This window comes from Pleionea sediminis, assembly GCF_007570825.1.
Classification (GTDB): Bacteria; Pseudomonadota; Gammaproteobacteria; order Enterobacterales; family Kangiellaceae; genus Pleionea; species Pleionea sediminis.
Genome location: NZ_SUNB01000008.1, coordinates 115,343 through 173,013, shown reverse-complemented (window position 1 = coordinate 173,013; position 57,671 = coordinate 115,343). Strand labels below are relative to the sequence as shown.

Below are 57,671 nucleotides of genomic sequence, written 5' to 3'. Positions count from 1 at the left end.
CTGACTTGAGAGGTATCGACTTTACTCAAAGTAATTTAAGAGGCGCCAGTCTTGCTAGCTCCCAAGTGTCGGGCTGCTATTTTCCAATGGAGTTAGCGCCAGAGGAAATTGAGTTGTCCATCAGTCGTGGAACGCGCATGCGCTATCGGTGAACGTCAGTTCTATTGACGGTGCTCAGTTTTGATCCAACACCTATCAAATGGGTCGTCCTTTTTCTGAGTTGCTCGCTTTAGAGCGAGTTGTCTACCGCCTTTATTCTGGTGGTGTTGTTTTGCCTGTGGTATCTTAGCTTCCAAAAATATCAAAAGAAAACGCGGTATGCACTGCGGTTAGTCTAAAAATTATTCAAACAAAATAAGACGAAGTTGGAGACACGGGTTTGGAAACGTTTAACGAGATACTCAAAACGCTCGATGGATTTCTGGGATCAGCATGGTATTTTCCTTATGCACTTCTCGGGACCGGATTATTCTTTACGATTTATTTAAAATTCCCTCAAATACGTTACTTTCGCCAGGCGACTCGAATTGTTCGTGGCAAATACGCGAAGGAAGACGCGCCAGGTGATACTTCTCACTTTCAAGCATTAACGACGGCTCTTTCCGGTACCGTAGGAACCGGTAATATAGGTGGTGTTGCTTTAGCGCTCTTTCTCGGTGGGCCTGCTGCATTGTTTTGGATGTGGTTGACCGCATTCATGGGGATGACCACCAAGTTTGTTGAGGTAACGTTATCGCATAAATACAGGGTAAAAACCGAAGATGGCACCATGGCAGGTGGGCCCATGTATTATATGGAGCGAAAGCTGAACATGAAGTGGTTGGCGATTATTTTTGCCATCGCAACCATTGTGAGTTCTATCGGTAGCGGCAACATGCCACAAATTAATAGCATTGCTGCTGCTATGGAAACGACGTTTCATATCGACGTTTGGGTCACTGGCGTTGTTTTATCAGTATTTTTGGCATTAGTTATTGTTGGTGGTATTAAACGGATTGCACACGTAGCCGAAGCCATCGTTCCAACCATGGCGATTATTTATGTCATTGGTGCTCTCATCGTCATATTCAGTAATTACGAAAATATTGTTCCTTCATTTGTGTCTATTTTTGCTGATATTTTTAGTGGTTCTGCAGCTGTTGGTGGGTTCTTAGGAGCGAGCTTCGCGTTTGCTTTTAAATTCGGTGTTGCGCGGGGATTATTTTCGAATGAAGCAGGACAAGGTTCAGCGGCAATTGCGCACGCTAGCGCACGAGGAAAAGAGCCTGCTTCTGAGGGTATGGTAAGCTTGCTCGAACCATTCATTGATACAATTATTATTTGTACGATTACCGGATTGGCAATTTTATCGTCAGGCGTGTGGAATCAAAAAATGGAAAATACGTTTGCGACTTCCGACATGACTTTTATTGCCGGACAATACACCGACACCAAACAAGAAGACATCGATAAACTGTATAGTTATGTGAATCAGCTGGATTCTGAAGTCAAAGCATACGATGGCAAAATTATCGTTAAAGAAGGTAAGCCTGTTACTTCTGACTTTACTTTAATTAATGCTAAATCGGTTGCCGAAGACTATCGCTTTATGAAAGAAGATAAGCCTTTTACCGGTGAAGTCATCGTTAGTGATGGAAAGCCACAATTAGCAGAAGATGTTTCGATTATTGGTAAGTCGTTGTTGCATTCTGTGCCTTTAACCATAGCCGCGTTTAGTAGCGCTATGGGCGATTATGGTGAGTATATCGTTGCTATTGGTCTGTTGCTGTTTGCGTTCAGTACTGCAATCGCCTGGTCGTACTATGGTGACCGTGCTGTAATTTATCTGGTCGGTGAAAAAGGCGTATTGCCGTATCGTTTAGTGTACGTTGGTTGTTTCTTGGCTGCTTCAATGGTTGATACAACAATTATCTGGAACGTCGCTTATGTAACCGTTGCATTAATGACCTTGCCGAACTTGTTTGGCATGATTATGTTGCACCGAGATATGAAAGACACTGTCAAACAGTACTGGGAAGACTTTGAGAGAGAAAAAGCTGACTAGAATTTAAACAACTTTAAAACATAAACTGATTAGACCAGTTTACAAGCAAAACGAAGGGCTTTAGACTTATACCTGATAAGTTTAAAGCCTTTTTTTATACACACTATTCAGGACACGATTATGACTTACAAAGCACCGGTTGAAGACATGGCTTTCATTTTAAAAGACGTCTTCGATGTTCAAAAAGAATTTGAAGGGATCGAACAATTTCAAGACTTTGACTACGAACTTTACAGTGCTGTGTTAGAAGAAGGTGCTAAGTTCGCCGAAAATGTCTTATATCCATTGAATCGCGATGGTGATGAAGAAGGTTGTCACCACGAAGGAAACGAAGTAACAACGCCTAAAGGATTTAAAGAAGCCTACGCACAATTCTGTGAAGGAGGTTGGCAGGGAATTAATGGCGATCCCGAATTTGGTGGACAAGGCTTGCCGAAGTCACTGCACGTTTTGGTGGAAGAAATGCTTTATGCATCCAATACTTCCTTTACGTTATATCCGAGCTTAACAGCTGGCGCTTGTGCTGCACTAGCCGCTCACGGTAGCGTTGAGCTCAAAAAGACTTACCTGGAAAACATGCAGTCTGGTGTTTGGTCAGGTTCTATGTGTTTAACGGAGCCTCACTCGGGTTCGGATTTAGGTATTCTAAAAACTAAAGCTGAACCAGCGGAAGACGGTACCTTTAAAATTTCAGGAACAAAAATCTTTATTACTGGTGGCGAGCACGATTTAGCTGACAATATTATTCACCTAGTTCTTGCGCGCCTCCCTGATGCACCGGCAGGTCCTCGTGGAATTTCTTTGTTCCTTGTGCCTAAGTTTCATGTCAAAAATGATGGTAGTGTTGGTGATCGCAATACCGTATTTTGTGGATCGATTGAACACAAGATGGGGATTAAAGCTTCATCGACTTGTGTTATGAATTTTGAAGAAGCGACGGGTTATTTGATTGGCGAGCCGCATCGTGGTTTAGCTTGTATGTTTACCATGATGAATAAAGAGCGATTGTCGATTGCATTACAAGGGGTTGGTTTGGCCGATGTTTCTTACCAAACCGCTCGGCAATACGCAGAAGAGCGCATTCAAGGACGCAGCTCTAGAGAAGGGAAAAAAGGAGCTTCGATCATTGAGCACGCTGATGTGCGTCGAATGTTATTGTCAATGCGTTCAGTTACTGAAATTTGTCGTGCTTTGGGCGTTTATTTGGGGATGCAAATCGATCTAAATGAACACTCAAAAGATGCTGCGATTAAAGCAAAAGCAGGCAAGCGGGTTGCGTTGCTAACGCCGATTGCTAAGGCTTTTTTCACTGACACAGGATTTGAAAATTGTAATCATGGTATTCAGGTGTTAGGCGGTCATGGCTACGTTCGAGAGTGGGGACTGGAACAATTCGCTCGAGATGCTCGAATTGCTCAAATTTATGAAGGAACTAACGGAATTCAAGCGCAAGACTTAATGATTAGAAAAGTCTGTGCGGATAATGGTGAAGCCATCGATGAAATGTTTGCCGAGATTCGTGAAACTATCGCTCAAGGTAAGTCCGGCGAATACGCGCAATTGAGTAGTGAGTTAGAGCAGGAGCTTGCAAAAGTTGATGCACTGACAAAGGAGTTGATGGAGCAAAATAAAACTGATGGAGCTGCTGCACAGGGCGGAGCTGTCGAATATCTAAATGCTGTTGCTTACGTGATCGGTGGTTGGTTATGGATGAAGCAGTTGTTGGCTTCTGAAGTTTTGACACAAGAGCAGGTGGCGCGTAAACGCGTTGCAGCAGAATTTTATTTTGCGCACTTAATGCCGAAAGTTGATGCGTACGTACGTTCGATTAAAAACGGTTACAAAGCAACTTTTGAACTCGAAGATGCTCTTATTTAACGTCTTCTAGACCATCGTTTCGATAAGTTTGAGACTACTAAAAGTCTCAATTGAAAAGGCTACTTTGCAGTAGCCTTTTTTTATCTTAATGCATCCACTTGTCGAGTATATTTTTCACCGACTGGCTGAACAGCATATGATCATCGACTCGAGTTTTGTCTTTACCCTCACGGTGAGTCATTTGATTACTTCTATTTAAAACGCCAATGACAGATTCTGGATTATCTTCGGCACGGCAAAATTTAACTTCTTTCATCGCAGACATTAAATGTTCACGAATGAATTCGTATTCAGTTAGCCATAAATGGTGATCGGCGTGTTGGTCCATTCGCCGATGAATGCGTTTAACCAAGCTTTTGAGCCGAGGTGCGTCATGGTAGTGGCAATAATCTTTAATTAGTGCCTCCAGCTGACCGAGCTGAGACGTCGTAATTCGAACCGATTCAGAATCTTTAAACTTCGATCGGAGTGAATAAAACAGCGCGGGAATTTGTTGATACATCATTTTTTAGCCTCTCCTTGTGGCGTAACTCAACTACTTATAATCCTAGTCAACTTTTTTAAAAGTGTGACATACGTCCATATTTCGGCTTTATTTAAATCAAATATGTAACTTATTGAATTTTAAAGATTAGTTTGAATTATTATATTCCATCGATATAATGAGATATCTTTTTTAAATGAATTTATTCTCACTCTCGATTAGTAAACACCCATTGTGAAAAGTTTGTTTAAATTTATTTTAAAGATTTTGTTTTCGAATAAAAAAAGATTAATATGTCGCGTCTTAACGAATTGCGCTCGTAGCTCATTTGGATAGAGCGGCCCCCTCCTAAGGGGCAGGTAGCAGGTTCGACTCCTGCCGAGCGCACCAAACGATTTCTTTTAGGTCCTTTCTGCTCTCCCATTTTTGTCGCTTGGTTAGAGTTTTCGGTAGATTTTATTATCTTGTTTAATAGGTTGAATTCAATTTAAGACATGTTGCTAACCTATTGAATACGATAATAATATTCATACTTATCATCAGGCTAACAAAGATGCTTCATGCTTTACGAGACTTGTCCGAGCAACTATGATTGATAGAGTTATCCATTGAGGCAATCCGATGGCAGAGGGATTACTAGAAAATATTCAAAAAAAGGTCTCCAAACACTTTAAAGCTGATGCAATCTCAATGTGGTTGGTGAACGAACATGGCTTTAAAAAGAAAACCAGTTCGGGAAATATTTCTCTAAAAGAAAAGGAACTTCAATTTGTTCGCGATGTATACATTGCTAGTAAGCCTGTTGTTAGTGGACGATATGTGGGAGTATTGCTGAGTGCAAACAGTAACACTTCTGTTATTTTTGTCTTTGAAACATCGACCCAACTGAAAGAAAAAAATATCGAAAACCTACAGTTAATTTTGAGTGAGTTTTCTAATGTAGTGGAAACCATTCCTTATTATGAAATAACTGACGATATTTCTTCATCAACGTCACGTGCTTTAGCTGTCGCTAATATTTTAGATGCGATTAGACAGTCGGAACGCGTACTAGAAGATAAGTCGCTGGCGAAAGCCATTGCTCAAACGATTGAGCAAATAGCGCAAACTAAAAATATCATCGTAGCCCGATTTTTTGTTAAAACCAATAAAGTCGATACGTTATATTATGAAGATGAGCATGATGAACCGCGTTTTCCATTCGATCTTGACAAAGCATTAGTCAATGGTTCGGTAACAGCATTTATCATCAAATTTGCAAAAACTCTGAGAGGTAGTTCAATTGAGATTTGTCGAGACTTGGGTGTTGAAACAGGAGAGGAATATGGAACTCATGCCAATGACTTGATAGGTATGCCAATCCGTAATAATGATAGAGTTTTTGGAGCGCTAATAGTGCAAACCTACGATTCAAGTCAAGTATTTAAAGATTACGTACCCTCTATTATATCCATTATTGCTGATGCACTTGCTAATCGTGCCATACAACAAGAGCTGAACGATGAGTTAAATGCTACGATAGAAAGACGCACTGCCGAGCTTAGAGAAAAAAATGAAGCCTTAAATCACGCAATTGAAGAGTTAAAGAAAACAAAACAAGAATTGGTACGCTCCGAGTCACAGGCCTATCTTGCGCGTACAATTTGTAAAATTGCTCACAACCTTAACACCCCGATAGGTAATGCAAAAGTAAGTACGTCAATTACGGCCGACTTAATAACCGATATTTCAAACAAATTAAAAACGATGAACGATAACGAAATTGCTGAAGATGTTGAAGACATTCTATCATCTTGTCGTTTGACTGATAGCGCTTTAAGTAAAGCATCGAGCGTAATTTCTGAGTTGAAAAAACTCGGAACAACCGAATCTGAATTCAAAATATCGAAGTTCTCAACCAATGAACTGTTTACTATGATTAAGGAAGTTTCATTAAGTATGCTCAATGGGAAACAGGTTGAGTTTAAATTGGAGGGTGACGATCAGCTTATCGAGTCGTACTATACAGTGTTAGGTGAAATCTTGCTTTCTCTTGTCGAAAACTCTTTAGAACATGGTTATCTAATGAATGACAACTTTTATATTCAATTAAAGTCAAAGGTTACAAAAGACAATCTGGAACTTCAATATTTCGACAATGGAAAAGGCTTAGATGTTAGTATGAAAAATAAATTATTTGATGCTTTTGAAACCAATGCTGAAATTGCTGGTCGTTTGGGACTTGGGATGTCGATTGTTCAATATTTAATAAGCAATATACTAAAAGGCACCATCAAGATTAATGAAGAACACGATGTTGGTCTAGGATTTACTATTTCAATCCCTTTAACAAGTTCATAAAAAATCTGTTCGTATTAAGCTCTAAGAATCATTCTGAAACGTAGTGTATCTTTGGAAATGGCTTAGCGTTTAAATTTCAAACTGCGTTTTAGTATTGATATGTACGGATAACCGTTGGGCTGGAATTTCATTCAAAATCTGATAGTCTTTATTCCACTGATTACCAGCAAAATATTCTATTGTTGTCATGGTTTATACTGTTTTAATCAATAATTTAATTGTTGACGATTCGAAGGCTGAAATCTTCGTATGTCGGGATAAAACTAGACTATCCGAGTGAAGATAACGAAAGGAACAATTTAATACCGTTAATTTCTAATTACGGTTCAAATGAATTTCAATTAAAACTCGATTTAAATTCAAATTTTGGAGAATTCAATATGTTTAATGCATTTGCTGCACAAGAAGCTGGTGGAGAGTTGTTACCTTTGCAATACGATCCTGGTGCTTTGAAAAGTGACGATGTCGAAATTGAAGTGGAATATTGTGGCCTGTGCCACAGTGATTTAAGCATGCTGGATAACGAATGGGGAATGACTGAATACCCTTTTGTTCCAGGTCATGAAGTTGCAGGGGTTATATCTGCCACGGGTTCTAATGTTACTCATTTAAACGTTGGTGATCGTGTCGGACTGGGTTGGCATGCTGGTTATTGTAACACTTGTTATTCATGTCATTCTGGTGACCATAATTTATGTGGATCAGCTCAGGGGACAATTATCGGTCGTCACGGTGGATTCGCTGATAAAGTTCGTGCGCAAGCAACCAGTGTGGTGAAGTTACCCGACAGTTTATCGACTGAATTGGCAGGTCCATTATTTTGTGGCGGTATCACTGTTTTTAACCCAATGAAGCAATTCGAATTAGAGCCTACGGCAAAGGTGGGTGTCATTGGGATTGGTGGGCTAGGCCATATGGCATTACAATTTTTAAATGCTTGGGGATGCGAAGTGACTGCGTTTACATCTTCTGAAGCAAAAAAGAAAGAAGCTTTGGAAATGGGAGCTCACCATACCTTGAATTCCGCTGATACGGCAGCTCTCGAGAAATCGGCTGGACAGTTCGATCTCATTTTATCAACGGTTAATGTCAAACTTGACTGGGAAGCTTACATGCAAACGTTAAAGCCTAAAGGACGCCTGCATTTTGTAGGTGCTGTCTTAGAGCCCATTGAAATTGCAGCATTCTCCTTGATAGCAGGACAGCGAAGCATTTCAGGTTCACCCGTCGGTGCTCCAGCCACTATTAGTGATATGTTGGAGTTTGCAGTAAGGCACGATATTGCTCCGAAAGTTGAAGTTTTCGATTTGTCAGAAGTAAACACCGCCATTGAGCATCTAAAAAGTGGAAAGGCTCGATATAGGGTTGTTTTAAAGGTCAAATAAGAATTTTTTATTATTTGTCTTATCAAATGGATTTATAACAGACTCATGGAAGAGTCGTTACATAACCTTTTTTGCTATGAATTATTTTAAACATCGTCGAAACGGGCAAAGCTTGTAATCATCCCGTCTTGTCACTTTTTATTCATGAATTGATACATTTTGCCGTTGCAGTTAGGATGTTGCGAAGTTATAAGTACACATCAAATGATTTACCGACTGGACTATCATGAAACTCAGCGTCATTAAGTACCTCGTTATTTTTTCTGTATTATCAATTAGTGCGCACGAAAGAAACGATGGAGAAGGGCATGCGACTTATTTAGGCAATGAAGCGGTAATGATCGTGTCAGGCGAACAAAAAATTATTTTCGATCCATTTTTTCATAATAGTTTTGGTCAATACACTCTTGTTCCAGAAGCTATCAGAGAGAAATTATTTAATAATACCGCACCTTACGATGATATTGATCTCGTATTGATTACTCATGCACATGAAGATCATTTTGACGCAAAGGATATGATACAGTTTTTATTGGCGAATACAGCATCGCAATTGATTGCTCCTTCTCAGGCTATTGAACAAATGCGCGCTCACAAAGGCTTTTCTAAGATTGAATCAAGAATTCAAGGAATATCTTTGAACGATAAAGTGAAGATTAAAAAGCTCTCGATCGCAGAAATGGAAATTGATGCATATCGAATTCCCCATTCTGGTTGGCCTGAGCGTCATTCGGAAGTTGAGCATATTGTTTACCGAACAGCCTTAAATGATGATGCAGTTGTAATGCATCTGGGTGATTCGAGTACAGAAGTAATTTTATTTCAACCTCACTTCTCATCCTTTAAACAAAAGAGCAGCCATTTAGCTTTCGTTCCGTTTTGGTTTGAGTTGGTGCCCAGTATATTAACAAAGCATTTAAACGCTAAGAAGTCGATAGGTATTCATGTTCCTACTGTTGTTCCCGATTACGTTAAGCAAGGTAACTTTGATTATTTTTCGAAGCCGGAAGAATCTCGAGCAATCCATTAAGAGTGATTTTTTGTACTATTTTAGAGAAACAACCTTGTAGGCTGTTTCTCTAAAATTTTTTATATAGCTTTTAGCCAAGCATTATTAAACCAATATCCTCCATCTTGAAGCGTATGAATCCAACCAGTGCGGGTTGCTGCCCATTTAAAAATCGAATTGGTCGTAAAGTAAATCTGACTGTTTCTCACTTTGGTTGTCATCGAAGCTTCAAAACTACCTCTTAGATTTTTACTTCCAACCCATATTGCCTCAGTTGTGTATTGAAGACCATATTTTGAAATATTAGGGACACTTTTAAACCGGGCTTTTTTGAAAGTTGGATGTTCAACCCAGTCGGAAATCGATTTTGGATAATTGAGCTGAAATACCCATTTGGCTGACACTCCATCGGGAGTTAACGTATTAGACTCCCAGTCACTAATGTCCATCCTGACGGATTGACTTTCGCTATAGGAAATATTCGCGCCTAAAGAAGGTTTATCCTGTGCCGTTACATCAATTCCAAAGGTCATGCCTGATGTTGACGTTAGTGCAACGGTGTTCACTTGATTTGCAGGTGTGCGCGACCACAATTGCATGGAATCAGTTGATGTTGGTCGAATTTCCGATTCAAGCCAGTGTAAATAAAATGCCTTGTGGGTACTGGAGTCTTTTTTCATTGTGGGATTAGCGCTACCGTGGGTGCTAATGGCAATCGCGGTAGCCTGATCGGTTCGATATTGAGCGACCGAATAATGATGAAGAACGTTCAAATCGGCATTTTCATCGGTATGTTGGTAAGGTACATTAGTGACAATTGCTGCCCAACACAGTCGTTCTTGACGAGCAAGCGTGGGGCAGGGGTAACCAATACTGCCTCCTGTTTTATTTAAACTATTTTCTTCTCGTTGCTCAAGTCGTTTAGCAATGTCATTAAGAACACTAATACGATCTTCCATCGATAATGTGTGTATTGATGGCGATTGATAAACCTCTTTTGAAATACCATCTTGTAATGTTATCAGTTTAGATTCTCGTTGAGTTGCAGAGTTGCTATGTGAAACCGTAAAGCCGCTTACTGCAGTATGGGCTCCATATACGAAAATTCTGTCTTGTTCATTTTTCTTTGATGGTTTTACGATCACAATTTCACCATTGGCCATAAATGGAAGTGAAGTTATTTTTTCTTTTTGTAAGTACTCTGTGTTCTCTAACAGTAGTGTTTTTCCTTGCATTAGCGCTGCGTCAATTATTTTGCTCATGGTCTTGGAAGACGCATGTTTGGCAGCACTATCCAGATGAATGATTGAGTAGGGTTCAATTAATTTTTTTACGGATTGCTTCGTCAACGGCAGGCGAGTCAAAGATTCTATCGAGTCGACTCTTTTATTGAGCTGAGATAAGGTATGCGAATACCTTGAAGGATTTAGGGATAAAACGGTTGCTGGTGTATTTCGTTTAGCAATAAAATGGCTTTGTTTTATGTTTGATTTTTCAGCTTGTTTCGCAAACCCAGATGTCATTGTGATTACTACCAGTAAGGCTGATAGCGTTGTTTTTCTTTTGAACATGAGTACCTCTCCAATCTTTTTATTTACATCATTGTGTCCTCTTGGTTGCACGCTTTACGTTTCTTCATGAACCGTATACATCGAGTGCGTGTTTAACTAATCAAATAAAAATAATTTCTACAAATGATATTTTCTGATAAAACGCGTATCAGAGATTATTGAGCGATTAATAATGAAACATTAGACGTTTATACTACATTGGCGTGTTGGTGAGTTAGCTTTCAAAAATAATCGAACGCTATAACTAAAATGTTAATTTATTCCTATTGCAAATAAGTGATTCTCGGTGTGTTGTACACTAACTTAAGTTTAAAGAAAAACATACAACTACCAGGGCTGAAGTTGCCTAATTGATAATGCAGAAATAGAGATTAATTGTTTCCTTTGTTTCTGCATAAATTAATCGCTCCCTTACTGGAAACGACTATTTTGCATAAATTTCTCGCATGTAAAAATGTAAATCCTTATTTTCGAGAGCGCGATAGAGTTGAGCCGTTCGGGTTTTTGTTTGTCTAACTTCTCCCGGCAGCTCTTCAATAATTTGACTTTTTAATATCCTGCGTCGAAATCCAGATTTATTAAGTTTTCCACCGAGAATGATTTCGTAGGCACTTTGCAGTTCTGATAAAGTAAATTCGCTGGGCAAAACATGCAGTGGAATCGTTGTGTAATGCGCTTTATTTTTTAAACGTTGAAAAGCATCTTCTATTAGCTTGTTATGATCAAAAGCTAGGGATTCGTCGACATTACCTTCAGTAGAGACTTTAATCCATCGGCAATCGGATTCGAGATTAACGCTATCAGAATTGACGAGAGCAAAGTAAGTTATGGTTACTGACCAGCCGCGAGGGTCTCGTTGTCCATTTCCTGTTGCACCCAGTTGTTCAAGATAGGGCGTTTTAAACCCCGTCTTTTCAGCTAATTTTCTTATTGCTGTTGACTCAATAGATTTATCATTTTTAATATCAATAAAGCCACCCGGTAATGCCCAGGACGATTTATGCGGATGGTTTTTCCTTTGATTGACTAACGCATAAATGGAGTCGGAAATTATCGTAAAGATAACGACGTCGACACTCGTTAGCGGTACATCATAGTTTTGGATACGATAGGACTCTAAGTATTTTTGTTCTTTTTTATCCACGACTCAATAACTCTTGCTGTTGGACTTTTTCTTCGGGATTATAACAATAATGACGTAGCGACTGTGCATTTCGATACAATTGTTTTTCGCCAATATAATCCGCGATGGCTAATGGAGTAAATGATTTAAGGCGTGCCATTAGTAATCGTTTTGGTCGATTGAAATCGGCTATTAATTCGCGAATTTGGCTGCTTCTAACAGACATTCGCTCGGTAACGCGACGGACCGACCAGCGCTCTAGTATCTCTTTGCTACGATGAAACCTTGACCAAACCTTGGGTTCCGCATTATCTGGACCAATCACAAAGGTTAGATTACAGCGTTTATTACGTGAGTGATATTCTGTTTCAACTTGATCAAGCAGATCGTAAGTGTAGACAGGACTGTCTTTCATTTTGCCAATTCTTGCCTCTATATCTGAAACAATAATTTGGGGCTTAATTGGGCTATCACATTCGAACCCATCAAATGCTTGGGCCAAATTACGAGTCATTGCCATTCTGTCCTTAAAAGGCGCCATCACCTTGCCAAACGCATGGCAATAGCTGGGAACCAGCCAGATCTCGTCAAATTCCCATGCAATTTGATTCAAAATATCGAGGTGGCCCAGGTGTGGGGGATTAAAGGCAGACCCCAAAATGGCAATTCGCTGCATTTCTGACTTCATACCAATTTCCTCTTGACTGTATAGTGCACTGTGTATACTATTAATAGTATATTAAGTGATATATTAAATGCAAGCTCGATGTGATTGTTCAGTTGAGTTTGAGATAGTTGCTAAACTTAGTTGAAGTTTTAGGAGGAGCCATTATGAACGCATTGGATTTTGAGACTACAGCAGCATTTGATGTCGACGCCCAGTATTCTTTCACTGAGGAATGTCCAAATGAATTACCGGTAAAAGAAGGCACGCAAATCGTGGATGGTTTGAACAAAAATGCGCGTATTGCTAAATATAGAGTTGGTTCAAAAGATGCTCACAGCCCCAAAGCAATTTGGATTGCCGATGATAAAAAACCAATGTTAACGCCAATCAATGGGGAAAACGTCGATGTGACATGGAATCAGCATGCCGTGCCAGGAACACCTGGCTTCGAATTGATTGAAGGATTACCTGAACCCAAAGCTTATGACTTTTTTGTTTGGAAAGGTGTTGAACTCGATATGCATCCCTACGGTGCGTGTTATCACGATCTTTCAGAAAAATTGAGTACTGGAGTTATTGAATTTTTGAAATGTCAGAAAGTGACATCTGTTATTATCGGAGGATTGGCAACAGATTATTGCGTTAAGACCACGGCGCTGCAATTAGCGAAAGCCGACTTTAATGTTATTGTTAATTTGGAAGCGTGTCGTGGAATAGCTGAAGAAACGGTTAGTCAGGCAATTATCGAAATGAAAGACGCCGGCATTCGAATAATAAATACTATCGATGAGTTGTAAGGATAGAAAATGAGCAAGAAACCCATCATACGATCATTACTTGATACGGATTTATACAAACTCACTATGATGCAAACGGTGTTGCATCATTATCCAGCCGCTGAAGTTGAGTACACGTTTAAGTGCCGAACGAATGACGTTAACCTTCAGCAATACAGCTCGGAAATATGGCAAGAAATTGTTGCTTTGTGCAAACTTAAATTCACTGACTCAGAACTCGATTACTTAAGTCGAATTTACTATTTAAAGCCTGATTTCGTTCAATTTCTCAAATTGTTTCAATTGAATGAGCATTATGTACGACTAGGAGAAGATGATGAAGGGCAGTTATCGGTAAAAATCAGAGGGCCATGGTTACATACCATATTATTCGAGGTTCCTGTTTTATCCATAATTGAAGAAGTTTATTCGAGAAACACGTACCCTGATTATGATTTACATTTAGGACAAAAAAGATTGAAAGAGAAAACGGATTTGATTCGCTCTCATCCGTTAGGTGATAAATTAAAGATCATGGAATTCGGAACACGCCGTCGATTCAGTAATGTTTGGCAGAAGAAAGTACTCGAGCATTTAAAGCGTAGCATAAAAGGTAATCTAGTAGGTACCAGTAATGTTTATTACGCACGCGAGTTTGGATTAACCCCTTTGGGAACGATGGCTCATGAGTATTTACAAGCTTTTCAGGCGTTGGGTCCTAGGTTGATTGATAGTCAAAAAGTGGCTTTAGAAACCTGGATTCAAGAATACCGAGGAGACTTAGGGATTGCGTTAACTGATGTTGTTGGAATTGATGCCTTTTTAACTGATTTTGACCGGTATTTCGCCAAGTTATTTGACGGTGTCCGTCATGATAGTGGATGCCCTTATGAGTGGGCTGAAAAGGTTATTGCACATTATCAGTTGTTGGGCATTGATCCAAAAACAAAGTCGTTGGTTTTTAGTGATGGACTGGATATACCGAAAGCACTTGAGCTTTTGTCGGCACTTCACGAAAAAATTAATGTGGTCTTTGGGATAGGAACTAATTTAACAAATGACGTGGGCGTAACTCCGCTAAGTATTGTTATTAAAATGACCCAGTGTAATGGTCAACCGGTTGCAAAAATTAGTGATAGTCCCGGAAAAACTATGTGTCGAGATGAAGAGTATCTAACGTATCTTAGAAAAATATTCAAATTGAACGATAAATAAAATAGGTTGTTGATATGAAAATCGCGATGGCCCAACTGAATTATAAAGTCGGCGATGTCACGGGTAATCTCAAAAAGATTTTAACTGCATACCAGATGTGTGGTGACGACGTTGATATCATGGTTTGTTCTGAACTCGCTCTCACAGGGTATTATCCTCAAGATTTATTGAAAAGAGATTCGTTAATTATTGCGCAAGATAAAGCATTAAATGAGTTAGCCGCTCATACTCGAAATAGAAATACAGCGATAGTGATCGGTTGCGCTAGAAAAAATTTGGAGCAAACGGGGCGTCCTTTACACAATGCGCTCCTTTTACTGGCGAATGGTGAAGCTCTGTTTGAGTATCACAAACGATTATTGCCAACCTATAATGTATTTGACGAGGCGCGTCATTTTGAGCCTGGTAGTAATTCAAATGTTTTTGAGTTTAAAGGACACACCTTAGGATTTCTTATCTGTGAAGATGCTTGGCCAGATGCTGAAGGTTATCGATACGAAAACACACCCGTCGATGATATTTCTGAACACAGGGTAGACTGTGTTATTTCTATTAATGCTTCTCCCAGTAATATCAATAAATTGAACGAGCGATTTTTTATCGGGAAACAAGTTGTCGAAAAAACACAAGCTGCATTTATCTATTTGAATCAGGTGGGCGGGAATGACGAATTGGTATTTGATGGAGGCAGCTTCATTCTCGACAAAGTGGGAACCAAGATTCATCAATCTGTTCAGTTTGATCAAGCAGTTGATTTTATCGAGGTGGATTTAGAGCAAAATAATACACAACCAAATCGAAACAAGGTAACAGAGGAGGTTACACCTAGTTATTCTTCAAACCATTCACACTCAGAGTTTTATTGGCGTCAAACCGTGTTGGGGATTCGTGATTACATAAATAAGTGCGGATTTTCCAAGGTCGTTATTGGATCATCTGGTGGAATTGACTCAGCCGTAACACTCGCAATCTGTACAGAGGCCTTAGGTGCAGAAGGCGTGACTGCGATCACAATGCCCTCTAAATTTTCTTCCCAGGGAAGTGTTACTGACTCTGAAGTCCTTTGTAAAAACTTGGATGTCCGGCTTTATGAGGCGCCGATAAAAGAAGAATATGATGTTGCCGTGAGAGCATTTCAAACGATGAGTGGAGAGTTTCCTAGTCAGTTAACCTGTGAAAATATTCAAGCTCGTATTCGTGGTCGAAAACTCATGGAATACAGTAATCACTTCGGAGCGCTGGTTGTTTCTACCGGTAATAAAAGTGAGATGAGTGTTGGTTATGCAACCCTGTATGGTGATATGAATGGTGGTATAAATCCTTTAGGTGATCTTTACAAAATGGATGTTTACGCGTTGGCAAATTATGTTAACGAATTTTACGATAAAGAAATTATTCCGCGAAGTATTATTGATAAACCACCGAGCGCTGAGTTAGCTGAAGACCAAAAAGACACGGATTCACTCCCTGATTATCCATTACTCGATGCTGTCTTAAAGCTATATATTGAGGGTGATTTGTTAGAGAGAGCAGAATATGAAGCTTGTCAAAAAATCATTTCTGCTGCGTCTTTAGCAGAAAAGGAAGTTGAAAGAATACACCAAATGGTTAATCGCGCAGAATTTAAACGACGCCAAGCTCCGCCTATTATTCGTGTACAACGCCGAAGTTTTGGAATGGGGCGTTGGTTACCTGTCGCTGCGAATTATCAATTTTAAAGACTGAAGCACTCTGATAAGTTAACTCCTAGTCATAGATGAGGTATATTACAGCTTTTTTGTTGAAAGCTAATTTAATCAGAGTGCAGAGTAATAATGTCAGAGAAACTTAAAGTATTACGATCGGAGATTGATTCTAAGGTAGCGATGTTTAGCCGGCAATCTGACAATCACAAAGCTATGCATCGTAACTTTCGTTATGCGGCTTTTTTCTTTACAGCCATTTCTTCATTTTTGGCGGGCGCCGCATTGTATGCTCCCGAGTTTCAAACAACTCTTAATATTTCAATTTTGGCTGTTTCTGCCATTAGTGGGGCAATTGCTTCAATCGAAGGAATTCGAAAGCCCGATGAATTGTGGATCCATGAACGAACATTTTATTATTTATTGCTCGATTTAAAACGAGAATTAGATTTTGAATCAGCCGATGGAATTTCTGAAATTGAAATTCAGCATTATTTCTACCGATTACAATCAATTTTAGAAAGTTCCGGCAGTAAATGGAACTCAGATATTGTTGGTTCTCCAATCGAAATCAATGAGTCACAACAAACTTGATTTAAGCTATTTTCATCACTGACTTATGAGAATTGTTAGACGATATTTCCTTATACTTGTGTTTATTGCAGTTGTATTTTCTAGCTTTCCAATAAGGAGTGAGGGAAATCAGCGACAAGAGTGGCATTCGGTAACCTTAGATAATGATTTGTTTTTAGGAGACGATAGTGGCTATTCAAATGGATTGTATTACAGTCTTTATAACGCTAGTCAGAATGAAGGAGTTGAGCACCCCTTGTTACTGGCTCCGACTATCTGGAGTTATAACTCAAACGAATCTCCTAAGTTGTCATTCAATGCATTAACATTCGGTCATATCATTGTTACCCCGGATGACATTACGCAAACTTCAGAACAACCGAATGATATTCCCTACGGTGGTTTGTTGTTTTTGCATCGTGCTCATATTGCCGACTTTGGCGGTTATGCTGATAAAATGAGTACCACGATCGGGTTACTTGGTCCTTCTTCTCGCGCTGATCGTGTGCAAACGTCGATACATCGAATAACAGGGTCTGATATCCCACAAGGATGGGATAATCAATTGAAAGATGAGCTTGTGTTTCAGTTTTCAAGGGGACGTGCTTGGCGAATTTGGAGCAGTCAGCAAGATAATTCCGATTTTATATTGGGTGTCGACAGCAAATTTGGGACTCTTGAAACTTCAATTGGAGCTGGAGCGATGTTTCGTGTTGGTCGCGAAATTGAACAATCGTTCAGTTCTGTACTATTAAATGATGATCGCACTTCAAACCCAGTAAATGTTAATGATGGCTGGTATTTTTATACCGGTGTAGGTTTATCTTATACCTGGCAGTTGATTTTTCTTGATGGCAATACATTTCGTGAAAGCGCTTCAGTTGAATATGAACCTTTACAATTGACTGGTATTTTAGGGTATACCTATGCTTGGAATAATTTTTCTATGACGATTGCAATCAATGGAATAGATTTACTGAAAAAGAATTCATCTCTGCCCGATCGTAAATCTTATGGCTCTATGACATGGCTTTGGCGACTGGATTAGTAGTAAATCGCCGGTATTATTAAACGATAATCGTTTTAGTTAACGACGATACGAGTCTTGATAGAGCCATCATTGATTTGAGTCGAGCAGGTAACTCTCTTAATTAAATCTAAATTTACTTGGATGGATTTAAGCAGAACTCTTTCATTGATTGATTATAAGACTTGGCATAGTCCAGCGCTTTTTTGTAAAGCTTTTGGTGGGCTTCACTAGTAAGCGTGTCGCCAGCTCCTGGCAAATATTTTTGACCGCATTTTTTAAGTAGTTCTGTAAGTTCATTGGGCTCAATTCCTGGTGCAGTAATACCACGCGTGGCGAGTACGAAGATTCGTTTATCATCTTTTTCACGAGCGGCTTTTATTTCTTCATCAAGTTCGATTGAGTTGACCCAAAGTAAGTTTTTCAAATCTTGTTTTTGTTCAGCAGTGTAAGTTTCACTATTCTCAACTATTGGATTGTCGCTCTCTTTCTGAGAGTCAGAAGTTTTAACTGAGTCTCCATTTTTACAGCCACTTAAAACAATTAACGTATTCAATAAAACAGCAGTTAACAAAAGGGATTTAAGTTTCATTCTGTTGTACTCGTGACTTTTTAAATTTAAAAAAGAAAAGCCTGAGCGAATACGCTCAGGCTGAATGATTGTCTTACAAACTAGCGTTTAGTGTTTCGACGGAAGAGGCTAAGTAATGATAACAGCAAGACGCTGATACCAAGGCTTCCACCACCACCGCCACCAGATCGTTGCGTAACCGTAATCACACCTGTCGCCGTTGACGTAGCGCCGCTATTGTCTTGAATGGTGTAGGTAAATGTATCAACTCCATTAAACCCGCCTGCTGGAGAGTAACTTAGGGTTCGATTGCCTTCGTCGATAGTTAGTGCCCCGTTGCCAGAATAGTCGACCGATATAATATCAAGGATGGCGCCAGCATCGACGTCGGTATCGTTGCTGAGAGGATTGAAAGTATTATTCGAGCTGCCCTGACGAACAGTGAATGCATCATCAACAGCGACAGGAGCATCATTGACGCCATTAACGATGACAGTTTTACCAATTGTATTACTGTCCAGTTCGCCATCATTTACACGCAAACTGATGGATAAATTACCAGCAAAATCTTGATCAGGTGAAATTGTGTTTCCACTGACTGAATAGTTGTTTCCATCAACAACTTCTAAAGTAAATGTATCGCTATCGACATCGAGAACGCTTACGGCACTCAGAGTTATTTCAAGACTCTGGTCCTCAAACATTGAAAGATTTTGTCCTGAGTCTGTTATCGAGGGAGCATCATTCACCGGCGTAATAGAAATTGAAAGTGGGAAAACGGGACTAGTGAATTCACCATCAAAAACAGTGACGTTTACATTGAGCGTTTCGTCATAGTCTTGTGCTGGCGTTACAGTGAGACCATCAAAAGTGTAGTTATTTCCGTTGTTCACAATGAGTGTAAAGTCTTCGGGGAAAGTACTATTTTCATCACTAACCGTGATATCGCTCAAAGATAATGTCACACCTTGATCTTCAATTGTTGAAACAGCGCTCTGGCCAGTAATAATAGGCACACCAAACGAAGCTACGACGGCAAAGTTGGTTGGCGACACATTAAAGAAACTGCCATCTGAACACTCAACCATTAAACGTGCATCGCTGATGTCTAAGTTTGGCATTAAAACGGTTTCAGTACCATCATTGGGTGTTCCTGCTAACAGTTCGGTTTCGAATGATTCTCCGCCGTTATCAGACAGCACAATGTTGACGTTTGCACAATTCACATTACCGCCAGTCGTGTTTGCGACATTCCAATTAACAACCGCGCCTTCGCCGCCATCATAAGGTCCAGGATTTGGTAGAGCATCAACGGTAAAAGGTCCCGCGCTATTATCAACAGCGACGGTTGTGGTATCCATTGCGACACCACCACGGCCATCTCGTACGGTCACTCGAAAGTTCATGGTTCGAGAGGTTGTTGGTAATACCTGATCAAAGGAGGAGGTGCCGGCAACGATGCGACTTAATTCAGGAAAAAATCGAGCTGGTGAAGATGTTGGTAAAAAAGACCGAAAGAGAGGGCGTTCACCATCATCAATCATGTCTGCTCGTGAAGAGGTTTGTAGGCCTAAATCTAGCTGTTCCCACGAATAAGTAAGATTAGCAGCATCGCCTGAATCGGCATCACCACCTGTTGCCGTTAACTTAAAAGGGGTTGAAGCTGGGATTGCAATACCTGTTCCAGCATCGACAGTGGGCACATTGTTGTTTAGGCTTGTGTCTGTACCACAATTTCCACCTGTTGCCATGTAACTGCGGATTTCTTCAATGCTTGCGCTATGGAAAAAAGCGTCACTGTTATTTTGTATATTTTGTTCACCACAAATACCGGCATAAGCCATAATCGTTGTGCCACTTCCTGGCTCATAGGCTGTACTAGCGTTACGATTTCCGCCTGTACAGCTTCCAGTACCGCCATTAAAGGTATGATTACCACCAAATTGATGACCTATTTCGTGAGCAACATAATCGATATAGAAAACATCGTTTGTCGGTTGTGATAATCCTGTCACGCCGCTGGCTTTTCTTACCGAACTACAAACAACACCTAATCCTGCCAGGCCGCCACCAGCGGTATTCACCACGTGACCGACATCGTAATTGGCATCGCCGATCACACCATCAATAACAGTGTCATTCACATTGATATCATTGGTGTCGTTATTGAAAGGGTCTGTACCGCTATCGGTGTAGATCAATTGATCATTATTAGCTACCAACTCCAGCCGAACGGCTAGGTCGACTTCGTAAACTTCGTTAACACGGTTAATCGTGGTAACGACGGCGGCTAGACCGTCTTCCACGGTTCCACCGTGGAACGCAGTAAACTCTGCCGCAGCACTAACGGCTAAACGATAGGTACGACGATCGGTACCAAAGTCGACCAATTGCTTTTGCTCTTTAACTTTTTGCATTAATTGTTCGTATTCTTTCTCAAACATCACATGATCGGCGGGGCGTCCCGGATGTTCTTTCAATGCTTTACTACCGTTATACACTCGATAGTCACTGAGTGAATTGTTCACTGGGTCAATAAAATGCCGCTCACCGCCAAAGGTAAACATGGCGTGAAAACCTTTCTTTGTAATATCAAAGCGTCCAGTATTTTGAGGGTTATCAATTTGGTAACCGCGATAGGTTTTCATGGCTGGAAATTTCTTTTGTAATCCAGCTGCCATAATGGGAGATTCAAACACCATGTAATCTACGGTTCGGCCATCTGCCATTGTTAGCGATAAAGTGTTACCGCCTTTTTGTAATGCGAGGCGAGTGTGTGGGGATTCAAGCGGCGCATCTTTCAAGAGTTGTGATAGTTTGGCAAAGTCTAAACGGAAAAGAGAATACTGATAATTATCGGAAAAATTCGGTGATTGAAATACTTGGCTTTTGTCAGAAATGGGTTGCCACAAGGCATTTGTTGTATCGCTTTGGGTTGTTGCATTGAGGCTTAAGCTTGCCGAAATAATCGATGCCAAAACACTTGTTTTTAGAAAAGGCACGTAATTGAACCGTTTTTTTTGCACGAGCAGCACTCCTGTAATTTGCAATTGGTAAAAGGTGTCCAAATTGGCTTATACGCCCAAATTACTATCCTTAGAATAAATAATTCAAGCTGAAACCCGTCAAATTAGCATTAATTCCTATTCCTGTGACTGAGTTTACATTCAAAGCACATATCAAGAAAGGTTTTTATATTTCAAGGCTCTATACCAATTGAGTATTATTCGATTCAGGACTTTTTACTTTTACTAGCTGTAATCCGACATCGTTTATATCAACTGACGAAATGTTATTTCAAATCTGGATAAAACGATGAGTTGTCATGGATCTGACGTAATTTAGGACTAAGTTATTAGAGTCACTAACTCGGGAGCGCAAGTAATGACTGAACAGCGAAGAATTTACACAATAGAAGTACCGGTTACTTTGGAAAGTAGAACAAACGTGGCTGCATCGCTAATCGATAATCAATATCAGCATATATCGGAGTGCGATTATCAGTCGATAGCTGACTACACACAAAATATGGTCGATTTCTTTGAGTCAGTTAACAATGAGAATAAAGCTCAACGCATCTTGCGAAAATTCAATCGCTAAGCCTGTGCAATGAACTCTTCAGGTCGTTTTTTGAAATGATTATTCGCGAGTACTAATTATTGAAGAGCAATATTGTTATTAGGTCGTTTACTCATGTCTGACTGAAGAATTGCAAAAAAATTTTCGTTGATTAGACAATAATAAGAAACTTGGGTTAACTTTGAAATGATAGTTTCTCTAAATAAAATGCATGGGAAAATAGTTTTATTATATCCCTGGTTATATCGAGTTAAATTTCTGTAGGTCGAGTAGATCTACAACTAAAAATCAATTGATAACCTTTCCATCAGGTACAAATTTATTTCAGATATTGTATCTGAATAAATTTGTACCGCCCAAAACCGAAATCCCACTGATCTAAATTTATGCTTGAAGATTGAATTGATCTCGATGATTGAATTAGAAGTATTTATGAACGTAGCATATCGCTTAGTCGCGGTAGGTTAGTCCAGGGCTGTTTTTGTTGACTAAAAAATGTACTTTACTTTAAGCCACAATCTTTTAAAATCACATCTCGAAATAATATAATTTCTTAATGTTATTAAAATTGTCTATTTATAAGGTTTGGGTATGTCGGTAATTGGTATTGATTTGGGAACTACGAACAGCTTATGCGCTGTTTGGCGCAATGATTCTGTTGAAATCATCCCAAATCGACTGGGACATAAAATGACACCGTCCGTTGTTCATATCAATAAGAACAATCAGTTATCTGTGGGCCAGGTGGCCAAAGAACAACTAATTACGCAGTCTAGCCAAACAGTGGCTGCATTTAAACGATTGATGGGAACTCGACATACAATCCGTATAGGCAAAAAAGAAATGAGTGCCATTGAGTTATCATCGCTCGTTTTAAAATCACTCAAAGAAGATGCCGAAACCTATTTGCAAGAATCCGTTACTCGCGCTGTTATTAGCGTTCCTGCTTATTTTAATGACAATCAACGCAATGCTACCAAATTAGCTGCAGAGCTTGCCGGTCTGACTGTCGAACGACTCATTAATGAACCAACTGCCGCTGCAGTCGCTCATGGTGTTCACAAAAAAGAAGACGGCATCTTTTTAATCCTCGATCTTGGGGGAGGTACATTCGATGTCTCGATCTTAGAGTTTTTTGATGGAGTGATGGAAGTTCATGCCAGTGCGGGTGATAATTTTCTTGGCGGAGAGGATTTTGTTGATGCATTGGTCGATATGTTTTTGTCAGAGCAAGAAATTAAAAAATCAGATTTGTCGCCATTTGAGCTTCATGATTTACACATGAAAATGGAACAAGCTAAGCGAACATTTAATCATGAAAAGGAAATTCCGCTGAGTTTTACCTATAAAGATGTCACGATTGAAAATAAGTTATCTTACGAATGGTTTATGAAAGCAATCACACCGATCCTGATGAGAATTAAGTCACCAATTACACAGGCTCTGAGTGATTCAAATCTTTCTTTAACAGACATTGACGACATTATTTTAGTTGGTGGGGCAACCAAACTCGAACCTTTTCGTAGAACGATTGCGCAGCTACTAAAACGAATTCCTAACACCAACATTAATCCTGATGAAGTTGTAGTGCACGGAGCGGCGATACAAGCTGGATTAATCAATCGCGATCAAGCATTAGATGATGTTGTCTTAACGGATGTATGTCCTTTTACCTTAGGCACGGAAATAAATAATCCAAACGGAGGTGAAAGAGCGGGAGGTCATTTTTTACCGATAATTGAGAGAAATACAACTGTACCAGTCAGTATTGTGCGAACGTTAGAGTCCGCTTACGATAATCAAACCGAATTATTAGTTAATGTTTATCAAGGTGAAAACCGATTGGTTGATAAAAATATTTATTTAGGAACACTCTCAGTTAAAGTACCCAAGGGCCCTGCTGGTAAAGAGAAAATTGATGTTCGTTATAGTTATGATATGAACGGTATTCTGGAAGTTGATGTCACGGTTTTGTCGACTGAAAAAAAATCAAACTTACTGATTGAAAACTCCCCCGGGCACTTAAGTGATATTGAATTAGAAAAAATTCGTAAACAATTGGAGAAGCTTAAGTTTCATCCAAGGGATGATGAAATTAACCGAGCGATATTAGCGCGTGGTGAGAGACTGTATGAACAAAACCTGGGCGAGTTAAGAGAATATATCGCCGAAGTATTGGCTAAATTTGACAACATTGTAGACCGTCAAAACCCGCAAGAAATTAAAAAAGCACAGATTCAAATTAATGAAATCTTTGATAGCTTAGAGAAGGGCAGTTGGTAATATGGATATTTGGTCGATTTTGGATTTAAAGCAAACAACTGACCTTAAAGTGATTAAGTCGGCTTATGCTAAGAAACTAAAAATAACCCGACCAGATGACAAACCAGAAGAATTCCAAATTCTTCACTCTGCTTATAAACAAGCGTTACATTGGGCAAAAATTTCTCGTAAGGCACCAGAGAGTCAACTTGATTGGGAAACAGGAGTTGAAACCATTACTCAAGTTCCAGTTGAAGAATATATCGATAGTTCATCAACGGAAGAACTGAATCCTTCTCAAGAGATTATGCAAAACGAGAATCCGCTCATTGAGAATATTGAGCAGGAGAGTCTTGTCGATCCATTAGCTCAGGTTAAATCTGATTTAGTTTCATTATTAGCTAATAAAGAGCGACGGAATAATCCATTGGAATGGCAATTTATTACTCATAATCCTGACCTGTTAGACTGGCAAGTTGCGGATCAATTATCTGCATTTATAGTACCTAAGTTGGTTCAGAAGACTATGGAAACTCGTCGTTCGGGTCGACACAAACGTTTGAGAAGTAAAGTTAATATACGAGTTCTTGTTTCAACTCCAATACTTGAAATATTAAATCAAGTCTTTGAATGGTCACATCATCCTCAAAATATCTACCATGTTTTAGAGCAATCGAGTGCCGAATATTTTTTGACGACATTAAGTTCATTCGAACATTCTAATGTCGAGGGTACTATTGGAATTAAGGGCGGTGCCAAAATAATTGAAAAAGCGAACGTGTTGTCGGATACGCAAGTGATATTACGAAAGAATGTTCAGTTTGGTAATGACGTTTATCGCTTACTTGCATTTTTCGTTGATCAGTTTTTGGTTTCTTATCTCACGGCATTTATTTTGGGGACAGAGTTTTTGAAAAAGAAATTGTCAATTAATTTAAATGGGGATAAGTTTTTACTCATCATTATTTTAGTTACTGTCATTTATTCCTGGTTGATGGAATGCTCGCGTCATCAAGCCACTATAGGTATGAAATTATTTCGCTTAAAAGTCTATTCTAAAAAGGGCACTCGAATTTCTTATTGGCAAGGACTTTTGAGGAATGTGTTATTTGGAGCCAGTATCGTTGGTAATTTTGTCATTGCTTTAATTAATTACATGCTGACACATCATCGATATTTACATGATCGATTGAGCGGAACCTACGTTTTGAATTATGCCGATATCAAGCGAAAGAAAGCTTTTTCTTAGAGGCATTCATTGAAAAACTACCTTCATTTAATGTAGTTTCTTGGTATTTGCTTGCTAAATGATGTGGAATTTAATTGATGAATGGACTTTTAGCTTGAAAATTAAGCAGTTTTTACGTATATTTCAGGCCGAGATTTAAGGCGCGCACAGGTACTCAGGTCAGGCTAGGAAGCCAATTTTAATTATGCTCGCCGCATTTCAAGTTTTGATCACATACAATTAAGGTAGTTTTAAGATGTATAAATCCAAGTTGATACTCTTGGCTGTTGTCGCTAGCTTGTTAATGCTAGGCTTATCTGGCTGTGCAGGAAGAGTCGATCCAAATCGACTTTCCAGAGGATTAAAGGTTTCGAAGGAAGTCAAGGTTCCTACGGATGTAGAACTCTCAATTTACATACCTAAGAATATGCAAGAAGCAGAGTTTTTCATGAAGTATTCAGGCTACCGAGTAGAACCGGGAAGAGCACTAAAAGAAGCTGTGATGTCTGTGTCTGATAACTTTTTCCCTGCAGTGAGTCTTTTTGATACTACCAAGCCGAAACAATTTGGACTGCTTCTCGATATTCAGCCAGAGTGGGATTTTGAATATGGTAAAGTAATATTAACCTTAGACTATCGAGTTTTAGACACTAACCAGAATGTGCTTCTTGAAGCCTCGGTAACCGAAAAATCATCAAGAGACTACAATGATCCAACGGGCGCTTTTTACAATGCAGCGGTGCGCAGCAGTCAGAAAGTTATTGTAAAAATTTTGAATGCATTAAAGCCTTCGGCAGAAAAGTTCGCTGCTACTAACTCTACATCATCACTTAACTTTTCACAATTAGCGAATATGGATAAACCAGTAAGTACTGGAACAGCATTTTGGATCAATGGAAAAGGTAATTTAGTGACAGCAGCACATGTTATTAACAACTGTCTGGTACTAAAAGCGAAAGATGGCGATAAAATATTTGATGTTAATATCGATAAAACCAGTCAGCTGCTTGATGTGGCGGTGTTAAAGACGGAGAAAACTTCGAGAAATTATTTAAAGTTTAGATTGCATTCTGACTTTGTTCTGGGTGAAAAAGTGTTGACGGTGAGTTACCCATTGAATGGATTACTTGACGCATCGCCTAACTTAACTTTTGGAAATGTCAGTTCGAAGAAAGCTTTATCCGGTTCGTTAGGTTTATTTCAATTTTCTGCACCTATTCAGCCAGGTTCAAGTGGTGGAGCTGTTGTCTCTGAACAAGGAGAAATTCTTGGTATCGTGAGTAGTACGCTAAGAGCTAACTCACTCGCTGAAAAAGGTATCATACCGCAAAACATAAACTTTGCACTTGAGAATAAATTTATTCGAAAGTTTTTAACTAAAAATCAAGTAGCCTATCACACATTAAAACGATCAAGAAAAAACGCCGTCGGAACAGAGCTAGCATCAAAAGCAACTGTTCAGCTGTCTTGTTACCAATAGGAGAGTGAAACATGAGACATTTACTTATAGGCCTAACGTTCAGTTGCTTTTGTTTATCCGTGTATGCGAAAGAAAGTGAGAAAAGTGGGTTACCCATTCGATACTTTTCTACAGTGCCAGGTGACGCTGTTATGGAAAAAATAATGCTGCACCCAAAGTTTAATAACGCGCAAGAAGAACTCCCCGGCTCTCCCATTGTTTTGCGCGTCGTACTTGAACAACGGCAGGATGTAAATAATCCAGCATCATTTACGACTGGATTACTTGCAGCAACTAGCTTAGGTATTTTACCCGCTGTCATGAGCGAAGATATTCTTATCCGCTACGAGGTTTTTGTAAATGGAAACAGTATCGTGGATTTTGAGTTTACTGAGTCATTTACTGAAGTGAAAAATATCTTTGCAGGACGTGATTCAAGTAAACTAGATCCTGAAATTGAACAGTGGGTTTTGACGACCACCGATCAATTTTTATCATCAGTTGAGAAAAGCAAAGAGTTCAAAGAACTCGAAAAAGAGTATGACTTTTATTTCGGAAGTTAGTAGTAAAGCCGTCGATTTTAGTCTCTTAGAATATTATTGATAGCGTTCGCTTTTTTTATTGAGTAAATTCCGACGGCACTTTTTTTGCCAATTATTTGTTCTAACCTTCTTAAATTATCCCCTGATCTCGTCCGTAAAAGTGCTTTAAGCCCTCCGACATAATTAACCCTATATATCCAAAGCTACTGTTGGTAGTCAGATTAAATATTTTATTTATCAATAAGTTACCAAGAAATATCAATTAAAATATTTTGAATATTTAAGTATCAAGAACTATTGTTAAATAAGATTATTGTCGGCTTCAGAGTTAAAATGAATCAGCACCTTCATTCGCGCATATCGTCAGTAGCTATTCTTGTGATTTTGATGCTCCAATTGAGTGCTGGAATCGCAGATGACGTTAAAACAGATGACCTATTTGACCGGTCTCTTGAGGAGTTGCTAAAAGTAAAAGTGTCGAGCGTAACTAAAACAAAAGTTCCTCTCAATGAAGCACCGGCCGTTGTATCGGTCGTCACTTCAGAAGATATCGAGAATTACGATATTCAATCTCTGGCAGATGTATTTAAGATATTGCCTGGTTTCGATGTATTGAATGATTTATCGACTTATAATGCTGGCGTTCGAGGCATCAATGCCGGTCTAAATGGTCAGAGTCAGGTTCTCAAGGTAATGCTAGATGGCCAAGATATGGCTTTTCGACCAACGACGGGAAACTTTATTGGACCGGAATTTATTCCGATGATTGCTGTTGACCGAATTGAGGTGATCAGAGGGCCTCTTTCTGCTTTATACGGTGCTAACGCTTTTTTGGGTACGGTTAATGTGATTCCCAAAACAATGAGCAATCAGGATTCAGTAAGAGGTGTTCTTGATATTGGATTCGTTGATGATTTTGGAAACAGCGGATATCAAGCGCAATTTGGACTTGGCGATAATGTGGGAGACTTTTCATTTTATACGGCGTTATCCATAGATGAGCGTGATCGCTCTGGGTTGAAGTTGCCTGAATCATCTCCCAGATATCAGAGTTTCGTATCAGCTGATCGAATATTTTCTGAAAATGACAGAGAGTCTACCCAGTCGTTTTATTTTCGGGGCGATTATAAGGAATCTAAACTAGGAACAATTAACTTTAATTTCTTGCATCAATTATTTAATCGTTCAGGCAATTTTCAAGCAGATTCCGAACCTCTTTTATCGGCGGAAGTCGGTTATCAGAACACGATGGCTCACATTCGAGTTGCAAAGCCAATTAATAACGAAATGACCTTAATTGGAAATTTTTCCGTTAACTGGGGAAAGCCCAGTGATGAGATTCGACAATACGATCCCTTCCGAAGTGGAATTGACTATGCCTATCGAAAGTATCAATCACGTCAATACACGAGTTCTTTAGAGTCTCAGTATCAATTCACAGAAAGTCTTAATATCATTTTTGGAGTGGATTACAGTTTTGATCAAGAGGACTTACCGAGTCTAGTGTTGGTCGACGAAAATGAACGTGAGTTTTTGAACGATGATCGTTATCTAGAAATTGATAATAAAGGCGCTTATGTTCAGGTTAGCTGGAGTCCTTTCGTTAACTGGCAGTTCATAGGTGGACTACGTACTGATGATCATAGTATTTACGAATCGCAGACAACACATCGATTCGGACTCGTGTATTCGATTGATAACAAGTGGACTTTAAAATTATTACAAGGTTCATCATTTAAAGCGCCATCAACCATGTTGATGTTTGGTGGTCAACATCCGAGGTTTTTAGGTCCTTTGCCTAATAGTAATTTAGCGCCGCAATCTGCGACAACCAAAGAAGTTAATCTCGGCGTTACAATAACACCTAATTTTAGAATTAGTACGACCCTATACAATACACAAGTCAATGATTTTGCTGAGTACGATACACTAGCCGCGAATCCACAAGCGAAAAATCGAGGTGAAATTGTTGCAAATGGTTTGGAGTTTGAAGCAAGGTACAGAAACCCAGTTTCATCTCTGGATGCTTATGCTTATTACTCTTATGTTGATACGAAAGTATCGACTGACACAACAGTTGGCATTCAAGTCTCTGAGCAAACACGATTGTATCCCAGAAATATGTTTTCATTGGGCTCTCATTTAAGTTTAAATGATTCTTTAAAAGCCTATTTACAATGGAATTATATAGACGAAAGGCAAGCGGACAAGTCAAACCTTGCATTCTTACCATTCGGCGAACAAGAGGAGTATCAACTGGATGCCTATTCCCTCATTAATCTTGGTGTGGATATTTATAATACTCAGTGGTTACCCGGCACTGAATCGCGCTTAAGGTTTTCTATTAAAAATTTTTTTGAGGAACATTATACAGAGCCGGGTTTTGTTGGGATTGATGTTCCCGGATTAAAGCGGCAGTTTTATGTAACGTATCGGCTTAGGTTTTGATGGAAGTTCACTATGCAATTATTAATAAGTACTGACAAATCATTGATGCTAATTTTAAGTTGTCTTTTATTTTCATGCAGTGTTGATGACAGTGATATTAGCCTTCCACAAATTAGTGAAGATGAAGTTTACTACCTGGTTTCTCATGGACCATCAACCGATGCGGGATTTTGGCGCGATGTCTTGACAGAAGCTCGTATTTCAGCGGAAGAGTTAGGTGTTGGTTTAATTCCTTTGCATCCAGCAACTGAAACTTCAGGTGCGTTACTTAATTTTCAAATGAATCAAGCCGTTGATGCTAACCCTCCAGGAATTGTTGGGACGGTATGGGGAGAGGGAATGCAAGAAGTTATCTTTAAAGCTAACGACCTTGAAATACCCGTAGCGGCCATTAACGTTTATCCTAATCCGACTGAGTATACCGATGGTACCGCCAATTTATTATTGTATTCTGGTCAAAATGATTATTTAGCAGCACGAGATATTGCGATGGGATTAGTTTGTGCGACGGCCGGATTAAGATTTGCCAACAATCGTTGTGGTGAACGCACGGTTCAAGATGTTTTTAATGAGTTTTATAGCATCTATACGATTGAGGTTGTTTGTTTGGTCCACCAACAAGCAGACAGTGTTTTTCAACGCTGTAACGGCTTTAAAGATGTTTTGGTTGACGAACTATTGCTGCCGATTGAACAGTATTCGGAAATTACCTGGAATGCGTCAAATTTGGGTGAAGGAGCGCAGCAAGTAGAGGCCTATTATGCGAGTAAACCTGACATTGAGCGATTTTTGATTATTTCACAGGGAACAACGGCAACGGCAGATTATTTAGCTGCGAACTTAAGTAATGAGGAAATAGCCAAAACCAAAATTGCTGCTTTCGACACAAGCAGTATATTATGTGACGCACTTGATTCAGGGCGGCTCGAGTTTTTATCGGGACAAGGCCATCGTTTACAAGGTAAAAAAGCATTGGAGTATCTTTATTATTACGTCAAAAATGGGGAGCTTCCTGTTGAAGGAATGGGCCCTGACGGTAATCCCGATCCGAGGTGGATTGTTTCGCCCGATGGTTATCCTTGGTACAAAACGGGTCCAAATTTATTGTATGATGATTGCATTGAGCCTACTGAATAAAAGCGTTCACTCTTAATGCTTATGAGATGATGGTATCGTTTTGAGAAAACGACAAGGAGCGTTTTTTTGAATTTTATTAAGTGGCAAAAAAAGGGGGCTTAGCAGTCGTGTCGTCCATGACGTGAGAGAGGCATTCCCAAAAGCCCCCGAAAGAGTTATCAACCACTGTCGGAGAATTGTTGATAAACTGAAAAAACAATTACCTCAATTACCGAACGCGCCATGATGGACAGTGATCGTAATCATTTCGATAAGACTTTATAGTTACAATACGGTCGTTGTTATCAATCGAAAAACAAGTACCTCGACCAATATCTGGGAAGAAGGGTGCGCCATTGGGTAGATCCAGGCTCGATTCAGGAGGCCCATCAATTCCATGAACTCGATTACCGCGGTTATTACAAACACACTTATCGACTTTCATTTCGTCACAATACAAGACTTTGTTGTTTCTTTTTTGATATTTTAAAAGTCTGCCTCTGAACAACCATTCATCGCGCGGTTGACTCGATACTCGAGGGATATTGTTATTGTCGCAATAGGCGTATTTCCATTGACCGCCTATTTTAACCTGAAGCCTGTCACCTCGTGGATCGGGGGTATTGTCGTTGTCGTCATTGTCATCATCATTGTTGTTGCCATCAGTAAAGCGAATTTTGAAAAGCTCATTGGGCAAAACACCTGAGTTTGATGGATTCACTAATGAAAAATTTTCTCCCGAGTCTACAGAGAGGTATCGATCATTAAATTTGGCCGATATTAAACTAAAGGTGCCATTTCCCCATTTCTTTAAGTGCCATTTGCCACTGTTTCCTGGATGACCTCTATCGTTGCGAATTTCACTCGTATCTTTTGCCCACATATATTGCTTGTCATTGTTCCGTACTCTATGGAATGTGAACTCGTCATTTCTAAAATTGCATTCTATGGTTAATGTGAGTCGCCGATCTCGATTACCGGTTAAATCAAAGGTACGGTCATTTAAAGCCAAGTATCTACCATTTAATTCACTTTGAAGTTGAAAGGTTTTATCACAATACTTATTACTGTGAGTTTCTGTTGCAACTGAATGTCCTGCTGTGAAACTTGTCAGCAGAATTAACAGTGATTTACCAATCGCTGTTTTCAACATGGTTTTATCCTCGTCAATTTAATAGGAATATATTTTTGATAACTCAAAGCAACTAATTGTTCACAAAGTGCAGTTATCATTTTATGTTTTGTCGAAAGATAGACTTTAATCAAAGATCAAATTGGGATTTTGTTCACAAACCACTATGGCGTCATTATTGAACGGGAAATATAAGCTTTTGATAAGTTTTTTTGACTGTATCAAATAGGAAGTTAATTAATATAACATGATTAGAAAAAGTGTGTTTTTGATAGTTTGGAAGATAAAGAATTTAATATTTCAATATGGTCGGTCAAAAAATTAAATAAAATAATTTGCTTAACTTCACAAAATAGATATTTATAAGCTTTTTGATAAGTCTACTTCTATAGAGGGGAGTGTTGTGTATAAAGCAGTGTTAGTTCTCAAAAGTGTATATGATTTTAACTTGTGAACTAGCCTGACTTTTAGGAATATAGCCAATCGCATTCGTATTTTCAGTCACATAATTAATAACGGTTTCATTTGAGTCGAGTTCTAGAGGAGGGCGCGCGCGACCTGTAAACTTAATTCTTGACCAGTAGGCATTAACCCTGGCCAGGGAGAGACCGACTAACTTCTGATAAAACTGGGTTTTCACTTCGCTGGGATCGATATTATCCAGAGGTTGAGCTCGGCTCCCATTGTCGAACGCAACATATTTGCCCATAAAAACATCTATTAATTGATTTTTCGTCATTGAGTTTGTTGAGTTTTCCGTATTGACGATAACGACAAGAGTATCTGCTCTCACCAGGGGTGAAAGAATAAGAAAAGTGGTTAGTGCCAGTACTCTGGTAACTCTAATCATCAAAAAATAAAGTCCAGGTTAATAAATAAGGCATTAACGGTATCTTCAGGAAGTCCGATCACGTTATCTTTTCGGCGCCACAAGGTTCCGCCATTTTCTTCAATCTTGGTTCTTTCCCACTGAAGTTTAAATGCCATTTGCTCATCAAAATTCCAGCGCCATCCCACAGAGTAACTTCGTTGGTTGGACGATAAAAAGCTAAGTGCAGTGTTTACTCCGAATGCCAGAGGTTGTAGGTCTGGAGGTAGGGTGATAATAACATTGGTTCCTAATTGGTACTCGTCGGCACTGGTTTTGCCAAAAGTCATGTAAAGCGTGTGGTCATTCAATAAATAACTGGTGCTGATATAGCCGTTATTTAAGTCTCGAACGAGTAAGCTTTTACCCGAGATTTTTGAAAGTTCTCCTGAAGCGACAAAGTTTCCAAAGGTGTAACTGGCACTTAGCGAACTGTATTTAGCCGAAGTGCCTTCTAATCCAATACCGTTGGCGAGCGTTTCTGCATCGGGCCAAACAATGGAAGGAATGGTATTTAGTGCGCCAATTAATTGATCGAGTAACTCAATATTATTATCGAATTCGACTTCTGTATGCTTAGCCTTTATATACCAGTCAAAAGTTTCCAGGCCTAATGTGATATTGTATATGTCATTGAGCGTAATGGTTTCGACTTCTTGAGTTTCATAACCTACGGTGACTGTATCTGATTTTCCTGCTGAAAATTTTAAATTAAATGTTGTTTCACCGATAGGATGGGTAAAACTTGCGTCAAAACCATCCAATGAGCGTGTACCAATGATACCGTACACTTCAGAAGGCGTTTTCGCCCAAGGATAGGCAAAACCTATATCTCGATATTCCGTTAATTGAAAAAGGTCGAAACCTATTCGACCTGTTCGAACCGTCCAGTTTGCGCTCGGCTTATAGCGTATAAAAGCTAAATTCGACGCCGAATCGAGCGTTAAATCATGTTGTCCACGATAAACTGCTTGATAACTTAGATCCCATTCTGAATTTAATTGGTAGTCGAACTGAATGCCAAGCACGCTATTTGCTTTAAGATCAAACTCTCCATCAAATACTCCATCTTTGTAGGAAACGTCCTTTCTGTAACCGTAGTATTTTGAATCAACATAGACACCACCCAAAGTTCCAAAACCGCTAATCCGAAGTGAGTCTTCAGCGCTAAGAGGAAGGCCTAAAAAAGGTAATATTAAAGCGATTAAAGAGTGTCTTGTCACGGGATAATCCAATTTAGTGATGCAATAAATATAGAACAAGATTCTAATAATTAAAAAGTTTATTAGAATCTTGAATTGATATATCTTTTACCGACCGTGCAAATATTCGTCATTGAATATTAGTTTCTGGTAGTTTTGGATATAAAGAATAAATTGGTCGATAAAATTGAATGATGTTATTTAAATCTGACTGTAAGAATTAATTACTAGCCGTAAGAGGAATACTTAGTGTTTTGTCTTACGGCTAGTTACCGTTAGTCTATTTTAGTGTAGTTATCATAATTGAATTCAAGCGACTCGACTTCTCCATTTGCACTCTGAGTAAAGTTAAGATTTTGTGCGCCATACGGTGAGTTGGCGAGTGTCGTTAATTGTTCATTTGAATACATTAAAGGCCATTCATATCCAGCATTATTTCTCCATATCAAGCTGCCGGATGAGTCTAAGGTTATTGTTACTTGATGCCAATCATTTTGAATGGGATAACGCGCATATTGACCGACAAAGTCTTCAGCCTGTAACCCATTATTGTTGGTTTTGATATAGTTTCCAGTTAAAAACCTAAGTGATGACACTTGATTATTGTTGACAGAAACCTCAATTGTTTGAGCTCCGTAAGGGCAATCATTGCCAGTTCGCAATTGATTATTGTTGAAAAGAAGACGCCAACTGTATCCTGAGTTATTGCTCCATAGTAACTCGCCACTATTATCGAGACTTATTTCAACCTGGTGCCAACCATTTTCGACAGGCAAGCGAGAGTATTGACCAATAAAGTTAGACTTATTTATACCACCAGAGCCACCCGCAACTTTAGTATAAGTTCCACCGTTAAATCTTAAGCTAATGGGTTGGTTGTTACTGTTGAATTGAACTTCTACAACTTGTGCGCCGTAAGGACTGTTATTTGTTGTTGATAATCGACCATCGGTGTAATTAATGAGCCAACTGCGTCCCGCTGCATTTGTCCAGCGTAAGGTGTTGGTATTTTCTCGGGTGATGGATACTTTATGCCAGTCGTTTTGAATAGGTCGACGTTCGTATGAACCGACTAAGCTCGACAAATTAATGGTTCCACCGTTGCCACCCGTTCCAGGATCGGGACGCCCCGCGCAAGTTGGTTTCCAATTGCTATTGTAATTGAAAATGCTATTAAAATATTGAAATATGCCTTGTTTCATCGCAGAGCGTTTGCTTTGAAGTGTTTGACCACTGTTGTTAGTGCTGAGACTTGCATCAAACCAGTGCTCCGTATTCCAAGAAAAATATTCACGCGCAACACTACTGTTATAATTACTTTCCGCGGCTCGAAAAACAGAATCGGATTGCCCTTCTAACCCTAGGGTATGTTCAATGGCATGACCAAATTCATGAATGGGAGTATCCCAGGCCCGCCATGTTGGAGGTAAGTTTGGATATAGTGTATCGACTGCTTCGGCGCAAATGATAGTTTGATTTAAAATAGTGAAGCCAACGGTTCCTGTATTTTTATGGCCTGGTAATGAGGAATAGGGTACGTCAGGATCATTATCTGTGATAACAAAAATATGGTGATTATTAAATCGAGACCGGTTAGAGGAGCTTCTCATATTGTTAATCATATTTTGTGCCATATAAGATACATTGTTTAGCATCCAATCGGAAACACCGGCTGTGCCATAGATGTGAAGTTGGATGGATGGATTTTGCAAATAAAGCGGTTTGTAATATTGAACATTATAATGTCCTGGTATTTCCGTTGGCTGACGTATCGCTTGATTTGCTAACAGGGATGCTGAAAAAATTGAAGTTAAACAATAAAATTTAATAAGTCTAAAAAGTAATTTTGTGTACATAGCGATCCTGCCTTTTTCTGGTGGGTTAAGACAACTCAAGTTACAGAAAGCTGGAGTGAATAGTTGTTTAGAACTCTGAGTTCTTATTGCTAGTTGCCCCCTTAGATTGGGAACAGGTTGAAATAGCGAGTTTTAGGGATTTCCTAATACTCGTTTTAAGCTTAGGAAAATATTGACATTAAAAGTGTGCTGCGATTCTTTATTTTGAAAAGTAGTCCATTTTTAAAGAGAATCATTTTGACTTTCGAATGGTCTGGCTTAGACTTTCTGGGAGTAAATAAATACAGGTTTGTGATAATTAAAGTACAGAAGTATTATCGATCATTTTGAATCAAGTTGATATCAGGATTTTGGCTTTAGCTGACTTATAATAAATATAATTCTGAAGATGAATTTTATAAAAATGATTAAGCTGATGCTCTTTTATCCTGGTCGAGCATCCGCTCGAGTTGCTCACACAGTTTCGCAGCCTCAGAAAACTCAAGGTTATTAGCTGTGCGCATAATGGCTTGAAACTCAGAACTGTAAGAATGCGGGATAGATCCTTCCAAATCATTCAGAAGTTCAATAGCTTTCATATTTGAGCTGTTTAGTAACGGCACAATGTTTCCAATGCGTTCAATGACATCGTGAGGACTTAACTGATTTAAGTTACTTTGTTTTTTATCTTCAGAACTAGTCAGAGCTTCGACACTGTCATTATAAACTTTCTTTAGGCTTAGTAAGTTTTGTTCATATTCAGTGCTATTTCTTACTTTGACTTTATGCTCAATTTCTTTTGCTAAATTTGATAGTTGGTTGGCACCTACGGTTGCAGCGAGACCCTTTAGTGTATGCAAAGCTCGTTGGTTAACTTCAAGCTTTTCAATGTCGTTCGTCCAATTGTCAGCTATGTCATCAAACAATTTGGGTGTGGTGGAAATAAACATATTAACGGTTTTGTCGTAGAGTTTTCGGGAACCTTGCAAGCGATTTATTGCTGATGCTTCATCGATGATAACTTCTTGATTATCTTGCTGACGTTCCTCTGACTTGATTTTGTTTTTATTATCGTTACTCGTTTCTATATTCTCAGAAGTTGACATGTTAGTAGGGTGTATAGCGTCTAATATGTTCTGTGATTCATGGTGTAAACAACTAAATACCGTTGAAACCAACTCATCAATATGAAAGGGCTTTCCTACATGTGCATTCATGCCCGATGACAGCGAGCGCTCCACATCTTCTTTCATTACATTAGCGGTCATAGCAATAATTGGTAAGTCGATTAGTTTTAATTCATTTCTGATTTTTTCAGTTGCTTGATAACCGCTGATGCCAGGCATTTGTATATCCATTAAAACAACGTCAAAAGACTGTTTACCATTTTTGAGAATATCGAGGGCAATCATTCCATCTTCGGCTTCGGTAATCATGGCTCCTTCTGCTTTAAGTATATCTCTTGCTACCATACGATTGACGGCATTATCTTCAACTAATAAAACTCTAAGATCACTAAGGCGTTTAGAATGAGGAATGTGAATTTGACGTTCAGTGCTACTACCTGAAAATAACTCGGAAACTTTATTCACGAGTGTCGATGGACTAACAGGTTTTTCAATGACTCCTTCAATTATTTTCTTTCCGCGTTTATGTGAGGGAAGCTTTAGTTGTTGGCCAAATGCAGACACTATGATTATTTTTAAATCATATTTTCCTTTAATGATATCCTTTAACCTAACACTCGCGTCCCAACCATTAAGCGATGGCATATCCCAATCCATAAGTACAATGTCGTAGCGCTTGTTTGGTTCGGTGTTTTCGAACTCATCTATTGCTTTGAGTGGATTATCATATTCAGTGACACGCCAACCCAAAGACTCCGCTGTATTTGATAGCGCTTCACGTGCTTCGGTTAAATCATCAATAATTAAAACATTAAGATTTTCAATCTTTCTGTCGAGCTGATGGCCGATTTGTTTTTCACATGTTTCAAATGGTATAGTGAACTCGAAGCAGCTACCTTCATTTAAAGTGCTGGTTACTTTGATCTTTCCACCCATTAACTCAATTAGCTTTTTTGAAATAGCCAAGCCCAAACCAGTACCGCCATAATTCCGCTCTGTAGATGCTTCAGCTTGAGTAAAGTCGTCAAATATGTAATTGAGCTTATCCTGAGCGATTCCAATTCCTGTATCTTTAACTTGGCAAAACAAAGCTTGCTGTGCGTTATCTTCAACTAGACTGAGTTTGAGCCTAACAAATCCATTATTGGTAAATTTAATCGCATTGCCAGCAAGGTTTACCAGTACTTGTTGCAGTCTCAGAGAGTCTTGGGAAATAAAGTCGGGAATTTTGGGGTCAAGGTCAAACAGCAACTCAATGTTTTTGTCTCCTAAGTTAGAGGTTAAAACAGAACTTAAATTATCGATAAGATCGGTAACTGCAAACGGATGTGGTTCAATTTCTAACTTTCCAGACTCGATTTTCGAAAAGTCAAGAATGTCATTGATGATTCTTAATAAAGCATCAGCTGCGGCTTCAGATTTACGAACATATTCAATTTGTTTTTCATCCAGTTTGGTTCGATAGAGGAGTTGTTGTAAGCCAATAATAGCATTCATAGGTGTACGAATTTCATGACTCATATTAGCGACAAATTCTGACTTGATTTTACTGGCTTGGTCGGAGGCTTGTTTTGCATGCCTTAAAGTTTCTTCATAATGAACCTGATCGGTAATATCCCGGTTTATACCTAAAACTTGTGTCGGATTGCCATGATTATCTCGCTCTACCTGTGCTGTTGCTCTGATAACACGTTTTTCATTGTTTGGGGTAATGATGGTAAATGTCGTATCAAAAGGTTTTCCTCCTTCCAGAGCGGTAGTTAATTCTTGAGCTTTTGTATCTCGTTGTTCTTCAATTACACTTTCATACCAGTCATTGTATGTAACTTCCTTATCAGGGCTTAAATCGTAAATTTCATACATATGATCGTTCCAGGTGAGCTTATTGAGTTCTACATTCCATTGCCAAATACCCAGTTGGGCGACCTCGGCTGCACGAGTTAATTGGTCATGAGCTAATTCAATCGCCTTTCGATTATTGATCATTTCGGTGATATCTGATGCTAGTCCGAGGTAACCAGAAATCTGTCCTTCCTTGTCGTACAATGCTGTTACTGACAAGCTCACTGGAATGTAAGTGCCATTTTTCGTCACATAAGTCCACTGATGTTCGTTCTTTAATTTTAATTGCGTTTTAATTGTAAAGACATCAAATCCTGGTTTAATAGTTTGACTCAGCTCACTTGAAAACTCTTCGGCTCTAGCGACAATTTCTTCTTCTAGATGAAAAATGGCTGGACTTTTTTTTCCAATGAGTTCATCAGCTGAGTAACCCAGTAATTGTTCAGCGGCTGGATTAAATAGTGTAATGATACCTTGAGTGTCGGTGGCTATTATCGCATGACCTGCATTTTGAAGAATGGCATTTTGTAACGCATGGTATTCGTAGATCTGTTGAGTACGTTCTTCAACTTGTTGTTCTAAAGATTGATTGAGCTCTTCAATAGCTTGAGCAGCCTTTCTTTGTTGGGAAATATCTCTGATGATTTTTGAAATACCAATAACTTTTCCTTTCTCATCTTTGATAGGTGATACAGAAATCGATACTGGAATTCTCCGTCCATCTTTGCACTGTCTTTCCGACTCATAAGGCTCAATGTTTTCGCCACGAATCAAATTGTCGCGAATATTTTTTTCTTCATTAATGTTTTCATGGGGAAGAAAGGTCTCCTGAGTAAACCGACCAATAGCATCACGCTTATTGTATCCAAAAAGTTCGGTTGCTCCTTGATTCCAATCTTGAATCTTACCGGATAATGAAACACTAATTATGGCATCTCGACTACCCTCAACAACGGCGCTGTTACGTGCCTTTTCGCGCGAAACAAGAATCTTTCGTTGAGTTGATTGTCGATAGATAAAAAAGTAGGCCGATAAAATAGCAACAGCAATTAGTAGGCCAATTAGTGATAACAGTGTATTCTGATATGCACCACCGAGTATGACCTTATAAGGTATGGCCGAATGAAGATTGATAACGTTATTTGCTCCATCTATTGAAACTTGCTCTTTTAAGATTAAAAATTTGTTTTCACTTTGATTGTGGCCTTTTTGAATAAATAAAGAGTATTCACTTTTATTATCATCTTCAGTTGAAGAAAACTCATCAGTCCAGCGATAAGGCACTCCTATATCAAACCGGAAGCTCTTGTCATTGTTTGGATGATATAAAAAGTCATCCGTTGCATTGGTGATATAAAAACTTTGATGGTCATTTAGATCTGCACTGAGTTGTTGAAATAGCTCAATAACCGAAAAGTTAATTATGACAAAGCCAAAAGGTTCTCCATTAACGTCATATACTCGATTAGCAATTCTCAATGTTGGCAAGTATGGAATTTGTAAAGTCTTATTTTCTCGGTTTAAGTTAATGGAAGAAAAGTAAATACCCTTTCTGTTTGGTTGCAAAATATCATTAAAGTAATCTCGATGAGCTTTGGGTTGAAGCTGGTTTTTGTGGTACGAGAAAATTCGATTTTCTGTCTTTTCAACTCGAACTAATTCCATACCCTCGTCAGTAATACCTACATATCTTACCTGATAAGCTCCTTCTTGTGTTTCAAGGTAACTTTTATAAATAGTTTGTAAGCGTTGTTTCCAAAGTTCCGTAGAGCTATTGTCAACTGGGTCGACATCATTATTAGCAGACGCTCTTACAATACCTTGAATGGGCGGTGTACTATTCAGAAACAGGATATCGCTTTTTAGGTCTTTTAAGCGAGAAAGAAGTATCCTTTTTCTTGAGTCAAGGTCAACGGTCATTTCTTCGGAAGCGGAGGCTAACTGTTGGTTTAGAGAATATTGGAAAACCAAGTAAAGACCAAGCGAGGCAATAAGAAATGAACCTAAAGTTAATAAAATAAAGTAACGTGATAAATTGTTCATTTTACTTCCTCTAGGAGCAGAGTGATCAGCAAAATAGCAATCTCTTACCATTGTTGTTGCATAAACTGATGATATTCAGTCATTCAAATAATGATGCTAATCGCAATTGTCAATTAATGTTTAAGTTCCTTCTAGCCCTATTATAGACAAATTAGACGATTGGACTATTTTTAGAAAAGGGTATCCCATGCGCTGAGTAAGCCCATGGGAGGCATAACAGCTTTATTTTTAGGGGTAAGGACTCTTTTCGCTGAGTTTTGCGAATAGAAAGTATCTCAAATGGACATTAATGTATGCAGGCCGATATAGAAAAAGTACCGTCAATTCTGATTGTCGACGATGAGCCAGCCAATCTACATGTTCTTAATGATGCGGTTAAAGATCTCGGTCAAATTTATTTTGCCAAAAATGGTATTGCTGCACTGAATAAAGCAACGGAATGTCGGCCAGAAGTCATACTGCTTGATATTGAAATGCCAGATATCAATGGTTATCAGGTGTTAGAGCAGCTCAAGTCGAAACCCAATTTTGATGATGCATCGGTGATATTTGTTACGGGTCATTCAGCTAATGATCATGAAATTCAAGCGCTTGAGTCGGGTGGTGTCGATTTTATTCAAAAGCCGATTAACTTGTCGGTAACTCGAGCACGCGTTAAAACTCAACTCACTTTACAAGCACAAAAGCATCAAATTCGTCGCGCTGCAGAAGATTTGTCGTTGTTAGTTCGTACTTTACCAGCATTCGTTGCCTATTGGGATCCTGACTTGAACAACGTGTTCTGTAATGATGTTTTAGGTACCTGGTTTGGAATAAAAGCCGACCAAATGCGTGGTCAGTCCATTTGGGATGTATTACCAGAATCGGGCCATGAATTGCTCAAAGAATCCATTGAATCACTTAATGAAGGAAAGCACTCCGTATTGGATATTCCTTGTGGTCAATCTGGAAAAAATAATATTTACGGTCAAATAACTTTAGTTCCGCGCTCGATTGAAGGAGCGAAGAAGGGCTTTTTAATGTTGATATCAGACATTACTCAGCGAAAAATTGCAGAAGAAGCCCTGATCAACGAGAAAGAGAGAATTCGAGTTACTTTAAATTCAATTGGTGATGCTGTTATTGCGACTGATCTCGATGGAAATGTGACTTTTCTTAATCCCATCGCAGAAGATATGACGGGATGGACATCACAAGAAGCAGCAGGTCAACCAATAGAGATAATAATGCCATTACAAGATGGCGACACAGAACAAGTTTTAAGAAATCCGATAAGAATTGCTTTGGAAGAAGGTCGCACAGCCGGAATGACCTTAAACTGTAAATTAATGAAAGGTGAAGGCACCACTTTGGAAGTTGAAGACTCAGCTGCTCCGATTCGGAATCATCTTGGCGAAGTCACTGGGGCGATTATCGTATTTCATGATGTCAGTGAAGCTCGGGCAATGGCCATTAAAATGACTCATATCGCCCAGCATGATGTATTAACTAATTTGCCAAATCGACTGCTTTTGCGTGATAGGGCAATGCAGGCCCTTCAGAAATCTCGTCGGACAAAACGCAAAGTAGCATTATTATTATTCGATATCGATCACTTTAAAAATATCAATGAAACACTGGGCCATGATGCCGGCGACCGCATGATTAAAATGGTTTCTCACGAGTTGTCTGGGATTCTCCGAGAAGATGACACCTTGTGCCGACAAGGTGGAGATGAGTTTATTATTCTGCTCTCTGAAGTTAACACTACAACTGAAATCACTCGTTTTGTCAGTCGGCTGTTTGAAGTTTTTGATCAAGACTGGAAGCTTGATGAGCATAGTTTTCGTTTAACGGTTAGTTTAGGGATTGCAATTAGTCCTGACGATAGTCACGATTTGGATGAACTGTATCGACATGCTGACGCAGCAATGTTCACAGCTAAGAAGAATGGGCGAGATGGGTTTCAGTTTTATAGCCAAGAAATCGAAAAGCGATTGCTATTAAAAAAGGAGCTAGAGGTCGCGCTAAAGCATCAAGCAAAGAATCGAGAATTTGAGGTCCATTATCAGCCGAAAGTAGACGTTAAAACAGGTAATATGGTGGGCGCTGAAGCCTTAGTTCGTTGGCGAAAACCCGATGGAAGTCTAATTAACCCATTGGACTTTATTCCCTTAGCCGAGGATACTGGATTGATACTTCCACTGGGAAAGTGGGTGTTAAAAGAAGCTTGCCGACAAGCAAAAGTTTGGCACGATTTTAATCCTGGTTTTCGAGTTGCGATTAATATTTCAATCGTTCAGTTTGAAGACGTTGATTTTATTGATGAGGTGAAGAATATATTGATTCAATCACAAGTAAAACCAGAACAGATTGAATTTGAAATTACAGAAAGCGTCTTGGCAAACGATACAGAGAATGCGACCAATATAATTAATGAGTTGAAATCATTAGGGGTTAAAATTGCTCTAGATGACTTCGGAACGGGATACTCCAGTTTATCTTATATCAAGGGATTTCCATTGGATGTGCTAAAAATAGATCAGAGTTTTGTGAAAAATATGTTACACAGCTCTGTTGATCAAGCGATTATCGCTGCGATTATTCAAATGGCAAAAGGACTTGAGCTTAGGTTGGTGGCAGAAGGCGTTGAAACAAACGAACATGCTGAGTATTTAGAGACAATGGGATGTGAAATAATGCAAGGATACTTATACAGTAAACCGATCCCAGAATTTGAGCTCTCTAAAATAATTGATAAGCAGTTTTAAGATTAAAGTTGTCCACTCAGTTATACCAGATTTTAAATTAGTATCATGAAGTATGACTACTTCTTTATATTACGATTTTGAATTAACAATGGTCATCAATCATCTGCGGTTGCCATTTAACAACGGTTGTTTTATTGCAACAATGATATTGTTTTAGTAAACATAATGTTGCTTTAACCAATTTCTAAATAAATATTTTATTGTTGAAATATAACGCGAGTTAGCGTTTGACGATTTGATTTATTATTCTTAAAAATTCTGCCTGTTAAAAGTGAACTTGGTTCACATATCGTTTTTTAATTCTATCACAAGTTTAAGAGCTTTCTAAAAAATCAATGGTTTTGAAATTTGTCGGCTGCTAGTTTGAGTTGATAGTCGTTTCATAAAAGTAATTGACATTAATTGGCTCTCTCTTAATGAATATTTTTCTTCGTAAAGATTTTTTGAAGTGACGTAAGGTGATTGGGCTGGACCAACCATTCAGGCTTTAGGAGCTCTGTGGCTATGAAATCTTTTCTCATTTTTTTAAGTCTCTTAAGTACCATTTCTTTATCTGCCGATAACTACACTCGAATTACGTCACCGCAACAAAATAGCGTAGTGAACTTTGGTTCGAACGTTCAGGTGATGGTTGATGCAGAAGACGATGATGGTGTGAGTGTTGCCAGATTATGGTTAAACGGTAGTTACCAGAACATTGATACAAGTGCACCTTTTCAGTTCACTCTCGATAATTTGAGTGAGGGCGAGCATCGATTGATGGTGCGTACTAAAGATAACAAAGGCAATGCAACGGATAGTGAAACTGTCGTAATTCAAGTTGTTGAGCAACAGCCTTATACGATAATCACAGCACCAACTCAAGGAGCAGAGATAGATGTTGGCGAACAGATAAACGTTACTGTTGATGCCTTTGACCCAAACGGAGTTTCAGTTGCACGTTTGTGGCTTGATGGCACTTATTATGGAATTGATCAATCGCCACCATTTAACTTTAATATTTCGGAGTTAAGTGAAGGCGAACATACGTTAATGGTTCGAGTTAAGAGTACCAACGGTCAAGCGATTGATAGTGAGCCGGTCACCGTGCAAGTTATTAATCCACAACCTTATACAGAAATCACATCTCCGAGTAATGGCACGGAAATAGAAAACGGTGAAAGTTTTATGGTTTCGGTAGATGCCTTTGATCCCGATGGTATTGAGGCGCTTCGACTGTGGATTGATGATTCCTACTACGATATTGATCAATCACCACCGTTTGAATTTATGGTTTCTGGTCTTTCCTCCGGTGATCATTCATTAATGGTGAGGACACGAGATATAAATGGCGAAGCAAACGATAGTGACGTCGTTTTAATTAGGGTAAAAGAGGTACAAAGTGCTTCAACCAAAATTACATCACCTGCTAATGAAAGTTCTATTCAAAGTGGTGAGCGATTGTTGGTGACTACCAATATTTTTGATCCTGAAGGGATCAAAGCGGTACGATTATGGATTAATGGAAGTTATCACAGTTTAGATAAGAGTGAACCCTATCAGTTTTCAGTTGATGGATTGAGTATAGGAACTCATACACTGGTCGTTCGTAGTAAAAATTCAAGCGATCAATTGCTGGATAGCGCACCTGTAATAATTCATGTTGTCGATAATGGAGATGATGACGGTTCCGGTGGTGGTAATACCGGAGCGATATCATTACCCGTTGAAGTATTTGGCCCTTCGGGAACAACTCAGCAAGTAAGTTTTGAATTGAACAATCCAGATGATATTACACATTTATACTTACGATGTAACGCCTGTGGATATCATGACGTTCGTCTCGATAGAAATACCAATAAAGTGAAAGCATCCGTTCGTATTAATGATGGTTCACCCATTGCGTTAAAACATTTTACAGAAAATGGTCGTGTTTATGGGAATTCACAGATTAATGTTATTGGCGGAGAAGCCGATTATGGTGGTATCGGTGGTGGATTTAGAACTGTAAGAATGACTGTTCCCATCAATGGACTTCGACGTGGTCAAAATGTTTTGACGTTCGAACATAAAGATGCCGAAAATCCAAGTATAGGATTTCGAATTATCGATTTAAATTTATTGCGCAATGGTAACCTGAGTCAAAAAGTATGGAGTGAAAATGATTTTAATCATGATAATCCAGCAGATTGGGAAGCACCGCGATCATCAGTCTCTGAAATTGCTGAAGGAGCATCATTATGGCGCGCCAGAAATCGCTTGTATGATCCTTGGCTAGACAGTCTTGATGGGCGCGGAAATGGAAGCGGTTCCATGAATGGTGAAATGCGAGCATCCTGCGCCGATTGTCACGCAGAAGATGGTCGTGACTTAAAGTATTTTAATTTTTCGAATGAATCTATTATCGAACGCTCAAAGTTCCATGGTTTAACGCAAGCCGAGGGAGAAAAAATTGCGTCGTATATTCGCAGCTTAAATATTCCTGTTGTCGATCAAGCTCGTCCGTGGAACCCTGCTTATCAACCTGGCCCAGGACTGGACAATCGTCCAGTTTATGAATGGGCCGCCGGCGCAGGTGTCGACGCAATTTTAGATCGAGATCAAGATATTGCGCCTTACTTATTTCCAAATGGAACGTTGTTAAACGACGTCCGTCGCGTGGTTGATCGGTATGGCAAATTAAATTTTCGTGAACTACCCATGAATATGCCAATGCCTGAGTGGAATCAATGGCTGCCTATTGTGCATCCTGATGATGCTTTTGACATTAATGCAACTGCAATTCGATCCGATTATCGCGGTCGCAATGTCGGTATGCCGTATTATAAAAAACTTTACGAAGACGCACGTTCAAATCCAAATCCTTCAACAATAGGAGCATTAGCTAGAGATGTTAAACAGTGGTTTCGAAAAGGTGTGATTTGTCAAAATGGTGACATCATGCGTGCCATAAGTAACGATGTGTTGCGCACTATTAGATTGCCAATACCTAATGTAAATTTGAATAACTGTAACAGTATTGAGAACTCGAATACTGCTTTACACCGAATTGAAGATGCTAAACGAGGGTTAACGGCCTGGACGTCGGTTAAGATGTGGGAAATCATGCACTCGATGAATCTTGAAGAGCAATCGGCAACAATGACACATCCGGTCTGCTCTGACGGTCGCTGCGTTGATGGTAGTGAACCTCGTGGCTGGGTTGCTGATGGTCGTAATGTCTTTGATAGACCACCGCATTTTACTGGTACTCAGGGGCGATTTTTCTTTTCACAAAGCGAAATGTTGGGAATATTTGAAAGTAGCACTTGGTATCATCTTAATATGATTCTTAATACTGGGTATCGCCGCAGCATGCCTTCGCATTTTGCTTACACATACAGTCATGTAGAACTGCTACAACGTTTTTCGGGGATTCCACAAGGATTTAAATTTTGGGCCACTATGATTAAACAACGACAATTGCAAACCAACGGACGTTATGGTGTTGAAGCCGGATTAGATTTAAGAACCGCGCAGCCTTATGTGTATTATGGCACAGCACGCCGTACCACCAATACGGATACTCAGTCGAGTGTTGGTAGAACGTTGTGGCGTTATTTAATTCAAGCCATGCTAGAGGATTTTGTCGAAGATGCCAATAACGCTACGGCTCAAGACTGGGCAAATGCAACTCATAATAGAAAAGTTCAGCCACGCAATAGTACTGATTTTTCACCCTGTGGTTCTCGTTGTTCTTTTGACCTCGGACAATTTCAAGGGCGAAATACATACCGTGTTATTCCGAAATTTCGAGAGCTCGGAGTACCTGAAAATGTATTAAGCGACTTAATTGACTGGTGCGAGAAAACCTGGCCACGAGGTCCATGGAATGACGTTCGTTAATCTATTGTTTTTAAATCTTGATTTATTTTAGTTAGCAATAAGGCTTATCCTGACAAAAAAACGTTAACATTTCTGTCAGGACAAGCCTGTCTGTCATTACTGGACTCATTATGCAATTTGTAATGTCATTCTTACTGTTTAGGTAGTATCTATCTTTTAGCCTTCATTTCTTCTTGCTTATTTTCTTGATTCGATTGTTTCGTTTGTTGTTAAACAAGCGTATAGTGGTGCGACATAAACTCCGAGCTGTTTGAGCTAAGTCGCTGATAACATTATAGAGTTTTCTTGTGAAGATGATATCTCGATAAGTTTATTCCGCCGTAACAACTTTGATTCTCAATCAAAAGTAATTGAGAAAGAATCATAGAGTTGTTACCAGGGTTAAGGTAGAAATGACTTAGCCTCCCGTATTTGGAAAGGTGTGATATGTTACAAGATCAACAGGGTCGCGAATTTCACTATTTGCGATTATCGATTACTGACGTCTGTAATTTTAAGTGCAACTATTGCCTACCTAATGGTTATGAAAAGCCAAAAGCTCAGGCTGAAACTTGTGCGCTTCAACTTTCAGAAATTCAATCTATCGTTCAAGCGTTTGCTCAGCTGGGCACCAAAAAGGTTCGCATCACTGGTGGGGAACCATCAATTAGAAAAGATTTACCCGACATCATTTCACTGTGTAAGAATACGCCTGGTATTGAATCTGTAGCCGTGACTACAAACGGTTATAACTTAAAGCAGCGAGTGTCCGATTGGGTTGATGCTGGACTGGATCGATTGAATGTCAGCATTGATAGTTTCGATCCGAAAATGTTTGCAGCTATCACAGGACATGATCGTTTGGATGAGATATTAAATGGGATTTCTTATGCGCAAACATTGGGTCTCAAATCAATAAAGATCAATACGGTTTTGATGCGCCAATTCAATTATAATGATCTTCAAGCGTATTTAGATTGGCTTAAGAATAAGCCGGTAACGTTACGGCTCATCGAATTAATGCAAACAGGCGATAACTTTGAGTTTTTCAAAGATAATCACGTCTCCGGTTTACCGATAAAAAAGCATTTGTTGCAAACCGGTTGGACTCGAGTTCTGCGGAGCCAAACGGCGGGACCTGCCCAAGAGTTTCAGCATTCGGAGTTTAAGGGGCGAATCGGTTTAATTATGCCCTACGATAATGACTTTTGCTCCAGCTGTAATCGATTGCGTATTTCTTCTCATGGAAATTTACATCTTTGTTTATTTGGTGAACATGGTATACCTCTTCGACAATGGTGTGAGCCAGAGAATATAGAAACGTTAGTCGATAAAATTCGATGTTATGTCACACAAAAGGAAGCATCGCATTTATTGCACGATGGCTTCACCGGATCGACAAAGCACTTATCAATGTTGGGAGGCTAACCTTTATTTATGATCGGAATCGTTTTAGCCGGCGGCTCTTCAACTCGGATGCAAAAAGATAAAGCGTTAATTCAACATCCTGTTAAACCTTTACAGAGTTGGTTGGATCATGCCTTAGAGATTTTAATGAAAGTAGGGTGTCGAAAAGTTATCGTGAGTGGCAAAGAACATGATGGTATTCCTGACAACCATCTCGACAAAGGCCCTCTAGCAGGAATCTATAGCGTTGCAAAATCAATCTCGGTCAATAAACTACTAATAATTCCTGTTGATATGCCATTGTTGCATGAATCTCTGCTTGCTGACTTAGTATCAGAGTCCGATTATCATTCGAATGTCTATTTTAAAGACAGTTTTTTTCCGATGGTGATAACCTGGGAAGAGCAATACATCGATTATTTGGAGCGCGTGCTTAATGATGAAAGTTCGGATTGTTCCGTCCGTACTTTTTTAGCCGAGATTAATGCAGTAGCTATTGATTGTGAACGACCCCAAAATTTAATGAACGTAAATACACCCGACGATCTTGAGCGTTTGAAGCAACTCTCAAAAGAAGACTATTAAAGACAACTTCTATTATTAAAACATTGATGTATGTATGATGACTAAAAATAATAAAACACCAACTAAAATTTCGTTAAATATTGCTGTGTTAACCGTTTCTGATACACGGTCAATCGAAAATGATACATCGGGTCAGCTGCTGGCTGATAATGTTCGCGAAGCCGGACACACAGTGACGGAACATTGCATTGTAAAAGATGATATTTATCAATTAAGAGCGCTTGTTTCTCGCTGGATTGCCTCTTCAAATATTCAAGCGGTATTGGTTACTGGTGGTACGGGCTTTACTGCGCGAGACTCAACGCCAGAAGCACTCAGTGTTCTATTTGATAAAGAGGTTGAAGGCTTTGGTGAACTTTTTCGTCAAATTTCTTATCAACAAATTGGCACATCAACCATTCAGTCGCGAGCTGTGGCAGGCTTTGCTAATGGAACGGTCATCTTTTGTATGCCAGGGTCAACCAATGCGTGCCGCACTGCTTGGGATTCTATTATTAAAGAGCAATTAGATAGTACCTATAAACCTTGTAATTTTGTGACCCATTTAAAACAAGTTAACGTTATTGATGAGAGTGAGAGCGGTAACTAATGGCGACTATCAGTAAAAATACTTCGTCTTCACTGACTCATATCAATTCGAAGGGTGAAGCATCGATGGTTGATGTTTCGGAAAAGCCAAACAGCGTGAGAATCGCAACTGCGGAAGGTTATATAAAGATGCAGTCAAGTACTCTGTCATTAATTGAATCCGGTGGTCATGCTAAAGGCGATGTTTTAGCCGTTGCTCGAATAGCAGGTATTCAAGGCGCAAAACAATGCAGTCAATTAATTCCTCTATGCCATCCTTTAGCGCTGAGCAAAGTACAAGTAGACTTTGAAATCCAACCAGACAATCAGCGGATTCGTATTTGCAGTCGCTGTAAGTTAACTGGACGAACGGGCGTTGAAATGGAAGCTTTAACGGCCGTGAGTGTCGCAGCATTAACCTTATTTGATATGTGTAAAGCTGTCGATAAAACAATGACGATTGAAGGAATCAAAGTATTGGAAAAAAAGGGAGGGCAGAGTGGAGATTGGCAACGTGATTAAAGTCTTATTTTTTGCTTCTCTACGTGAAAAAGTGGGCTGTGATTCAATGATCTTTTCGTTGGATGATGTGACAACCGTTGCTGAACTAAAAAAGGCTTTAATCAAATATGATCCTCAGTTCATTCCGGTACTCGAGGGCAAAGTTTTATCGGCGGTAAATCAAGAGCTGGTTAATGATAACTTTAAGATACCTGACGATGCAGAGGTCGCCTTTTTTCCTCCGGTGACTGGCGGCTAAGTCATTTAGCTATTGTGCGAGAAGAGTATCGATTATGATCCGAGTAACGGAAGATGATTTTAATGTTGCCGATGAATATCGGGCTCTTATCAATGATAATGGAAAGGATGGAGCGGTTGTATTTTTCGTTGGACTGGTTAGAGATATGAATCAGGGTTCAAAAATTCTCAATTTGCAGCTAGAGCATTATCCGGCGATGACAGAAAAAGCGCTACAGAGAATTGTTGAGCAAGCAAAAAGCCGTTGGCAATTGGGTCGGGTAAAACTTATACACCGCATAGGAAGTCTTAGTATTAACGACCAAATTGTTTTTGTCGGTGTTACCTCTCAACATCGAGAAGCCAGCTTTCAAGCTGCACAATTTATAATGGATTATTTGAAGACGGAAGCGCCATTTTGGAAGAAAGAAAGAACGCCAGAAGGTGAGCGATGGGTGGATGCGAACGATAAAGATACCGAAGCAAAATCTCGTTGGTAAACTTCATCAAATATTATAAAAGCGAGCTCTGCGTTTAAAGAATTCTTGTCATTTGTTGAGTCATAATATCGCCCAGAATCACTGGGCGAAATTTAAACCAAACTTCATTTAAGAAGCAGGAGTTCGAATGACTATTCTTGTGATGTTTCTTTAAAGCTGAACTCCATTGGTAACTTTTGCTAACGACTCGCCGAAGAAAATTGGTAATCGATGTATTGCCATCGACTTTGGTACCAGGTCCAGAGTCTCAAATAGATGGTTCGGCCATTCGTTGGCAAATTATCGACATATTGACCTTGTTGTCCAGCAACTTTTTTATCAAAAAGATCTTTACCACCCTGAGAGGAACCAACCGACAACCAAACATCGTTATCGATGGGTGTCCACCGAAAGGTTGTTGCACCACCTCTAATGACTGAGTTTGGATCGGGAGAAGTTAACCTTGCTAATCCGTCCTGATTGCTGACAGTTTGATACGTATAGTCTTCATATTGCCATCGGTTTTGATACCAGGTCCACAGTCGTACATAGATGTTGTCTCCATTAATAATCAGATTATTGACTCTTTGACTGTTTTGCCCACTAACATTGCGGTTAAAAAAATTATTGCCTCCTGATGCATCGCCAACAGAAAGCCAGACATCATTATTCGTTGAACTCCATTCGAAAACAACACTGGTATTTTCAATGGTTGAGTTGGGTCGTGGTGCTGTAATTTGAGCTAAGCCCGAATGAGTTCCACCACCCGTTGAAAAGTCATAGTCCTTGTATTTCCAACTGTTATCTACGTAAGTCCAAAGTCTGACATAAACCGAGCTTCCATTAGTCGGTAAGTTGTCCACTCTTTGTTGAGTTAATCCGCTAACGTTACGATCATAGATGGAATTTCCACCTTGTTCGGTACCTACAGATAACCATATATCGGAGTCAATCGAACTCCAGCGAAACGTTTCTGAACTATTAGTCAAACGAGAGCCTGGACTGGGAGATTGGAGCTCCGCAAGAGATTGGGATTGTGAACTTAAAGGGTAAAGATCAAAACCTTGGTTATCCAAATAGGATAGTCGGTTAGGGACCGTAGAGGTGATGGTATTAAAATCGCTTGAAGAAATTCTATCTCTTTTTACACGTACTGCTAACCAGGTAAGATAGGTTTCAGCAAAGTCTTCTCTGACGGGGTATTCCTCCCCATAATCTGAAATAAAGCGACCATCTCGACTTTGTGAATTTTGCCAATTAGCATTGTTTTGATGATAGCGATCGAGCGTGGCATGAACTCCCTCATGGATGATGGTTTCTTCAACAATGCCAAGGCGTAAATATTCGGGTGTTTTACCCGTATGAATTAATATCCAATTGTCCCAACCAGACCACGGATTGTTGCCTTTATGAATAATAAAATGCGTCAAATCATTTCGCACACTCAGTGGTAACTGACCGATATAGCGAGCGTATTTTTCAGCTTCCACTCGGGCAGACTCTCTTCCGAACTCTGGATTAACTTGTGCTTCGCAGGTTTGTCCATTGCTGAAGGTTATTTGAAATAGATAAGCATTAATCGTTACATTGCCTGATGAGCGCCTATCGTAAACGGTCCTTTGTCCTCTTCCAGTGTAGACAATGTTTGAAAATAAACTGACGTCATCTTCGGTGACGATGTCTGGATCAAAAAATATTGTTCCTGAATAGGGAGCTGCTTGCGCCAGCTGAATGATTGCGAGGTTAGATGCAATCATTAATAAGATCAAACGAAAGAATGATTTAATTAAGTGCATTGTAGATCTCCTGAAACGAGAGAGAAAGGTGTTGGTTTGTGACGTTACGTAAAGAGTAGTTGACTCTATGAAATCAGTATCCATTATAAAAGTTATTTAAATTCAATTAGCAATAAGAGTCGCTGGTAGTGACAAAGGATTGACTTATTAGTGAGATTTATCTCAAGGTTTTTTCTTGTATTACGGTTCTTTAGTGATGTTTTTTACTTTATCTCAAAAATAAACGTTCATGATATCTCAGTTTAGCCTAAGAACTTCCTACAGAGCTCAAGCTTAAAAACATGATACTGTTCTGAAGTTGTTTTTAGCTTTAAAAAGTGATGATTGGACAAGGACGTTTAAATTTAGTCGAACAATATGAGCAAGGTGTTAAATAAGAAAATTAATAAAACGATTACAGGAGTGATTATGAAGTTCAAGTTGTGTTTTTGTCTGATAGCAGGACTCATTATTAGCGGCTGTTATACCAAAGAAACGGTGGTTAGATTGCCCGAGGCGGAAAATTTACATTTTACGGAATCGGGAAGGCTTTTCGTTTCATCGGGTGTTGGTTTTTTCGAGATGAAAAAATCTGAAGGTTCCTATTCATTAGAGAAGCTGAATGAGTTTGACTGCGGCTTTGCCGGAATTACCCAAATCTCTCATTACATTTATACATTGTGTTATGAAATTAAATTTCAAGATGCGAAAAAGTATTTGTATGTTCTGGATCTCAATGATCCGAATCGACACTTAAGTACCATTGCAGATATCAGTGAATACGATTTGCCAAATGGATTAACCAGTAACGGTAAGGACACATTGTATATTGCAAACACGGCTTATTTTGGCAGTGGCTCAATCGTCAAGGTTGATTTATCAGAGAGTCTACAAGTTGTTGATTTGATTCATTCGGAGTGGGCTGCACAAGATGAAAATGTTTACCACCCTAATGGTATCAAATGGTTGAATGATGGGCTTTGGTTTACTGATCTAGGTAATATTAAACGAATCGATCTTTCAGGCAATGCCACAATAACTATGGCCCAATCGTTTGTTAGTCGCTTGACCGTTTATGATGACTTGGTTCCACATTGTGACGGTATTTTAGCTGCCGATTTTGTCGGTGGGCAATTAGTTTACATAGACTCACAAGGAGAGATTCAATACAAAACGGGTATTGCCTCATTTCAAGGTGCGTCATCGTTGCTCGTCGGACGACCACCATTGTTTCAGAGCAATCAAATAGTTGCGACAGAAAGAGGCATCCTGCTTGAGGAAAGCTCTAACATTGGCAACAAGGTTAGCACAGCTACTTTTGACTTTAACTTAAATGATTGCCGCTAAGTCAATCACTTTCATTAATTTTTATACGGACTTATCACGCAAGGATGCCTATACTATCAACGACTGATACTCTTTCAAAACCGCTCGTTTTGATTGTTACGTGTTCAATTTTATAGTTTCCAATTCATACAGGCTATTCGTAATCACCCAAACTTTACTTGCTCTTAGTCGTACGCTAATTGGCGATGAATGTGACGGTTGATCTGACTGGCTAATTCTTGGGTATGACTGAAAAACTCTGGCAAGTATTGATTCCAATTTCTATGCCAGGAAGATAGAGAGACCCCAACAATCTCTGCGCGTTTTCTTTGCGATAAACTCGCTTTCCCGGTTCGCGAACATTTATTGCAATCGATGAGTTCATCCTCAATATGGAGGAAACCTTTTCCTTTGCAAGGCACACATTCGGTTCCTAAAACGGATTCAATTAACATGAGTTTGCTCATTCCTTGCACAAACTCAAAAGGTTGGGATAAGCCTAGTTCGGATAATTTCGCGCTAACAAACCGATTGAAAAATACCAGCAGTAAGTTAGCGGATTCCATATCATCGCAATATTTCGAGCGAGCAAAATAATAGGCTTCTTTTGATAAACGCCCATAGGCTAAAGATGCGGCAATATCATAGCCATTGATGTCGACTTTTCCACGTGCCATAGAGCGTAAATTACTCCCTCGAATCGATAATTTTGTTAAAAGTTGTTCTGACATATAAAAGTCCTCTACCGCTTATTTCACGTTTAATGTTCTTGATTATCTGCAGTCTACAGAAATAAATATGAGTTAAAACAAAGGTTTAAAGGGCTGTCTTTTCTGTGCATGTATTTGTCTGTTAAATACAAATATCCGTAGTTCAGAGCGTTTGGCTAATAGAGATGTGCCTAAAGAAGACAGCGTTAAAGGTAGAAGTTGTTATCTAATGAACTCGATTAGCTTTACACCAAGAGACCTATCGAGTGGCTATTTAAAAGGTTGTGTCGGCATTTGAGGAAACGTGATGTGTAGCGCTTCGACTTAGTATCACTTGGAATTCTGGGCTTAGATATAAGTGTGCGCATAAAACATTCAAACATTATATGCTATTGATGAACTCCTGGAGCTTACGACTTTTCGATGTTAATTATTGAACCTCAATTATTTTGTGGTATCTGATGCTAATGCTTATCCAACTTTTGAACTATTCTTAAAAGAAAATTGGTTTATCGCCAGAAGTTGGTTTCACTGATTTTTATATTTTTAAAATATCTGTTTGACAAGTGAAACAAAATTAGTTTAAATATTTCTATTCTTGGAGTAGTACCCACTACCCATAGCATTACTCTCACGTAAATCAAGCAATTAAAAAGCAATCTCTTTCCAGTGAAAATATCGTATATAGGTGCTTTCTGAATATAAGACATAGCTTATGTCTTCTTATGATGTTAACTGGCCAGAAAAGTACAATAGTTTTTAAGGTGATTATTGATTTGATATATTCAACTTATATCAAGAGAAAGACATTCTAAGCAAAGGTTGGACAGATAGTTCGACAGTACCATGTGAATAATATTCTAATTTACCAACCATTATTCGCTTCCCAAAGCCGGCAGTTTGCCGGCTTTTTTATTTCTTTAATACTCCAATTAATAAAAAAATGAGGTCATCCCATGTCAATTAATAAATTAATTACAGCAAAAGTTAATGCAAACGAAGCGAAAATCATTGTCGATAGTCTTTCTGAACATATCTATAAAGATGTATTTCATGCAATCGACAATATAAAAGAAAAAGTGAGTCAGCTTAAAGAGAGTGAGAAAGTCGAAATTGAGCTGAACATCATGCAAGCTGAGATAACCCTTAATTCAATAGTTGAATTACCCTTCAAAGTTGTCTATGAACTCGTAGGAAAGATCAATGAGCAGTTACAACAAGCTTACACAACAACGCATAGTGACTCTGAAATTCAAGATTTTCCATTCAATACTCCAAAAGTTAAAGATGCTTTAGATAGGAATATTGGGCAGTCCACCAATAAAGAATCGTTGATTGGTAAAAATGAGTTAGAAAAAGAAACGAGTGTTGAATTTGCAAAGCATCTTCCCGGATCAAATACTTAACAAGAAAGCAATCTATAATTACGAGTAAAACATTATTTTGCCTTTGAATTAGTCCTCGCAAAAACTTTAGGAAAAGTAATCCTGGCATATAGGGCTATTCCATAAACTCATTGATTAATAACCTTTGGCACATCTTGATTTAGAAATTGAGTCTCTTAGAAAAAGACTCGTTACAGAAAGATGTTACATCCAATATTTCTATCGATTTACAATAGATATATTCCAAAGAATATTAATTCAAATAGAAAAGCGATTATTCAGTCATGAAGGAAAATAACCAAAAAGAATTGAACATTGATGACGAATCTAGCGACTATATTCTACCATCTATCAAACTAAAAAACTGGCATGTCCCAGATACCTTATTTAAGAATGTGAACTGGGGAGCGAGCGAGCGAGAGTGTCCTGGACAATCTGAGAATCTTTTTGATAGTAATCAAGATATTAGTCACGTTGTAACGTCGCAGAAGTCTCAACCGAAACCATCGAGTCAGAGTGTTTACTCCAAAGAAAATATTAGAAATTTAAAGCATTGCGATGAACAAAAACAGACGCGGACTATTCAGAGTGATGAACGAAAACTGAGCTCTTATTATAAAGATACGGCTGATCAAAAAGTTAAAAAAATAGTTAAGCAGTTCATACAAGTATTGAGAACGAATCATGAACTAGGTTGGCTGACTGATCTAAGCTATCAGCCTATACGAATAAGAGTCGTCGATACGCCGAGCGACTCAAATGAACTTAAAGTTTACTTAAGTGCGAAGACGCAAAGTAAACCTTCTTTTATTGAAGTTGGTGATCTGCAACGATTTGATGACTTAATGAAGCTATTGGATTCCGGGTGGCCGAAGTATCTAAAAATTGAACTTTGTATTAGCCAACATACGATAAATCGAGAGCCCGTTACTGAAATCGTATTTCAGATTGCTTATTTGTTTGGGACGTATTTTGCTCCTTATCATGCACTGATTGAATCGAGTTTAGTGAGAAATCGATTAAGCTATAAAGATAAGTTAATGTTGCTACGTCAATTCTATTCTAAGTCAAAACATCA

Annotated in this window: 42 protein-coding genes, 1 tRNA gene and 1 riboswitch (2 of these 44 running past the window's edge); of the genes, 30 read left to right on the top strand and 13 right to left on the bottom strand. The window is 39.1% G+C overall.

The genetic code is table 11. The annotated features are described in order from the left end of the window. The 3 genes from FAX86_RS20485 to FAX86_RS20475 form a co-directional block, all read left to right on the top strand. Positions 1-152, top strand: the 3' end of a protein-coding gene (locus tag FAX86_RS20485) for a pentapeptide repeat-containing protein (RefSeq protein WP_144395365.1). Its footprint begins 184 nt before the window's first position; 152 of the gene's 336 nt are visible here — the last part of the coding sequence; the start codon falls outside the window, past its left edge; it ends in the stop codon at positions 150-152. Positions 153-379: 227 nt separating this feature from the next. Then, complete coding sequence (locus tag FAX86_RS20480; protein WP_144395364.1) at positions 380-2,044, top strand: alanine/glycine:cation symporter family protein; 1,665 nt, start codon at positions 380-382, stop codon at positions 2,042-2,044. 120 nt (positions 2,045-2,164) lie between these two features. Continuing rightward, positions 2,165-3,922, top strand: coding sequence for an acyl-CoA dehydrogenase family protein (locus tag FAX86_RS20475; RefSeq protein ID WP_144395363.1), 1,758 nt, complete (start codon positions 2,165-2,167; stop codon positions 3,920-3,922). An 85-nt stretch (positions 3,923-4,007) separates the two neighbouring features. Here FAX86_RS20475 and FAX86_RS20470 read toward each other — a convergent pair whose 3' ends face one another. Further along, the gene (locus FAX86_RS20470) at positions 4,008-4,427 is read right to left on the bottom strand and encodes a hypothetical protein (RefSeq protein ID WP_144395362.1); all 420 of its coding nucleotides are present in this window, start codon (positions 4,425-4,427) and stop codon (positions 4,008-4,010) included. Positions 4,428-4,719: 292 nt separating this feature from the next. Between FAX86_RS20470 and FAX86_RS20465 the strand changes: the two genes are divergently transcribed. The 4 genes from FAX86_RS20465 (at position 4,720) to FAX86_RS20450 (ending at position 9,161) form a co-directional block, all read left to right on the top strand. Next, a tRNA-Arg gene (locus FAX86_RS20465) sits at positions 4,720-4,796 on the top strand. 231 nt (positions 4,797-5,027) lie between these two features. Further along, a complete protein-coding gene (locus FAX86_RS20460) occupies positions 5,028-6,746 on the top strand; it encodes an ATP-binding protein (protein WP_144395361.1) in 1,719 nt (572 codons plus the stop codon). Between the two features lie 380 nt (positions 6,747-7,126). After that, positions 7,127-8,131, top strand: a complete 1,005-nt coding sequence (ahr, locus tag FAX86_RS20455; protein WP_144395360.1) for an NADPH-dependent aldehyde reductase Ahr — start codon at positions 7,127-7,129, stop codon at positions 8,129-8,131. Between the two features lie 226 nt (positions 8,132-8,357). Continuing rightward, positions 8,358-9,161, top strand: coding sequence for an MBL fold metallo-hydrolase (locus tag FAX86_RS20450; RefSeq protein ID WP_144395359.1), 804 nt, complete (start codon positions 8,358-8,360; stop codon positions 9,159-9,161). A gap of 59 nt (positions 9,162-9,220) precedes the next feature. Here FAX86_RS20450 and FAX86_RS20445 read toward each other — a convergent pair whose 3' ends face one another. From FAX86_RS20445 to FAX86_RS20435, 3 genes are all read right to left on the bottom strand, one after another. Continuing rightward, positions 9,221-10,711, bottom strand: coding sequence for a hypothetical protein (locus tag FAX86_RS20445; RefSeq protein WP_144395358.1), 1,491 nt, complete (start codon positions 10,709-10,711; stop codon positions 9,221-9,223). A gap of 424 nt (positions 10,712-11,135) precedes the next feature. Continuing rightward, positions 11,136-11,855: an NUDIX hydrolase gene (locus FAX86_RS20440; RefSeq protein WP_144395357.1), complete on the bottom strand. Its 720-nt coding sequence runs from the start codon at positions 11,853-11,855 to the stop codon at positions 11,136-11,138. Beyond that, positions 11,848-12,522: an adenylyltransferase/cytidyltransferase family protein gene (locus FAX86_RS20435; protein ID WP_144395356.1), complete on the bottom strand. Its 675-nt coding sequence runs from the start codon at positions 12,520-12,522 to the stop codon at positions 11,848-11,850. Before FAX86_RS20435 ends, FAX86_RS20440 begins: the two co-directional genes overlap by 8 nt. Before the next feature lie 143 nt (positions 12,523-12,665). On the opposite strand from FAX86_RS20435, the gene FAX86_RS20430 reads away from it, so the two are divergent. The 5 genes from FAX86_RS20430 to FAX86_RS20410 all read left to right on the top strand — a co-directional run bounded on the left by FAX86_RS20430 (position 12,666) and on the right by FAX86_RS20410 (position 17,795). Beyond that, positions 12,666-13,298, top strand: a complete 633-nt coding sequence (locus FAX86_RS20430) for an isochorismatase family protein (RefSeq protein WP_144395355.1) — start codon at positions 12,666-12,668, stop codon at positions 13,296-13,298. A 9-nt stretch (positions 13,299-13,307) separates the two neighbouring features. Next, complete coding sequence (gene pncB, locus FAX86_RS20425) at positions 13,308-14,492, top strand: nicotinate phosphoribosyltransferase (protein WP_144395354.1); 1,185 nt, start codon at positions 13,308-13,310, stop codon at positions 14,490-14,492. Between the two features lie 14 nt (positions 14,493-14,506). Continuing rightward, on the top strand, positions 14,507-16,210 hold the full coding sequence (locus tag FAX86_RS20420) for an NAD+ synthase (RefSeq protein WP_144395353.1): 1,704 nt from the start codon (positions 14,507-14,509) through the stop codon (positions 16,208-16,210). Between the two features lie 96 nt (positions 16,211-16,306). Further along, positions 16,307-16,768: an SLATT domain-containing protein gene (locus tag FAX86_RS20415; RefSeq protein WP_144395352.1), complete on the top strand. Its 462-nt coding sequence runs from the start codon at positions 16,307-16,309 to the stop codon at positions 16,766-16,768. A 58-nt stretch (positions 16,769-16,826) separates the two neighbouring features. Then, positions 16,827-17,795, top strand: coding sequence for a lipid A deacylase LpxR family protein (locus FAX86_RS20410; RefSeq protein ID WP_164503691.1), 969 nt, complete (start codon positions 16,827-16,829; stop codon positions 17,793-17,795). A 115-nt stretch (positions 17,796-17,910) separates the two neighbouring features. On the opposite strand, the gene FAX86_RS20405 is transcribed toward FAX86_RS20410, so the two are convergent. Continuing rightward, entirely contained in the window at positions 17,911-18,366 is a 456-nt protein-coding gene (locus FAX86_RS20405) for a hypothetical protein (protein ID WP_144395350.1), read from the bottom strand. Between the two features lie 80 nt (positions 18,367-18,446). Continuing rightward, positions 18,447-21,371: a reprolysin-like metallopeptidase gene (locus FAX86_RS20400; RefSeq protein WP_144395349.1), complete on the bottom strand. Its 2,925-nt coding sequence runs from the start codon at positions 21,369-21,371 to the stop codon at positions 18,447-18,449. A gap of 358 nt (positions 21,372-21,729) precedes the next feature. Here FAX86_RS20400 and FAX86_RS20395 point away from each other — a divergent pair, with 358 nt between their 5' ends. From FAX86_RS20395 to FAX86_RS20365, 7 genes are all read left to right on the top strand, one after another. After that, entirely contained in the window at positions 21,730-21,945 is a 216-nt protein-coding gene (locus tag FAX86_RS20395; protein ID WP_144395348.1) for a hypothetical protein, read from the top strand. Positions 21,946-22,515: 570 nt separating this feature from the next. Beyond that, positions 22,516-24,207 (top strand): Hsp70 family protein, encoded by a 1,692-nt coding sequence (locus FAX86_RS20390; protein WP_144395347.1) that lies wholly within the window; start codon positions 22,516-22,518, stop codon positions 24,205-24,207. A 1-nt stretch (position 24,208) separates the two neighbouring features. Further along, positions 24,209-25,435 carry an RDD family protein gene (locus tag FAX86_RS20385; protein ID WP_144395346.1) on the top strand — a complete coding sequence of 409 codons (1,227 nt, stop codon included), beginning with the start codon at positions 24,209-24,211 and terminating at the stop codon, positions 25,433-25,435. A 235-nt stretch (positions 25,436-25,670) separates the two neighbouring features. Then, the gene (locus FAX86_RS20380) at positions 25,671-26,894 is read left to right on the top strand and encodes a S1 family peptidase (RefSeq protein ID WP_144395345.1); all 1,224 of its coding nucleotides are present in this window, start codon (positions 25,671-25,673) and stop codon (positions 26,892-26,894) included. A gap of 11 nt (positions 26,895-26,905) precedes the next feature. Beyond that, complete coding sequence (locus FAX86_RS20375; RefSeq protein WP_144395344.1) at positions 26,906-27,436, top strand: hypothetical protein; 531 nt, start codon at positions 26,906-26,908, stop codon at positions 27,434-27,436. A gap of 312 nt (positions 27,437-27,748) precedes the next feature. Next, positions 27,749-29,863 (top strand): TonB-dependent receptor plug domain-containing protein, encoded by a 2,115-nt coding sequence (locus tag FAX86_RS20370; RefSeq protein ID WP_144395343.1) that lies wholly within the window; start codon positions 27,749-27,751, stop codon positions 29,861-29,863. A 12-nt stretch (positions 29,864-29,875) separates the two neighbouring features. After that, a complete protein-coding gene (locus FAX86_RS20365) occupies positions 29,876-31,000 on the top strand; it encodes a substrate-binding domain-containing protein (RefSeq protein ID WP_144395342.1) in 1,125 nt (374 codons plus the stop codon). Between the two features lie 208 nt (positions 31,001-31,208). Here the strand turns inward: FAX86_RS20365 and FAX86_RS20360 are convergent, their stop codons facing one another. From FAX86_RS20360 to FAX86_RS20340, 5 genes are all read right to left on the bottom strand, one after another. Then, the gene (locus FAX86_RS20360) at positions 31,209-32,132 is read right to left on the bottom strand and encodes a fascin domain-containing protein (protein WP_144395341.1); all 924 of its coding nucleotides are present in this window, start codon (positions 32,130-32,132) and stop codon (positions 31,209-31,211) included. Between the two features lie 397 nt (positions 32,133-32,529). After that, positions 32,530-32,961, bottom strand: a complete 432-nt coding sequence (locus tag FAX86_RS20355; RefSeq protein ID WP_144395340.1) for a type 2 periplasmic-binding domain-containing protein — start codon at positions 32,959-32,961, stop codon at positions 32,530-32,532. After that, on the bottom strand, positions 32,961-34,202 hold the full coding sequence (locus FAX86_RS20350; RefSeq protein WP_144395339.1) for a hypothetical protein: 1,242 nt from the start codon (positions 34,200-34,202) through the stop codon (positions 32,961-32,963). The genes FAX86_RS20355 and FAX86_RS20350 overlap by 1 nt, the downstream gene beginning before the upstream one ends. 254 nt (positions 34,203-34,456) lie before the next feature. Further along, positions 34,457-36,037 (bottom strand): hypothetical protein, encoded by a 1,581-nt coding sequence (locus FAX86_RS20345; protein ID WP_144395338.1) that lies wholly within the window; start codon positions 36,035-36,037, stop codon positions 34,457-34,459. A gap of 407 nt (positions 36,038-36,444) precedes the next feature. Next, a complete protein-coding gene (locus FAX86_RS20340) occupies positions 36,445-41,028 on the bottom strand; it encodes a PAS domain S-box protein (RefSeq protein ID WP_164503690.1) in 4,584 nt (1,527 codons plus the stop codon). Positions 41,029-41,321: 293 nt separating this feature from the next. Here FAX86_RS20340 and FAX86_RS20335 point away from each other — a divergent pair, with 293 nt between their 5' ends. The 8 genes from FAX86_RS20335 (at position 41,322) to moaE (ending at position 51,418) form a co-directional block, all read left to right on the top strand. Beyond that, positions 41,322-43,778: an EAL domain-containing protein gene (locus FAX86_RS20335; RefSeq protein ID WP_144395336.1), complete on the top strand. Its 2,457-nt coding sequence runs from the start codon at positions 41,322-41,324 to the stop codon at positions 43,776-43,778. 504 nt (positions 43,779-44,282) lie between these two features. Next, positions 44,283-47,642: an Ig-like domain-containing protein gene (locus FAX86_RS20330; RefSeq protein ID WP_144395335.1), complete on the top strand. Its 3,360-nt coding sequence runs from the start codon at positions 44,283-44,285 to the stop codon at positions 47,640-47,642. A 227-nt stretch (positions 47,643-47,869) separates the two neighbouring features. After that, positions 47,870-48,080, top strand: a riboswitch (molybdenum cofactor riboswitch). Beyond that, positions 48,069-49,049, top strand: coding sequence for a GTP 3',8-cyclase MoaA (gene moaA, locus FAX86_RS20325; protein ID WP_144395334.1), 981 nt, complete (start codon positions 48,069-48,071; stop codon positions 49,047-49,049). It overlaps the preceding riboswitch by 12 nt. A gap of 9 nt (positions 49,050-49,058) precedes the next feature. Beyond that, positions 49,059-49,613 (top strand): molybdenum cofactor guanylyltransferase, encoded by a 555-nt coding sequence (mobA, locus tag FAX86_RS20320; RefSeq protein ID WP_144395333.1) that lies wholly within the window; start codon positions 49,059-49,061, stop codon positions 49,611-49,613. Between the two features lie 34 nt (positions 49,614-49,647). After that, positions 49,648-50,202, top strand: a complete 555-nt coding sequence (gene moaB, locus FAX86_RS20315; RefSeq protein ID WP_246128698.1) for a molybdenum cofactor biosynthesis protein B — start codon at positions 49,648-49,650, stop codon at positions 50,200-50,202. Next, a complete protein-coding gene (gene moaC, locus FAX86_RS20310; protein ID WP_144395332.1) occupies positions 50,202-50,702 on the top strand; it encodes a cyclic pyranopterin monophosphate synthase MoaC in 501 nt (166 codons plus the stop codon). The genes moaB and moaC overlap by 1 nt, the downstream gene beginning before the upstream one ends. Then, a complete protein-coding gene (moaD, locus tag FAX86_RS20305) occupies positions 50,695-50,940 on the top strand; it encodes a molybdopterin converting factor subunit 1 (RefSeq protein ID WP_144395379.1) in 246 nt (81 codons plus the stop codon). Before moaC ends, moaD begins: the two co-directional genes overlap by 8 nt. Positions 50,941-50,974: 34 nt before the next feature. Continuing rightward, entirely contained in the window at positions 50,975-51,418 is a 444-nt protein-coding gene (gene moaE, locus FAX86_RS20300; protein WP_144395331.1) for a molybdopterin synthase catalytic subunit MoaE, read from the top strand. A 179-nt stretch (positions 51,419-51,597) separates the two neighbouring features. On the opposite strand, the gene FAX86_RS20295 is transcribed toward moaE, so the two are convergent. After that, positions 51,598-53,193 carry a hypothetical protein gene (locus FAX86_RS20295; protein WP_144395330.1) on the bottom strand — a complete coding sequence of 532 codons (1,596 nt, stop codon included), beginning with the start codon at positions 53,191-53,193 and terminating at the stop codon, positions 51,598-51,600. A 408-nt stretch (positions 53,194-53,601) separates the two neighbouring features. Here FAX86_RS20295 and FAX86_RS20290 point away from each other — a divergent pair, with 408 nt between their 5' ends. After that, positions 53,602-54,519: an SMP-30/gluconolactonase/LRE family protein gene (locus FAX86_RS20290; protein WP_144395329.1), complete on the top strand. Its 918-nt coding sequence runs from the start codon at positions 53,602-53,604 to the stop codon at positions 54,517-54,519. A 164-nt stretch (positions 54,520-54,683) separates the two neighbouring features. On the opposite strand, the gene FAX86_RS20285 is transcribed toward FAX86_RS20290, so the two are convergent. Then, the gene (locus tag FAX86_RS20285; RefSeq protein WP_144395328.1) at positions 54,684-55,229 is read right to left on the bottom strand and encodes a hypothetical protein; all 546 of its coding nucleotides are present in this window, start codon (positions 55,227-55,229) and stop codon (positions 54,684-54,686) included. A 935-nt stretch (positions 55,230-56,164) separates the two neighbouring features. Between FAX86_RS20285 and FAX86_RS20280 the strand changes: the two genes are divergently transcribed. Both FAX86_RS20280 and FAX86_RS20275 read left to right on the top strand, forming a co-directional pair. Further along, positions 56,165-56,614: a hypothetical protein gene (locus FAX86_RS20280; RefSeq protein ID WP_144395327.1), complete on the top strand. Its 450-nt coding sequence runs from the start codon at positions 56,165-56,167 to the stop codon at positions 56,612-56,614. Positions 56,615-56,877: 263 nt separating this feature from the next. Next, a protein-coding gene (locus tag FAX86_RS20275; protein ID WP_144395326.1) for a hypothetical protein crosses the window boundary here: on the top strand, positions 56,878-57,671 show its 5' portion. The gene runs 406 nt beyond the window's last position; only the first 794 of its 1,200 coding nucleotides appear in the window; the start codon lies at positions 56,878-56,880; the stop codon falls past the right edge of the window.

Bases quoted from the DNA above. Each gene is read 5' to 3' on its own strand.
- FAX86_RS20370 (WP_144395343.1), top strand. From the start codon at position 27,749: ATGAATCAGCACCTTCATTCGCGCATATCGTCAGTAGCTATTCTTGTG.
- FAX86_RS20355 (WP_144395340.1), bottom strand. From the start codon at position 32,961: ATGATTAGAGTTACCAGAGTACTGGCACTAACCACTTTTCTTATTCTT.
- mobA (WP_144395333.1), top strand. From the start codon at position 49,059: ATGATCGGAATCGTTTTAGCCGGCGGCTCTTCAACTCGGATGCAAAAA.
- FAX86_RS20340 (WP_164503690.1), bottom strand. From the start codon at position 41,028: ATGAACAATTTATCACGTTACTTTATTTTATTAACTTTAGGTTCATTT.
- FAX86_RS20375 (WP_144395344.1), top strand. From the start codon at position 26,906: ATGAGACATTTACTTATAGGCCTAACGTTCAGTTGCTTTTGTTTATCC.
- FAX86_RS20280 (WP_144395327.1), top strand. From the start codon at position 56,165: ATGTCAATTAATAAATTAATTACAGCAAAAGTTAATGCAAACGAAGCG.
- FAX86_RS20420 (WP_144395353.1), top strand. From the start codon at position 14,507: ATGAAAATCGCGATGGCCCAACTGAATTATAAAGTCGGCGATGTCACG.
- FAX86_RS20360 (WP_144395341.1), bottom strand. From the start codon at position 32,132: ATGTTGAAAACAGCGATTGGTAAATCACTGTTAATTCTGCTGACAAGT.
- FAX86_RS20290 (WP_144395329.1), top strand. From the start codon at position 53,602: ATGAAGTTCAAGTTGTGTTTTTGTCTGATAGCAGGACTCATTATTAGC.
- FAX86_RS20460 (WP_144395361.1), top strand. From the start codon at position 5,028: ATGGCAGAGGGATTACTAGAAAATATTCAAAAAAAGGTCTCCAAACAC.
- FAX86_RS20390 (WP_144395347.1), top strand. From the start codon at position 22,516: ATGTCGGTAATTGGTATTGATTTGGGAACTACGAACAGCTTATGCGCT.
- ahr (WP_144395360.1), top strand. From the start codon at position 7,127: ATGTTTAATGCATTTGCTGCACAAGAAGCTGGTGGAGAGTTGTTACCT.
- moaE (WP_144395331.1), top strand. From the start codon at position 50,975: ATGATCCGAGTAACGGAAGATGATTTTAATGTTGCCGATGAATATCGG.
- FAX86_RS20435 (WP_144395356.1), bottom strand. From the start codon at position 12,522: ATGAAGTCAGAAATGCAGCGAATTGCCATTTTGGGGTCTGCCTTTAAT.
- FAX86_RS20365 (WP_144395342.1), top strand. From the start codon at position 29,876: ATGCAATTATTAATAAGTACTGACAAATCATTGATGCTAATTTTAAGT.
- FAX86_RS20385 (WP_144395346.1), top strand. From the start codon at position 24,209: ATGGATATTTGGTCGATTTTGGATTTAAAGCAAACAACTGACCTTAAA.
- FAX86_RS20285 (WP_144395328.1), bottom strand. From the start codon at position 55,229: ATGTCAGAACAACTTTTAACAAAATTATCGATTCGAGGGAGTAATTTA.
- FAX86_RS20430 (WP_144395355.1), top strand. From the start codon at position 12,666: ATGAACGCATTGGATTTTGAGACTACAGCAGCATTTGATGTCGACGCC.
- FAX86_RS20395 (WP_144395348.1), top strand. From the start codon at position 21,730: ATGACTGAACAGCGAAGAATTTACACAATAGAAGTACCGGTTACTTTG.
- FAX86_RS20335 (WP_144395336.1), top strand. From the start codon at position 41,322: ATGCAGGCCGATATAGAAAAAGTACCGTCAATTCTGATTGTCGACGAT.
- moaB (WP_246128698.1), top strand. From the start codon at position 49,648: ATGATGACTAAAAATAATAAAACACCAACTAAAATTTCGTTAAATATT.
- FAX86_RS20330 (WP_144395335.1), top strand. From the start codon at position 44,283: ATGAAATCTTTTCTCATTTTTTTAAGTCTCTTAAGTACCATTTCTTTA.
- FAX86_RS20405 (WP_144395350.1), bottom strand. From the start codon at position 18,366: ATGAAACTTAAATCCCTTTTGTTAACTGCTGTTTTATTGAATACGTTA.
- FAX86_RS20475 (WP_144395363.1), top strand. From the start codon at position 2,165: ATGACTTACAAAGCACCGGTTGAAGACATGGCTTTCATTTTAAAAGAC.
- FAX86_RS20450 (WP_144395359.1), top strand. From the start codon at position 8,358: ATGAAACTCAGCGTCATTAAGTACCTCGTTATTTTTTCTGTATTATCA.
- FAX86_RS20345 (WP_144395338.1), bottom strand. From the start codon at position 36,037: ATGTACACAAAATTACTTTTTAGACTTATTAAATTTTATTGTTTAACT.
- FAX86_RS20380 (WP_144395345.1), top strand. From the start codon at position 25,671: ATGTATAAATCCAAGTTGATACTCTTGGCTGTTGTCGCTAGCTTGTTA.
- moaA (WP_144395334.1), top strand. From the start codon at position 48,069: ATGTTACAAGATCAACAGGGTCGCGAATTTCACTATTTGCGATTATCG.
- FAX86_RS20470 (WP_144395362.1), bottom strand. From the start codon at position 4,427: ATGATGTATCAACAAATTCCCGCGCTGTTTTATTCACTCCGATCGAAG.
- FAX86_RS20415 (WP_144395352.1), top strand. From the start codon at position 16,307: ATGTCAGAGAAACTTAAAGTATTACGATCGGAGATTGATTCTAAGGTA.
- pncB (WP_144395354.1), top strand. From the start codon at position 13,308: ATGAGCAAGAAACCCATCATACGATCATTACTTGATACGGATTTATAC.
- FAX86_RS20295 (WP_144395330.1), bottom strand. From the start codon at position 53,193: ATGCACTTAATTAAATCATTCTTTCGTTTGATCTTATTAATGATTGCA.
- FAX86_RS20445 (WP_144395358.1), bottom strand. From the start codon at position 10,711: ATGTTCAAAAGAAAAACAACGCTATCAGCCTTACTGGTAGTAATCACA.
- moaC (WP_144395332.1), top strand. From the start codon at position 50,202: ATGGCGACTATCAGTAAAAATACTTCGTCTTCACTGACTCATATCAAT.